The sequence below is a fragment of the Micromonospora arida genome, from assembly GCF_042873195.1.
GTDB classification, from domain to species: Bacteria; Actinomycetota; Actinomycetes; order Mycobacteriales; family Micromonosporaceae; genus Micromonospora; species Micromonospora arida.
In genome coordinates, this window is sequence record NZ_JBIALC010000009.1 from 1 (window position 1) to 57671 (window position 57671).

Genomic DNA, 57671 nt, shown 5'->3' on the forward strand with positions numbered 1-57671 from the left:
CATGAGGGGTAGCTCCTTCGGGGGTAGAACACCCGACCGCCAAAAGGGGGGGCGGCGGCAGGGTGTGAGCACCTCGTCCGGCGCTGCACAAACAAGGGGAAAGTCTTCGAGGTCGGCGTCTCGACGAGTGAGGGCTCGTGGCGCCGGGTCCCTGTGTAACGACCGGGGGGCCGGGGTCATTCCGGGGCTGGCCCATCCCGTCGGCACCCTCATCGAGGCGGTGCCTGCGGCCGTTCGTGGGGATCGTAACGACCGGGCGGAGGCCGCCATTCCCATCTACGACCAGGCCCCAGAAGGTCAGGGCGGCGGGTCGGTGGTGCTGCGATCGTCAGAATGTGTAACGACCCCGGGCCAGCCATGATTCCAGCCCACGGGTGCGCCCGACCACAACCCACATCGCCCATAGGCCGACAAACGTTTCAGGCGGCGCAGGGCTCTGGCCATGAAATCACCCCTCTCCCGAGTGATCCACTCGCGTACATGAAAGTCGGGGTGTCCCGAACGCCCGGACACCGCGATATCAAGGAAGTCGAGCTGATCAAAACCCCTGAAGCGTCGCGGATTGGACAGATCGCGTCAGATCAGTCAGAACGCCCATAGGGCTCCGCGCGGCCGCCGGTCCTGCCGCCGCTGCCCCGGGCGTGGGTGGCTCTGTCTCGGGCGTGGCCGGCCCTGGCCCGGGCGTTGCGGCTCTGCCGGCCTCTGCTGACGTTTGACCCGGAAACTGTCGGCTCGGCCCAGTCGCCACAGTCACCCTGATCGTCGCCGGGCTGCCGTGTCGCTGTGCTGCCGCCGCCACTGAACGGACTGACGGATGCCCTGCTCAGGGCCGGAAAATCGGTTGAGTTGACGGGGTTGGTGCCGGCAGGCTGAGGTCTCCGCCCCCCACGTCCCGGAGGACTTTCATGCGCCTGCTCCGTGATCTGTGGGGCACTTCGACCCGTCGTGTGACGATCGTGGCCGTCCTGATCGTGCTGGGCGCTGCGGGGCAGGCGGGTGCGTCGGCGCTGGCCGGCGCGGTGCTGGTGCATCGTTCGGCCGGCTTCTTCGCCGTACTGGCCGCGGCCCTGGTCGCCGTGGTCCTCAGCGACCTCGCGGTGAGCCTGCTGATGGCCGGCCTGACCGCGGACTGGTCCGCGGACGTGCGTCGCCGGCTCTGCCGTGTCGCTCTCGGGCAGGACCTGCCCACCTTGGAGACCACTCCGGTGGGCGAGTTGCTGGACCGGATCGACGGGGACGTCTACCAGGTGGCGTCGGCAATTCGTAACCAGGGCACCCGGCTCGCCCAGGGCCTTTGCGTCGGTCTGTTGTCGATGGTCGTTGCGGTGTTCGTGTGGTGGCCGGCCGGGGTCGCGATGCTGCTGCTCACTGTGGTGCTCGCGGTCGGCCTGCGCCGGCCCACGGCGCGGATCGGCCCGGCCCGGATGGCCGAGGAGGAGGCGTGGTCCGACCTGGCCGCCGTGATGGAGGAGGCGGTGCACGGCCAGGACGACGTACGCACCAGTCTGGCGCGGCCGTACGTGCTGCGGTTGTACGCCCGGCGGGCCTCCGCCGTGCTGTCCCGTGGCCTGGTGGTCTGGGTGCTGTCCGCCCGGGTGGCGACGGTGGCCACCGCGACGATCCGGGCGGGCATCGGCGCGGTGGTGCTCGGCGGTGCCTGGGCGTTGGCCACCGGCCGGATCGACGCCGCCCGGCTCACCGCCATCTGGCTGCTCGCCCTGGCCTTCGGGGCGACCGCGGAACACGTCAGCCGGATGGTGCCGGAGATCCAGGAAGCGCTGGGCGCGTGGGCGCGGGTGCAGTTGCTCTACAAGGCCCGGCAGGAGCCGGTCGGCGGGGCCAGCCCGAGCGAGGGTGACCTGCGCATTCGGGACCTGACATTCGGGTACGGGGAGAGTGACCGGGGGGCCGCGCTGCGCGGGCTCAGCCTCACCTTCGCGCGCGGTCGTTCGTACGCGCTGATCGGGCGGACCGGTTCGGGCAAGTCGACGCTGGCGAAGGTGCTCACCCGGGCGGTCGACGTGCCGCCGGGCACTGTCTTCCTCGGCGGCACCGACCTGTGCGACCTCGACGTCGAGCAACTGCGCCGCTGGGTGGCGTTGGTGCCGCAGCGCACCGAGATCCTGGCCGGCACGCTTGCCGAGAACGTGGCGCTCTTCGACCCGGAGTTGCTCGACGCGGCGGCTCGGGCGCTCGACGAGCTGGGCCTGGCCAGCTGGATCGCCGAGCTGCCGGACGGGTTGACGACCCGGCTGGGGGAGGGCGGGCATGTGCTCTCCGCCGGTCAGGAGCAGTTGGTGGCGTTCGCCCGGATCCTGGTCCGGGAGCCGCACGTGGTGATCCTCGACGAGGCCACCGCTCGGCTGGACCCGGTCACCGAGGCGCGGGTGCAGCGGGCCACCGAACGACTGCTGCGCGACCGGATCGGCATCGTCATCGCGCACCGACTCTCCTCCGTGCGCCGCTGTGACGAGGTGGTCGTCCTGGCCGACGGCGCGGTGGTCGAGGCCGGTCCACTGGAGACGTCGACGCGCTTCGCCGAACTCCTGGCGACCAGCCACGCCGCCGCGTACGCGACGGTGGTGCCGGCCGGTCGCACCGGCGTCGGCACGGACCTGCTGGTCGGGCCCGGCCCGGCCGACCCCTGGCCGAGCGAGCCGGCACCCGCGCGGGCCGAGCCGAATGGGCAGACCGCGCGGGCGACAGCGCCGGACGGCCCGCAGGGCGCGGTCGGGCCGGTCCGGGCCGACCCACCGCCGCTGCCGCCGGTGCCGCCGGCCCGGACGCTGCGGGAGATCTTCCGACTCTGCACCAACGATCCCCGGTACGGTGCGGCCGCGATCGTGCTGTTCCTCGGGCTCAGCCTGCTCGGGCTGGACGGCCCGGTGCTGCCCTGGCTCTGGGCGGACCTGGTCGACGGGACGGGCAACCCGTACCTGCCGGCGGTGGGGATCGTCGCCGGGTTGCTGGTCACCCTGCCGCTGCCGTTCTACACCCACGTCTGGTTCCCGCAGTGGTGGGTGCGGCAGATGCTGCGGATCGGCCTTCGCCTGGTGCACGGCCAGACCGGGCCGCGCCGGGTCAGCTCACACACCCCCGCCGAGGTGGTGGCGCAGGGCGGGGACACCGAACGGGTGGTCCAGCTCGCCGACAACGTGCTGGACCAGGCCGTCGCGCTGGTGCTCGTGGTCGCCATGACGGCGGTCACCGGCAGCGTCGTACCCGGGCTGTTCTTCCTCGGCACGATGGTCGTCTCCGGGCTGGCCGCGACGTTGTTCGGGCCGAAGCTGGAGCGTGCGGCCCGGGCGACGGTGGCGGCGCGGGCCTCCTTCGCCACGGCGCTGGTCTCCGCGCTCTCCGCGGCGCGGACGGTGAAGCTCGCCGGCGCGACCACGGCGGTGCTGCGCCACCTGGCGGGCCTGGACGTGCTGCGCAGCGACCGGCAGCGGCGGGAGATCTCGGTGCAGGTGTGGGCGCGCTCCACACCGTCGATGGCAAGTGGGCTGTTGCCGATCGGCGCATGGGCGCTCTACCTGAACGGCTCGCTCTCCGCCGGGGCGGTGCTGGTGGCCGTCTCCACCCTGGGCGCGGCCCGCTGGTTCGCCTGGACGACGGCGTCCTTGATCTCGCAACTGCCCTCGGCGCGGGTCTGGACCCGGCGCACGGCGGCGATGACCGGGGTGAGCGCGTACTCCGCGGGGGTGCCGGAGGTCGACCTGACCGCCGGGACGGCGCCCGCGCCGACCATGCCGCCCCGGCATCCGCTGCGCCGGCTGGAGCTGCGCGGCTTCGGGGTGGTGCACTCCGACGGCACGGTGGCCGTCCGGGACGTGGACCTGACCGTGCAGCGGGGGCAGTTGGTGCTGGTCGTCGGGCCGGTGGGGTCGGGCAAGTCCTCGTTGCTGCGCGGGCTGGCCGGGATCGTGCACCACACCGGCGAGCTGGCCTGGAACGGTGACCCCGTCACCGAGCCGGAGCTGTTCCTGCGTCCCAACCAGGTCGGCTACGTCGGTCAGTTGCCCCGGGTGCTCTCCGGCACGGTGGCCGACAACATCGCCCTCGGGCACCAGGTGGACGCGGCGGGGGCGGTCAGCACCGCCCAGCTCGACCATGACCTGGCCGCTGCCGGTGGTGGGCTGGGCCTGCTCATCGGGCACAAGGGCACCCGGCTCTCCGGCGGGCAGTTGCAGCGGTTGGCGCTGGCCCGGGCGCTGGCCCCGCGTACCGAACTGCTGGTCGCCGACGACGTGTCGTCGGCGCTGGACGTCACCACCGAGCTGGCGCTGTGGGAGGCGTTGCGCGGCCACGGGGTGACAGTTGTCGGCTCGACCGCGAAGCGCGCCGCGTTGGTCCGGGCCGACCACGTGGTGGTGCTGCTCGGCGGCACGGTGGCCGCTCAGGGCACCTGGCAGGACCTGGAGGGCGACTGGTCGCACCTGGCCGGCTGATCGACGGTCGGGCGGCCGCTCACGTGGTGGCCGCCCGACCGGTCGGGATCAGGAGGCGCGGGCGTACTGGGCGGGGCCGGAGTACGCGACGCCGAGCTTCGCGGCGGCCCGGCGCGGCCAGTACGGGTCGCGCAGCAACTCCCGACCCAGCAGCACCAGGTCGGCTTCGCCGCTGGCGACGATCTGCTCGGCGTGCTCGGGCTCCACGATGAGGCCCACCGCGCCGGTCGGAACGCCGGCCTCACGGCGGATCTGGGCGGCCAGCGGCACCTGGTAACCCGGGCCGAGTGGGATGCGCTGGTCCGTGCTCACCCCACCGGAGGACGCGTCGACCAGGTCGACGCCGACGCCGGCCAGTTCACCGGCGAGCACCACGCTGTCCTCGATCGTCCAGCCGCCCTCGACCCAGTCGGTGGCGGAGATCCGGGTCAGCACCGGCACGTCCTCGCCGACCGCGGCGCGCACCGCGCGGGCCACCTCCAGGGAGAGCCGCATCCGGGCGGCCCGGTCGCCGCCGTAGGAGTCGGTGCGGTGGTTGGTCAGCGGCGAGAGAAACTCGTTGAGCAGGTATCCGTGGGCGGCGTGGATCTCCACGGCTGCGAAGCCGGCGTCCAGCGCGCGTTGGGCGCCGGCCGCGAACGCCTCGACCACACCGGCGATGCCGGCCTCGTCGAGGCTGGTGGGCGTCCGGTAGTCGGCGGTGAACGGCTCCGAACCGGGGGCGACGGGCGTCCAGCCGCCCTCGGCGTCCGGCACGCCACCGCGCTCGGGTGCCCACGGCCGGTAGGTGGAGGCCTTGAAGCCTGCGTGCGCGAGCTGCACTGCCGGCACCGCGCCGTGGGCGGCGACGAACGCGGTCACCGGCCGCCAGGCGTCGACGTGCGCGCCGGACCAGAGGCCGGTGTCCTGCGGGCTGATCCGACCCTCGGGGAGTACAGCGGTCGCCTCGGTGAGCACCAGGCCGGCTCCGCCGACCGCGCGGCTGCCGAGGTGGATCAGGTGCCAGTCGGTGGGCAGGCCGTCGGGGCCGGCGGAGTACTGGCACATCGGTGCCATGGCGATCCGGTTGGGCACTGTGACCCCGCGCAGGGCCAGGGGAGTGAACAGGGAACTCATGGGGTCATCCTCTCCGACACGGCGACGGGCCCCCGGGGAGAGGGGCCCGTCGCCGTACTGGTGAATCGATCAGGCAGGAACAGGGCTGAGCTCGGGCCGGGTGTCGGCTACCGGCTCCGGGTCGGTCAGGTCACGCCGGCCGGCGGACTCGTACGCGGCGCGGTCGAGAGTGCCCTCGCGGGCGGCGACCACGGTCGGCACCAGCGCCTGCCCCGCGACGTTGGTGGCGGTGCGGATCATGTCCAGGATCGGGTCGATGGCCAGCAGCAGGCCGGCGCCGGCCAGCGGCAGGCCCAGCGTGCTGAGGGTCAGGGTGAGCATCACGATCGCGCCGGTCAGGCCGGCGGTGGCCGCCGAGCCGACCACCGAGACGAAGGCGATCAGCAGGTAGTCGCCGATGCCGAGGTCAACGCCGAACACCTGGGCCACGAAGATCGCGGCGAGGGCCGGGTAGATGGCGGCGCAACCGTCCATCTTCGTGGTGGCGCCGAAGGGCACCGCGAACGAGGCGTACTCGCGGGGCACGCCGAGTCGCTCGACGGAGCGCTGGGTCACCGGCATGGTGCCGACCGAGGAGCGGGACACGAAGCCCAGCTCGATCGCCGGCCAGGCGCCGGCGAAGAAGCGCAGCGGGTTGAGACGGCCGGCCAGGATCAGCACCAGCGGGTAGACCACGAACAGCACGATGGCGCAGCCGACGTAGACGGCGGTGGTGAACTTCGCGAGGGGGGCCAGCAGGTCCCAGCCGTACGAGGCGACGGCGTTGCCGATCAGGCCGAGGGTGCCGATCGGGGCGAGCCGGATGACCCACCAGAGCGCCTTCTGGACGATCTCCAGCAGGGAGCGGTTCAGCGCCACGAACGGCTCGGCGGGCTCGCCGACCAGCAGGGCCGCGGCACCCACGACGACGGCGAGGAAGACGATCTGGAGGACGTTGCCCTCGACGAACGCGCCGACCGGGTTGGTGGGCACGATGCCGGTGAGGAAGTCGGTCCACGAGCCGGTGTTCTTCGGCGGGGCCGCACCACCCAGGTCGAGGGTCACGCCCCTGCCCGGGTTGGTGAGCAGGCCGAGGCCGATGCCGATGCTCACCGCGATCAGGGCGGTGATGCCGAACCACATCAGGGTCTTGACGGCGAGCCGGGCGGCGTTGGCGACGCCACGCAGGCTGACCACGCTGACGACGATGGCGGTGAAGACCAGCGGCGGCACGGCCAGCTTGAGCAGTTGGACGAAGAGGCTACCGACGGTGTGCAGGGTGCTGGTCAGCCAGCTCAGGTCGTTGCTGCGGGCAAGGAAGCCCAGCGCGACGCCGAGTACGAGGCCGAGCAGGATCTGCACGGAGAAGGGAATTTTGCGCAGGCTGAAGGGCATGAGGATGTATCCAATTGTCCGGTCCGATCGGGGCAGGCCTGGGAACGCGGCTAGCCCGGACAGATGCCACTGGCCTGCAGTCGGAGATCGACATACAGGCGGACAGTGAGGCCCCAGACATTGGTCATCGCTGGCCGACGATACGCCGATTCCCGCTCATCGGAAGGACCGGACGCCGTGAGGCTCCTTACAGAGGGCCAGCGCGGTGGCGGTGCCCAGGCCCCACAGCACCGCGAGGGCCAGGATCAGCCGTTCCAGCACCCCCACCACCGGGCCTCGACCGAGCACGAGCATCGCCAGCCCCACCGTGGCACAGAGAGGCAGGGCCAGCGCGGCGGCGAAGCCGGCCAGCCGACGCACCGTCCGGCCGGCCGGCCCGGAGACGGCCAGCGTGATCATGGCGAAGACCACCGCCGCGGTCGCCGCGATGCTCGCGCCGCCGTGCACCAGGTCGGCCGTCGTCGCGCGCTCGAACGGCGGCAACGGGCAGCCGCCGGAGCAGGTCACCGCCCCCGACACGGCAGTGAACACCGCCCCGGTGGCGAGCAGCGCCGGGGCCGCCGCCCACACCCCCGGGGGCAGCGCCGCGCCGATCAGCAGTAACGCGCCGGCAAGGGCCAGGATCCCGATCCGGTACGTAGCGGCGTGGGCGCTGCCGGCGATGCCCGCCTCGCTGACGTACCCGGTGAACCCTGGACCGGGACCGGCGACCACGGCGAGCGTCACCGCCACCGCACCGGCCAGGGTGCAGCCGGCCGCCGCGGACCCGGCGACCCGACGGGCGACCTCGCCGCGGGCCCTCGGCACGGTCGGGGCGGCCGGCCGACCCGGCTCAGCCACGCCCGTGCGGCGTGCTCCAGCCGGACTCGTCCGGCCCGAGTGGCACGATGCCGCTGGGATTGATCTCCCGGTGCGTGCCGTAGTAGTGCCGCTTGATGTGGTCGAAGTCCACCGTCTCGCCGAAACCCGGCGTCTGGAACAGGTCCCGGGCGTACGCCCAGAGCACCGGCATCTCGGTCAGCTTGTTGCGGTTGCACTTGAAGTGCCCGTGGTACGCGGCGTCGAAGCGGACCAGCGTGGTGAACAGCCGCACGTCCGCCTCGGTGATCGCGTCGCCCATCAGGTAGCGCTGCCCGGACAGCCGCTCGGAGAGCGCGTCCAGCCGGGTGAAGAGCGTCCGGAAGGCCTCGTCGTACGCCTGCTGGGAGGTGGCGAACCCGCACCGGTAGACGCCGTTGTTCACGTCGGTGTGGATCTCGGCCATCAGCGCGTCCATCTCGGGGCGCAGCTCTACCGGGTACAGGTCCGGCGCCCCCGCACGGTGCAGCGACCGCCACTCGGTGGAGAAGTCGAGGGTGAGCTGCGGATAGTCGTTGGTGACCACCCGGCCGGTCAGGGTGTCGACGAGCGCCGGCACCGTCACCCGGCCGGTGTAGTCCGGGTCGGTGGCCAGGTACGCCTCGGACAGGAAGCTCACGCCGAGGACCGGGTCGAAGCCGTCCGGGTCGAGGGCGAACGCCCAGCCCCGCTCGTCCCTGATCGGGTCGACGGTGCCCAGCGACATCGCGTCGTCCAGCCCGAGCAGGCCACGCACGATCCTCGCCCGGTGCGCCCACGGGCAGGCCCGGCACCAGATCAGCCGGTAACGGCCGGCCTCCAGCGGCCAGCGGTCCTGCTCGTCCGGGCCGCCGCCGGGTGGCGAGGTGGAGTCGGCGGTGACCCGACCGGTGAACCGGTTCGGCTGGCGGACGAACGCTCCGCCGCCGCTGGTCTCTGCGCTGAACTGGGCCCGGGCCATGCCGTCAACCTATCCGCTGCCGACGCGGATATCCTGGCGGCCGGCAGCCCCCGTGACCCGGTGGGCGTGCCCCACCCCCGCCGTCTGCACCCCCTAAGGACTCGCGATGACCGTGGCATACCTGGTGGCCGGTGTCCGTACCCCGATCGGCCGGTACGCGGGCGCGCTGGCCGGCGTCCGCCCCGACGACCTGGCCGCGCACGTGATCCGGGAACTGGTCGCCCGGCACCCGTCGGTGGACTGGGCGCGAGTCGACGACGTCGTGCTCGGCTGCGCCAACCAGGCCGGCGAGGACAACCGCAACGTGGCCCGGATGGCGGCGCTGCTGGCCGGCCTGCCCGAGGAGGTGCCGGGCAGCACTGTCAACCGGCTCTGCGGCTCGGGCCTGGACGCGCTCGCCACCGCCGCCCGGTCCATCGTCGCCGGGGACGCGGAGCTGGTGATCGCCGGCGGGGTGGAGAGCATGAGCCGTGCGCCGTTCGTCATGCCGAAGGCGACGTCGGCGTACTCCCGCTCGGCCGAGGTGTACGACACCACTCTGGGCTGGCGGTTGGTGAACCCGTTGATGCGTGACGGGTGGGGGGTCGACTCGATGCCGGAGACGGCGGAGAACGTGGCCGCCGAGTACGGCGTGAGCCGGGCCGAGCAGGACGCCTTCGCGTACCGATCGCAGCAGCGTGCGGCCAAGGCGCAGGCCGACGGCCGGTTCGCCGAGGAGATCGTGGCGGTGTCCGTGCCGGCCGGCCGTCGGGAGACCCGGCTGGTCGAGGTCGACGAGCACCCCCGGGAGACCTCGCTTGCGAAGCTGGCCGCGCTGCCCACCCCGTTCCGCGACGGCGGCACGGTGACCGCGGGCAACTCCTCGGGCGTCAACGACGGCGCGGTCGCGTTGCTGGTGGCCAGCGAGGCGGCGGTCGCCCGGTACGGCCTGACCCCGCTGGCCCGGATCGTCGGCGCGGCGGCGGCCGGTGTGCCGCCCCGGATCATGGGCATCGGCCCGGTGCCGGCCACCCGCAAGCTGCTCGACCGCGTCGGCGTCGAGGTGGGCGCTGTGGACGTGGTGGAGTTGAACGAGGCGTTCGCCGCGCAGTCCGTGGCGGTGTTGCGGGAGTTGGGGCTGCCCGTGGACGCCGACCACGTCAACCCGAACGGTGGCGCCATCGCGCTGGGGCACCCGCTCGGCGCCAGTGGTGCGCGGCTGGCGTTGACCGCCGCCCTGGAGCTACGCCGTCGCGGCGGCCGCCGGGCTCTGGCCACCATGTGCATCGGCGTTGGTCAAGGCATCTCGCTGTTGCTGGAGTCAGCGGCCTAGAGTGGTCCACACCACACGACCCGCGGGTCGACCGGTGCCCACGCGTGCCCGCTGCGCGCCCCGACGCCGGTGCCGTCCCGCGCCGCGGCGATGAACTGGGGAGCACGCTGATGCCGGACGGACTGCCGACCGAGATCGATCTGACCAGGCCGAGCGCGGCCCGGGTGTACGACTACTTCCTGGGTGGAGCGCACAACTTCGAGATCGACAGGCAGTTGGCGGAGCAGATCGCCAGCATGACCCCGAATCTCGCCGCCACCATGCGCTCCGGCCGGGAGTTCCTGCGCCGGGCCGTCCGGGTGCTGCTCGACGCCGGCATCGACCAGTTCCTCGACATCGGCTCCGGAATTCCCACAGTGGGTAACGTGCACGAGGTGGCGCAGGGGGTGAACCCCAAGGCCCGCGTCGTGTACGTCGACATCGACCCGGTGGCGGTCGCGCACAGCCGGGAGTTGCTGGCCGGCAACGAGCTGACCGGAGTCATCCACGCCGACCTGCGTGAGCCGGAGCGGATCCTCACCGAGACCCGACAGCTCGGGCTGATCGACTTCAGTCGCCCGATGGGCATCCTGCTGGCCGGGGTGGTGCACTTCGTCCCGGACGCCGACCAGCCCGAGGCGATCCTGGCCACCCTGCGGGCCGCCGCCGCGCCGGGCAGCTTCCTGGTCGTCTCCCACTCCACCTTCGAGGACCAGCCGCAGGAGATGCTGGACGCCCAGCGCCTCTCCGCCCGCACCGCCACCGAGATCACCCTGCGCTCCCGCGCTCAGGTCACCAGCTTCTTCGGCGACTGGACCGTGCTGGAACCGGGCGTGGTGCACATGCCGCTCTGGCGCCCGGACTCACCGTCCGATGTGGACGAGCACCCGGAGCGTTTCGGCGCCTTCGGGGGCGTCGCCCGGTACGACCAGCCCGCCGGCTGATCTCGTGGCCGCCGTCCCGGACCCCGCCGGGGTTGATTCCGGCCGGGACCCCGCCGGGGTCGATTCCGGTCGGGCGGACGCCCAGGGGTACGCCGCCGACTGGGCCCGCGCCGTGCGCCGACTCGGTTTCGTGCCGCTCAGCGTGGCCGAGACCGAGCGGCTGCTGCTGGCGCACACGATCCGGCTGGCCCAGGCGGTACGGTCGGAGCCGTTCAGCGCCGAAGCGGCCGAGGAGGTCGGGCGGGCCCTGGTTGAGGCGCACCTCACCGAGCCGCAGGCCCTGGAGTGGACGCTGCACGCGCTCGGTGCGACCTTCGGGCGTCGGGTGCTGTCCGACGGTGACCGGCCGGCCGACCTCGCCGAGCGGATCGCGACGGTGCAGGGCGGGCTGGCCGCCGGGTTCGCCCGGGCGCTGCGCGACCGCACCTTCAGCCAGCAGGAGCGGATCGCCCGGTCCGCCTGGCAGGCGCGCGACGAGGTCGAGCAGGCGCTACGCGAGAGCGAGGCACGGTTCCGGGCGGTGTTCACCGGCGCCGCGATCGGGATCGGGATCGCTGGCGTGGACGGTCGGATCATCGACGTCAACCAGGCGTTCGCCGACATGCTCGGCTACTCGATCGAGGAGCTGCGCGAGACCAACGTGGCAGGGCTGGTCCACGCCGACGACGCGGCCGGGATGTGGGAGCTCTATCAGGAGATGATCGAGGGGAAGCACGACGCGGCCCGGGTGGAGAAGCGTTACTACCGCAAGGACGGCACGACGGTCTGGACGGACCTGGCCGTCTCGTTGATCCGACACGAGGGTCGACCCCGATTCACCGTCGCGATGATCGAGGACATCACCGAGCGGTACGAACTCCAGCAGCGGCTGCGCTTCCAGGCGCTGCATGACCCGCTGACCGGGCTGCCCAACCGGACGCTGTTCTTCGAGACGTTGGGACGGGTGCTCGACACCGCGGACGCCGGGCAGCGCGTCGGGGTCTGCTTCCTCGACCTGGACGGCTTCAAGGCGATCAACGACAGTCTCGGTCACGACCTCGGTGACCGGCTGCTCGTGATGATCGGCCGACGGCTGGCCGCGTGCGTGGCCGACCACGGCCACCTGGTCGCCCGGATGGGGGGCGACGAGTTCGTGATCCTCGTCGACGGGGGCGACGACACCGACGACCCGGTCTCCGTGGCGGAAGCGGCGCTGGCCGCCGTCGCGGCCCCGGTCCACGTCGGTGAGCACCAGTTGGCCGTCTCGGCCAGTGCGGGCATCGTCCAGTGCCCGGCCTCGGAGACCAGCGCGTCCGAGCTGATGAAGGCCGCGGACACCACGCTCTACTGGGCCAAGGCGGCGGGCCGGGGCCGGTGGGCGGTCTACGACCCCGAGCGCGGTGCCCGGGACATCGCCCGCTCGGCGCTGGTCGCCGGGCTGCCCGCCGCGCTGGAGCGGGGCGAGTTCGTGCTGCACTACCAACCGATCGTGTCGCTGCTGGAGGGCACCATGCTCGCGGTGGAGGCGTTGGTCCGTTGGGAGCATCCTGAGCTGGGCCTGATCGGGCCGGACCGGTTCATCGGCCTGGCCGAGGAGACCGGCCTGATCGTCCGGCTCGGCGAGTGGGTGCTGCGGCGGGCCTGCGAGGACGCCGAACGGTGGTGGCGGGAGTTCCCCGACGCCAGGCTGGTGGTCAGCGTCAACCTGGCCGCCCGGCAGGCCGACGAACCGGCCATCGTGGACACCGTCGCCGACGCGTTGCAGACCAGCGGGTTGCCCGCGGAGCTGCTTCAACTGGAGCTGACCGAGAGCGCCGTGATGGGCAGTGCCGGTGAACCCCTGCGCAGCCTGCACCGGCTCGCCGCGCTCGGCGTCCGGCTGGCCGTGGACGACTTCGGCACCGGGTACTCCAACCTGGCGTACCTGCGCCGGTTGCCGATCCACTGCCTGAAGCTCGCCGGTCCGTTCGTCGAGGGCATCCGCGCGGACGGGACCGACGTGGCGGCCGACCATCGCGACGAACGGATCGTCGACGCGTTGGTCCGGTTGGCGCACGCCCTGGAGTTGTGGGTCACGGCCGAGGCGGTGGAGACGGGCGTGCAGGCGGAACGGCTGCGGGCGCTGCGCTGCGACACCGGGCAGGGCCGATACTTCGGTGCGCCAGCCCCGGCCGACGTGATCACCGCCCGGCTGCGGCCCGGAGCGTTGGCGTGAGTGGGGGACCGCTCCGGTCCGAAGGGTGGCGACGGAGGATGGCGGCGTGGACCTGACGGACTCGCAGACGGCGGTGACCGTGGTGGCCGGGCTGGCCATCCTGGCCGGGTTGGCCGGCGTGGTGGTGCCCGGTCTGCCGGCGCTGCCGCTGTGCTGGGGCGGCGTGCTGCTCTGGGCGGTCTTCGGCGGCGCCGGCCTGGGTGGCTGGGCGGTGTTCGCCGCCGCCACAGTGGTCGCCGGGGGTGGCGTCGTGATCAAGTACGCGTGGCCGGGCCGGAACCTGAAGCGCACCGGTGTGCCGACGTCCACGCTGCTCGCTGGCGGGGTGCTCGGCATCATCGGGTTCTTCGTGGTGCCGGTCGTCGGTCTGGTGCTCGGCTTCGTCGCCGGGGTGTGGGCGGCCGAACGGCTCCGGCTGGGCAGTAACCAGCTCGCGTGGCCCTCCACCGTGCAGGCCCTGAAGGCCGCCGGCCTGTCGATGCTGGTGGAGTTCCTGGCCTGCCTCCTGGTAGCGGCCCTCTGGGTAGCCGGCCTCCTCCTGACCTGACCCAGGCATTTCCCGCGTTGATCAAGAGCTTTCGGTCAGGCACGGCCGGAAATCTGACGCAAACCTCTTGATCACGAGGGGGAGTGGGGCGCGGGGCACTTTTCGGGTACGGCGGAAGGGCCGTACGTGAGAGAGAGGCGTGCCCCGCGCCACCGGGTCGGGCGGTCCGAGCGCCCGGGGTGGGCCCTTGTCGGGCCTGGTCACTGGTCCAGGATGCCGGCCGGGGCGGCCGGTCGGCAACGCAATTAGCCCGACGGGAGTGAGAATCCCACCGACTACGTATTGACCGCCTTGATCCGCCGGGTCGACACTTTGCCCACTCGCACGCGGAACCACCTCAGGGAGGTGTGCAGTGGCCACGACGCCCGTGCCGACCGCCGAGCAACCTTTGGACGACGACGCCCGACGGCTCGCCGAACTCGGCTACAAACAGGAGTTGCGCCGTAAGTGGAGTGGCTTCTCCAACTTCGCGATCTCCTTCTCGATCATCTCGATCCTGGCCGGCTGTTTCACCACCTTCGGTCAGGCGTGGAACAACGGCGGGCCGGTCGCCATCTCCTGGGGCTGGCCGCTGATCTCGCTGTTCATCCTGATCATCGGCTTCTGCATGGCGGAGCTGGTGTCGGCGTACCCGACCGCGGGTGGGATCTACTGGTGGGCGGCCACCATGGGCCGCCCGGTGCACGGCTGGTTCACCGGCTGGCTGAACCTGATCGGTCTGGTGGCGGTCACCGCCTCGGTGGACTACGGCTGTGCGACGTTCCTCAACCTCACCCTGTCGGCGCTCTTCGACGGCTGGGCCGGGACGTTGCGTCAGGCGTTCGTCCTCTTCGTGATCATCCTGGTGCTGCACGGGCTGATCAACATCTTCGGGCACCGGATCATCGACGTACTCCAGAACGTCTCGGTCTGGTGGCACGTGGCCGGCGCGGCCGTCGTGGTCGCCATCCTGGTCTTCGTACCCGACAACCACCAGAGCTTCCAGTTCGTGTTCACCGAGCGGTTCAACAACTCCGGGTTCGGCGACGGGGACATCGGCGGGCTGACGTTCTGGTTCTACGTGCTGCCGCTGGGCTTCCTGCTGACCCAGTACACGATCACCGGCTTCGACGCCTGCGCGCACGTCTCCGAAGAGACCCGGGGTGCCTCCCAGGCTGCGGCCCGCGGACTCTGGCAGTCGATCTTCTACTCGGCGGTCGGCGGCTGGATCCTGCTGCTGGCGTTTCTCTTCGCGGCCACCGACGTCGAGGCGGTCAACGCCGCGGGCGGCTTCTCCGGCGCCATCTTCGAGTCCGCGCTGACCCCGGTCTTCTTCAAGATCGTCATCATCATCTCGACCATCGGCCAGTTCTTCTGCGGCATGAGCTGCGTGACCTCGATGAGCCGGATGGCGTACGCGTTCAGCCGGGACCGTGCCGTACCCGGATGGCGGCTCTGGTCGAGGGTCGACCGCAACGGCACCCCGGTCAACGCGATCATCGGCGCCACCCTGGCCGGCCTGGTGCTGACCCTGCCGGCGCTGTACGAGAGCTCCGCCGGTATCCCGATCGCCTTCTACGCAGTGGTCTCCGTCGCGGTGCTCGGGCTCTACCTGTCGTTCCTCATTCCGATCGCGCTCCGACTGCGGATAGGCGACCGGTTCGTCCCGGGACCGTGGACGCTGGGGCGCAAGTACAAGCCGCTCGGCTGGATCGCGGTGATCGAGATCGCGATCATCGCCGTCTACTTCGTGCTGCCGATCGTGCCCGCCGGAGTGCCCGGCAACGACGAGTTCACCTGGTCGGCGGTGAACTACGCGCCGCTCGCCGTCGGCGGGGTGCTACTGCTGGTCGCCGTCTGGTGGTACGCCTCGGCCCGCAAGTGGTTCACCGGCCCGGTTCGTACCGTCGAGGAACCCGCGGTGGCAGCCGACCCGGCGCGGGCCGACGGCCCGGTCTGATCGACACCCGGCGGGACGGGCGGTGCGGCCGTCCCGCCGGCCGTCGGACGGGTTTGCCGCACGTGCCGCCGGGGGCATTGACGGTGATCCGGTTTGCCAGTAGACCTTGGTGATGGAGGCCCGCGAATGAGGAAAGCTCCGCTCACGCTGGAACAACTGCGGGTCGCCGTCGCCGAGGGTGAGATCGACACCGTGGTGCTGGCCCTCGTCGACATGCAGGGCCGGTTGCAGGGCAAGCGGTTCCACGCGCCCTTCTTCCTCGACCAGGTGGTGGAGGGCGGCAGCGAGGGCTGCAACTACCTGCTCGCCGTGGACGTCGACATGAACACCGTCGACGGGTACGCGATGTCGAGCTGGGAACGCGGCTACGGCGACTTCGCGATGGTGCCGGACTTCGCCACGTTGCGCCGGGTGCCCTGGCAGCCCGGCTCCGCCCTGCTGCTGGCGGACCTGACCTGGCTCGACGGCTCGGGTGACGTGGTCGCCTCGCCCCGGCAGATCCTGCGCCGGCAGCTGGACCGGCTGGCCGAGCACGGGCTGACCGCGTACGCCGGCACCGAGTTGGAGTTCGTGCTGTTCCGCGACTCGTACGAGGACGCCTGGCAGCGTGGCTACCGCGACCTCACCCCGGCCAACCAGTACAACGTCGACTACTCGCTGCTCGGCACCGCCCGGGTTGAGCCGCTGCTGCGCCGCATCCGCGTCGAGATGGCCGGCGCCGGGCTCACCCCGGAGAGCGCCAAGGGCGAGTGCAACCTCGGGCAACACGAGATCGCCTTCCGGTACGACGAGGCGGTGGCCTGCGCTGACCACCACGTCATCTACAAGAACGGCGCCAAGGAGATCGCCGCCCAGGAGGGGATGGCGATCACCTTCATGGCCAAGCCGAACGAGCGGGAGGGCAACTCCTGCCACATCCACTTCTCACTGCGGGACCAGTCCGGCTCGTCGGCGATGCTCGGCGACGGACCGGTGCACCTGTCGCAGACCGGGCAGCGGGTGCTCGCCGGGCTGCTGGCCACCATGCGGGAGTTCAGCCTGCTCTTCGCCCCGAACATCAACTCCTACAAGCGCTACCAGCCGGGATCGTTCGCCCCGACCGCGCTGCGCTGGGGTGTCGACAACCGCACCTGCGCGCTGCGGGTGGTCGGGCACGGGCAGGGCATGCGCGTGGAGAACCGTGTGCCCGGCGCTGACGTCAACCCGTACCTGGCGATCGCCGGGCTGGTCGCCGGGGCGTTGCACGGCATCGACGGCGAGCTGGAGCTGGGTGCGGAGTGCACCGGCAACGCGTACGACGACCCGGAGGCCGAACGCGTCCCCGGCACGTTGCGCGACGCTCTCGCCCTGTGGGAGGAGTCGACGGTGGCCCGCGAGGCGTTCGGCCCCGAGGTGGTGGCCCACTACGCCAACCAGGCGAGGGTCGAGCTGGCCGCCTTCGACGCCGCTGTGACGGACTGGGAGCTCAAGCGTGGCTTCGAACGCCTCTGACCACGTGCGGATGGAGGTGGCGGTGTGACGGTTCTGGTGGATCCGGCGCGCGGGGTCGGGTTTCGGGAGGTTGCTGCGGCCTCTGTGGACGAGGTTGACGCGGCCATCGCGCGGGCGGCAGCCGCATTCGAGACCTGGCGTCAGGTGGGGGCGGGGGACCGGGCCCGGTTGCTGCGGCGGTTCGCCGCCGTGGTCGACGCGCATCTGGACGAGTTGGCAGTGCTGGAGGTGCGCAACTCCGGGCACACCGTCGGCAACGCCCGGTGGGAGGCGGGCAACGTCCGCGACGTCCTGGACTACTACGCCGGCGCGCCCGAGCGCTTGACCGGGCGGCAGATCCCGGTGCCCGGCGGGTTGGACGTCACCTTCCACGAGCCACTCGGTGTGGTCGGCGTGATCGTGCCCTGGAACTTCCCGATGCCGATCGCCGCCTGGGGGTTCGCCCCGGCGCTCGCCGCCGGCAACACCGTGGTGCTCAAGCCCGCCGAGTTGACCCCGCTCACCGCACTGCGCCTGGCCGAGTTGGCCCGCGAGGCCGGCCTGCCCGACGGCGTCTTCACCGTCATCCCGGGTGAAGGCTCGGTGGTGGGGGAGCGGTTCGTCACCCACCCGGCGGTCCGCAAGATCTGCTTCACCGGCTCCACCGAGGTCGGCACCCGGATCATGGCCGGCTGCGCCGCCCAGGTGAAGCGACTCACCCTGGAATTGGGCGGCAAGAGCGCGAACATCGTGTTCGCCGACGCCGACCTGGAACGCGCCGCCGCGACCGCGCCGGGCGCGGTCTTCGACAACGCCGGCCAGGACTGCTGCGCACGGTCGCGGATCCTGGTCCAGCGTTCGGTGTACGACCGGTTCCTGGAACTGCTCGAACCGGCGGTACGCGCGGTGCGGGTGGAGGACCCGTCCCGCGACACCGCCGAGATGGGCCCGCTGATCTCCGCCGCCCAACGGGACCGGGTAGCCGGTTACCTCGCCGGGGCGACTGTAGCTTTCACCGGCTCCTGCCCCGACGGCCCCGGGTTCTGGCACGCGCCCACCGTGCTGCTGGCCGACTCGCCGGCCGACCGGCACTGGCGGGAGGAGATATTCGGCCCGGTGGTCTCGGTGCTGCCGTTCGACGACGAGGCGGACGCGGTCCGGCTCGCCAACGACACCGAGTACGGCCTCTCCGGCTCGATCTGGACCCGGGACGTGGGTCGGGCACTGCGCCTGGCCCGCGCCGTCGACTCGGGCAACCTCAGCGTCAACTCGCACTCCTCGGTGCGCTACTGGACCCCGTTCGGCGGGATGAAGCGCTCCGGGCTCGGCCGCGAGCTGGGCCCGGACGCGCTGCACTCCTTCACGGACGTCAAGAACGTGTTCATCGCGACGGAGGAGTGACGCCAGTGCAGGGTCGGTTGCAGGACCGGGTGGCAGTGGTCACCGGAGCGGGCAGTGGCATCGGGCTGGCCACCGTGCGGCGGTTCGCCGCCGAGGGGGCCCGGGTCGTGTGCGTGGACATCGACGCGGCGGCCGGTACGAAGGCCGCCGAGGAGTGCGGCGGAGAGTTCGTGGCCACCGACGTGGCTGACGAGTCGGCGGTCCGCGACCTGTTCGACGGGGTGGCCGACCGGCACGGCCGGGTCGACATCGCGTTCAACAACGCCGGCATCTCACCGCCGGACGACGACTCCATCCTGGACACCGGCCTGGACGCGTGGGAGCGGGTGTTGCGGGTCAACACCACGAGCGTCTACCTGTGCTGCAAGTACGCCATTCCGCACATGCGTCGACAGGGCAAGGGCTCGATCATCAACACGGCCTCGTTCGTGGCGTTGATGGGTGCGGCCACGTCGCAGATCGCGTACACCGCGAGCAAGGGCGGGGTGCTGGCGATGACCCGGGAGTTGGGTGTGCAGTTCGCCCGCGAGGGCATCCGGGTCAACGCCCTCTGTCCGGGCCCGGTGGCCACCCCGTTGCTGCTGGAACTCTTCGCCGCCGACCCGGAGCGGGCCGCCCGTCGGCTGGTGCACGTGCCGATGGGACGCTTCGGGCAGCCGGAGGAGATCGCCGCCGCCGTGGCGTTCCTGGCCAGCGACGACGCCTCGTTCATGACCGCCGCGCAGTTCGTGGTCGACGGCGGCATCACGGGCGCCTACGTCACGCCGCTGTGAGCGCGACGAGTGAGCCGGGTTTGCGAGACCCGCAGTCGCGAACCCGGCCAGCCCGGAGCCGGCGGCCGCTGATCGGGGTCAGCGCGTACGTCGAACCCGCCGACTGGGCGGTCTGGCGGGGTGTGCGGGCGGTGCTGGTGCCCGAGGCGTACTCGCGGGCGGTGGCGGCCGCGGGTGGCCGGGCGGTGGTGCTGCCACCGGACGACGTGGACGCGGACGTGGTGGCCGTCCTCGACGGGTTGCTGTTGGCCGGTGGCGCGGACGTCGGCCCGGGGCGGTACGGCCAGTCGCCCGAACCTCGTACCGAGGATCGGCCGGACCGGGACGCCGGCGAGTTGACAGTGTTGGCCGCCGCGCTCGCCGCCGAGGTGCCGGTGCTGGGCGTGTGTCGGGGGATGCAGTTGCTCGCGGTCGCGTACGGCGGCACGCTGCACCAGCACCTGCCCGATGTGGTGGGTCACGAGGCGCACCGCCCGGCGCCGGGCGTGTACGGGGCGCACGCGGTGCGGTTCGCGCCGGGGAGCCTGGCCGCCTCGGTGCTGGCCGGGGTCGACCAGGTCAACTCGTACCACCATCAGGCGGTCGCCGATCCTGGCCGGCTCACGGTGACCGGTTGGGCGGGGGACGGCGTGGTCGAGGCGGTGGAGGACCCGGCCCTGCCGTTCGTGCTCGGAGTGCAGTGGCATCCGGAGAACGAGTCGGATCCCCGCCCGATCACTGCGTTGGTGCAGGCCGCCGGCCGGCGGGTGTGACTGAGATCGCCCCCGCCCGTCGATGGCACCGGTGGGAGGATCGGCACATGGGCAAGGTTTATCCGGAAATCGACGGCCGACTGCGTGACTTCATCGTGGCGCAGCCGCTCTTCTTCGTGGCGACCGCCCCGTCGGGGGTCGAGGGGCATGTCAACGTGTCTCCGAAGGGCATGCGGGGCACGTTCGTGATCCTCGGCCCGCACCGGGTGGCCTACCTCGACTATCACGGCAGTGGGGCGGAGACCATCGCCCACCTGCGGGACAACGGCCGGATCACGCTGATGTTCTGTGCCTTCGACGGTCCGCCGAAGATCGTCCGGTTGCACGGTCGGGGCAGCAGCGTCGCGGTCACCGAGGACGCCTTCGCCGATCGGCTCGCCGAGTTTCCCTCGCCGCCGGACGTGCACGCCGTCCGGGCGGTCATCACCGTCGAGGTGGAGCGGGTCAGTGACTCCTGCGGATACGCGGTGCCCTTGATGGACTTCCGGGCCGAACGTGATCTGTTACTCGTCTCACACTCTCGCCGCAGCGCCGATGATCTGGTCGCCTACCGGGTCACCAGGAACGCGGCAAGCATCGACGGTCTGCCGGTCTTCTGACTCGTCAGAGCGTTCCGGCCGCCGCTGTTCGACGCCGCCGTTCACCCGCGCTGTCCGGTGCCCGACTACCCAGGCTTCCGTAAACAGCGTCCGTCGCTCGTGATGCGTTACGTTCCTGGTCCGCTGGGGTACAAGTCGGAGCACGGCGGGTGAAGATCAACGGTCGAGGGGTACGGCCGGAGCGGGAGGCTGCATGAGCTCGGCCCAGGGGGGCGCGGACATCGGGCATCCCGCCCTGTCCGGTCACGAGACCCCGCCGATGCTGGCGGCCGCGTTCGCGGCCGGCGGCGAGATGGGCGAGCGGTTGGCCTCCTTCGACTGGTCCTCCGGGCCGCTGGGTGAGCCAGGTCAGTGGCCCCCGACGCTCTCCAACGCGGTCGGCATGATGCTCGCCTCCAGCGCGCCGATCGTCATGTTCTGGGGCGACGAGCAGTTGGCCTTCTACAACGACGCCTACCGGCCGACCATCGGCGGCAAACACCCGGACGTGATCGGCCAACCGGCCCGCGCGAACTGGGCGGAGACCTGGTCGGTGCTCGGCCCGCTGCTCGACAGCGTCCGGAGCACCGGCCGCTCCTACCGGGGCGAGGACCATCCCTTTCTGCTGGACCGTTACGGCTTCGTCGAGCAGACCTACTTCAACGTTTCGTACGACCCGATCCGGGGAGACGACGGCTCGGTCAGTGGCGTCTACTGCATCGTCAGCGAGACCACCGGGCGGGTGCTCGGCGAGCGTCGACTGCGAGCGCTGTCCGAGCTGGGTGCCGAGCTGACCGATATCGGCAGCGCCACGGAACTGGGTCGGACCGCCGCCGGGGTGCTCGGCCGGCACCGGGCGGACGTGCCGTTCGCCCTGATCTATCTGGCTGACGACAACGACCAGCTCACCCTGGCCGGCTGCACCGGCACCACCCCGCCCGCCGTCGATGTCACCGCGCAGTTGGTGGCCCGGCTGACCCCCGACGGCGCGCCCGCCACGATCGAGGTGGCCGCTCTGCTCGACGCGTCGCCTGTCGACGCCGCCGACCAGGCCCTCGTGCTGCCGCTCACGGCGACCAACCAGACGGTCGGCGCGCTGGTCGTCGGCGTGGCCCGTCAGCTGCCGCTCAGCGACGACTACCGCGACTTCCTCGGCCTGGTCGCCGCCCAGATCTCCCGGGCGGTCGGCACCCAGCGGGCGTACGAGCAGGAACGGGCCCGCGCCGCCGAGTTGGCCGCGCTGGACCGGGCGAAGACCAACTTCTTCGCCAACGTCAGCCACGAGTTCCGCACCCCGCTGACCCTGGTGCTCGGCCCGCTGGAGGACATGCTGGCCGACCCGGAGCTGCCCGCCACCGAAACCGACCGGCTCACCATGATGCACCGCAACGCGCTGCGCCTGCTCAAGCTGGTCAACACAGTGCTGGACTTCTCCCGACTGGAGTCCGGTCGGCTCGCCGCCCGCTACCAGCCCACCGACCTCGCCGGTTACACCGCCCGGCTGGCCAGCACCTTCCGCTCGGCCACCGACCGGGCCGGGTTGCGACTGGTGGTGGACTGTCCGCCGCTGCCGACGCCGGTCTTCGTCGACCGGGACATGTGGGAGAAGATCGTCCTCAACCTGGTGTCGAACGCGGTCAAGTTCACGTTCGACGGCGAGATCCGGGTGCGGATCCGGGCCGTCGAGGGCGCGGCCCGGCTGGAGGTGACCGACACCGGCGTCGGCATCGTGGCGGACGAACTGCCGCACGTCTTCGAACGGTTCCACCGGGTGCCCGGCGTGCGGGCACGCACCCACGAAGGCACCGGCATCGGCCTCGCGCTGGTCCGGGAACTGGTCGAGATGCACGGCGGTGAGGTCGGGTTGACCAGCACTGTCGACGTGGGCAGCACCTTCACGGTGACCGTTCCGTTCGGCTCGGCGCACCTGCCGGCGGACCGGGTGGCGGCGTTCGACCCGCTGCCCGTGGGTGAGCCCGAGCAGGCCCGGCTCTTCGTGGCGGAGACCGCGCTGTGGGCCGGTGTCGCGTCGGCACCCGAGCTCGACCGGCAGCCGGCGAAGGGCACCTCGGCTGGCCGGATCCTGGTCGTCGACGACAACGCCGACCTGCAGGAACACGTCAGTCGGCTGCTCTCCCCGACCTGGGACGTGGTCACCGCGAACGACGGGCTGGATGCCCTGCCGCTGGCCCGCGAGGGCGGGTTCGACCTGGTGCTCACCGACGTGATGATGCCCCGGCTGGACGGGTTCGGGCTGGTGAGCGCGCTGCGCGCGGACCCGCGTACCCGGCATGTCCCGATCGTGCTGCTCTCCGCCCGCGCCGGCTCCGCGGAGGCCGTCGCCGGTCTCGCCGTCGGCGCCGACGACTACCTCACCAAGCCGTTCTCCGCCCAGGAGCTGATCGCCCGGGTCCGGGCCAACGTCGAGCTGGGCCAGCTGCGCGGGCAGATCATCCGCCGGCTCCGGGCGCTGGCCGACGCGGCGGTGGCGGTGAACACCGCCCGATCCACCGCCGATGTGGTCCAGGTCGCCGCCCGGCACGCGTTGAGCCTCGCCCAGGCGGCTCGGGTGGTGGTCACCGCCGCCGAGGCGCGCTTCGAGGCGGACGGCGGCGGCACCGCCGCCGCCGACCCGTCCTTCGTGACCGAGCTGACCGGCACGACCGGCAAGCAGCTCGGTGAGCTGCAGGTCTGGCGGGCAGCCGGCGACGAGGCGCAGGCCGACGACGCCGCGTTGACCCAGCTGGCCCGGCTCGTCGGAGTGCGACTGGAGAACGCCCAGCTCTACGAAGCCGAACACCGCATCGCCACCACCCTGCAGCACAGCCTGCTGCCCCGGTCGCTGCCTCAACTGCCCGGCGCGGTGGTGGCCAGCCGTTACCTGCCCGGCAGCGCCGACGTCGAGGTCGGCGGCGACTGGTACGACGCGATCGCGCTGAACGACGAGCTGGTGCTGGTCATCGGCGACGTGGTCGGTAAGGGAGTCCGGGCCGCCGCGGCGATGGGGCAGCTGCGCAACGCGCTGCGGGCGTACGTGCTGGAGGGCTTCGATCCGGGTGAGTCGCTGACCCGGCTCAACCGGCTGGTCGGCTCCACCGAGGGCCGCTCCTTCGCGACGGTGGTCTGCCTGCTGTTCAACCCACGCACGGGTCGACTGCGGTACGCGAGCGCCGGTCACCCGTCCCCACTGTTGATCACCGGAGGTGACGTGGCGTTCCTGCACGACCGGGCGCTCGGTCCACCGGTCGGCGCCCTCCCCAACACCACGTACGAGTCGGTCGAGGGCGAGTTGCCGGCCGGCACTCGACTGCTGCTCTACACCGACGGGCTGATCGAGGACCGTCAGCTCGGCATCGATGCCTCACTGGCCCAGCTGCGCATCGACGCGGCCAGCCCGAGTGAGCACGTGGTGGACCTGATCGACGCGGTCGTGGAGCGGGTCACCGGACGGCCGCGCCGCGACGACGTGGCGGTTCTCGCCCTGGAGGCGACGGAGCTGAACCGCTTCGCGCTGCGGCTACCGGCGGACCCGACCCGGCTCAGCATGCTCCGAAAGCGGCTGGAGGACTTCCTGGTCGCGCACTCCGTCGGCGAGACCGACCTGTTCGACCTGACCGTTGCCGTCTCCGAGGCCGCCGCCAACGCCATCGAGCACCCGGTCCACCCCGCCGAGACCATGATCAGCGTGGAGGTGGCCATCGAGGATCGGACGGTGACGGCCACGGTGCGCGACAGCGGGCAGTGGCGGGAGTCGACCGGCTCCGGCTTCCGGGGCCGCGGCCTGGACCTGATCAGAGCGCTGGGCGAACTGTCGGTACGGCGTACCGCTGAAGGCACCGAGGTGACGCTGCGCCGGCAGTTGCAGGACTGACCGCGCGCCCGGCGGCGGCGGGGTGCCTAGGCCGGGTCGAGCCAGCTCTGCTCGCCGAGGCCGGAGATCTCCAGCACCCGACGGACCTGCCGGGACGGGCGAACGGTGAGCCGGCCCGGAAACTCCTGGGCGAGCCGGACCAGGGCGTGGATGGCGGCCGAGTCGAAGAAGGTGACCGCACTCAGGTCGAGAGTGATCTGCCCGGCGGGCTCGCGCAGCGCCGTCTGGAGCATCGTGTCCGCGGTCGCCATGTCGACCTCGCCGGCCACCACGACGTGGAGGTGGTCACCGTCGATCTCGGCGCTGGCGGAGAAGACGGGCGGTGCTCCCCCTTGATCCACGCTGACACCATGGCACAGCCACCCTGGCAGGGCAACAACCTCCGCCGGGCGGCCGTGGCGCGGGTCACCAGCGGCCCCGGCGATAGGCTTGCGGCATGACCGTCCGTCCGCCGCTGACACCAGGCACGCTCTCCCCGATGCGACCGGTGCCACCCCAGATCGCCCGACCCGAGTACGTGGGCAAGGCGCGTCCGCGCGAGTGGCGTGGCTCGCACGTGCAGACGCCGGAAACCATCGAGAAGATGCGGCTCGCCAGCCGGCTCGCCGCCCAGGCGACCCAACTCGCCGGCGAGCACTGCAAGCCCGGCGTGACCACCGACGAGATCGACAAGGTGGTGCACGAGTTCCTCTGCGACCACGGCGCGTACCCGTCGACGCTGGGCTACAAGGGCTTCCCGAAGTCCTGCTGCACCAGCCTCAACGAGGTCATCTGCCATGGCATCCCGGACACCACGGTCCTGACCGACGGCGACATCATCAACGTCGACGTGACCGCGTACATCGGTGGGGTGCACGGTGACACCGACGCCACCTTCTGCGTCGGCGAGGTCAGTGAAGAGGCCCGGCTGCTGGTCGAGCGGACCCATGAGGCGATGATGCGCGGCATCCGCGCCGTCGCCCCTGGGCGCCAGATCAACGTGGTGGGCCGCGTCATCGAGTCGTACGCCAAGCGGTTCGGCTACGGCGTGGTCCGCGACTTCACCGGCCACGGCATCGGCGAAGCCTTCCACAGCGGCCTCTACGTGCCGCACTACGACAGCCCGCGCCCCACGGACATCATGGAGCCCGGCATGACGTTCACCATCGAGCCGATGATCACCCTCGGCACCTACCAGTACGACATGTGGGACGACGGATGGACAGTGGTCACCAAGGACCGGAAGTGGACGGCGCAGTTCGAGCACACCATCGTGGTGACCGACGACGGCCACGAGATTCTGACCCTGCCGTGAGCGCGAGGAACGCAGCGCAGCGGAGTCCCGCAGTCGCGAACGAAGGGCAGGCGCCGTGACCGACACCCCAGCGGCGCTGCGCGAGGCGCACCACGCGGACGTCTCCGGCGGCTGGCTGCGCCCCGCCGTCTTCGGCGCGATGGACGGCCTGGTCACCAACATCGCCCTGATCGCCGGCGTCGGCGGCGGCGGGGTGTCGCCCCGCAGCATCGTGCTCACCGGCAGTGCCGGCCTCGTCGCCGGTGCGATCTCCATGGGCCTCGGCGAATACACCAGCGTGCGCTCCGCCAACGAGCAGGTCGCCGCCGAGGTGGCCAAGGAGCGACGGGAACTGGAACGGCACCCCGAGGCGGAGGCCCGGGAGCTGGCCGACGCGTGGGTGGCCCGGGGCCTGCCCCGGGACCTCGCCACCCAGGTCGCCGAGGCGGTGCGGCGCGACCCGGAGGAGGCGCTGCGGGTGCACGTCCGCGAGGAGCTGGGCGTAGACCCCGACGACCAGCCCAGCCCGTGGGCCGCGGCGATCTCGTCGTTCCTGTTCTTCTCGATCGGCGCGCTGGTCCCGCTGCTGCCGTACCTGCTCGGCGCCACCGAACTGTGGCTGGCGCTCGCCGTCGGCGGGCTCGGGCTGTTCGCCGCCGGTGCCGTGGTGGCCCGCTTCACCCACCGTCCCTGGTGGACCAGTGGGCTGCGCCAGTTGCTGCTGGGCGCCGCGGCGGCCGGCGCCACCTACCTGATCGGCTCGCTGATCGGCGTACCGGGCGGGCTGTGACGCGCCTCAGGTGCTGAGCAGCTCGTCGATCGTGCCGTCGACCGCACGACCACGGGCGGCCAACTCCTCGGCCTGCCGGGCCAGCACCACACCCACCTCGGTCATGTCCGCGCCGGCCAACCCGGTACGCCGCACCGCGTCCCCCGGGTCACGGAAGTAGGTGCGACTCAGCAGACCGTTCACCGTGGCCGCCGCCAGCCGGGCCTCACCGAGCATCAGCAGAGCCTGATCGGTCTCGTACCACTCGGCGAGCCGGGCCGCCCGGGAGTGCGCCGCGCTGCCCCGGTACCACGCCTGGCGGGCCGCGGTGCTGAACTCGGCCGGCCGGGCCCGAGCCAGCCGGCCGAGGTGCTCGTCGCGCAGCGTCCGCAACCAGCCCGTCGGATCGTGCAACGCCTGCGTGGTGACGTACCGGTCGGCGGTCAGCGGCCAGAGCGGGGAGAGCACCCGGGCCTGGGCCAGATAGTCCTCGGCGGCGGCCACCGTCAGATCGACGAGCACCCCGTCCACCCGCCGGGTCGCCGGCGGCGGGCCCGTCCCGGGCCGATAGGTGACCACCAGCATTCCCGCCTCGCGGTCCCCGCCGCCGTCGTCGTCCCCGTGCGCCAGAGGCCCGTGCACCGCGATCGCGAGCGCATCGGCCGGGAACCGCCGTCGGACCGCCTCGGCGACCCGCTCCGCGACCGTCCACCGTCGATCGTCGACGCCCCGGTCGACACCGGCCAGCTCACTCACCGGACCAGCTCTGTTCGCGGCTGCGGGGCTCGCAACCCCGGCTCACGCCTCGCGCTCACGGGACCACCTCGCTCTGGCTACCGAGCGTCAGCCTAGCCAGCCGACGGCGGAGCTTCGGGCGCGCCGCGCCCGGTCGGGGCCAGCCGGAAGATGTGGATCTCCCGGCCACCGGCCCGCTGCACATACGTGTGGTACGCGGGCCACGCGGTGACCAGCAGCTGCCACAACCGGTCCCGTTCGGCGCCGGAGGCCCGCTCGGCCCGCACCGCGACCCGCCGGCCCTTCACGTCCACCTCGGCGGCGGGATCGGCGAGCAGGTTCATCGCCCAGCCGGGGTGGTGGGTCTGCCCCCAGTTGGAGCCGATCACCACGTACGCGTCGCCGTCGGGCACGTAGAGCAGCGGATTGCTCCGGGGCTTGCCGGAGCGGCGGCCCGTCGTGGTGATCACCAGGGAGGGGAGCAGGCCGAGCGCGACCACCCGGCCCCGGGTGAGTCGACCGACCATCCGATCGGCCGGAACCAGCAAGCGCGCGGTGGCGCCGAACCAGCGACGATGACCGACTCGACGGACGACATTCCTGAGCACTGACACGCCGACCAGTCTGCCGGCTGCCCGGCCCCGGCGGCACCCCCGCGCGGTCCCCTTTCGGTCGCCCGGCGGATCGGTCAGTCCAGGCGCCGCTCGATCGGCAGTCGGGACCGGGTGAACAGGCCCGCCCCGAGCATCGCCACCACCGGCACCAGCACCAGGACCCCGAGCGCGGGCCACGGCATCAGAAAGGGGTACGGATCGGATGCCGGCCAGGCACTGGCGTACTGCCGATTCACCGATACCAGCACGATCGCGGCGGTGCCGAGGCCGGCCACGATGCCGAGCACCGAACCGATACCGGCGATGACCCCGGCCTGGCAGATCGCCAGCAGCCGGCGTACCGCTGGGGCCGCGCCGACGGCCGCGAGGGTGGTCAGCTCGGCGCGTCCCTCGGCGGCGGCGAGCGCGGTGGCGATTCCGGCCGCCCCGACGGTGATCAGTCCGGCCGCTGCCGCGAGCAGCAGGAGCAACGGTGAGACGTCGCGGGGGGCGCCGCCGTTCTCCACGCTCAGCGCGAGCGTCCCGAATGGCCGCAGGACGGCGGCGAACCGTGCCTGTTGCTCCTCGTCGGGCGGGGTCGTGGTGCCGATCACCCAGCCGGTCTGAGACCAGCTCAGGCCGAGTTGCCGGGCGGCGGCGGTCGACAGCAGCAGACGGGACGGGCCCGTCGCCCGGGGGAGCGCGTACCCCGGAAGATCGTGGACGGTGATCGGCCGGTCCGGCCCGGCCTCCACCTCGCTGATCCGGACGGTCACCAGGCCGTCGTGCAGGTAGCGCGGGTCGGTCACCACCACGCCGCCGGCGCGCAGCACCGCCGTGGCGGCGGTCGTCGCCGGGTCCACGCCGGTGAGCAGGGGGAGTGCGGTCCCGTCGTCGACTCCGGGCTCCACGTAGCCGCCGAAGTAGTCCGCCTCGCGGATCTCGCAGCGGGGATCGGCGCGGGCCTGCTGGCGCTGCGCCGCGGGAAGTTGAACCCCGGGCTGCCAGGGGCAGGCCCGGGTCGGCGGGAGCACCGGTGCGATGTCGCAGTAGCCGGTGCGCCCCGCCCCGCAGCGCGGTGTCTGCACCGGGGCGACCGCGCCTACCCCGAGTTGATTTCGGGCCGCGTCGGTGATCTGGGCCAGCGTGGGCTGCCCGGCCGGTCCGACCGGGTTGACCATCACGTGGCCGGTCGGCAGCGCCGGCCGGTAGGCGCGCTCGTCGCGGGCGTCGTCGCTGGCCAGGTATCCGCCGAGGGCGACGCTGCTGGCGACGGCGGCCATCACGGCGCAGATGGCCGGTGCCGCGGCGGCCCGGTTGCGGCTGGCATCGCGCAGCGCGATCCGTGGTGCCAGCGGCAACACCCGGCCGAGGCGGGCGAGCACCCCGAGCAGCGTGGGCGTGCAGCAGACCAGGCCCAACTCGCCGAGGATCAGCCCGGTGAGAACCACCGCCGGGGAAGTCCGGGTGGCCCCGAACGCCGCCAGCCCCGCCCCGCCGACCACCAGTGCCAGTCCGAGAGCCAACCACCGGCCCGGGGATTTCGCCGGGGTGCGTCGTCCGGCGAGCCCGGCGCTGACGTCCTGCCGGGCGGCGGTCCAGGCCGGTGCCAGCGCGGCGAGCACCCCGGCCAGCACCGCGACGCCACCGAGCAGGACCAGCGCGCTCGGCCAGCAGCGGTAGCCGCCGAAACGGGCGCTGAAGACGTACTGCTCCATCAGCGGGCGACCGGCGAACGCCGCGGCGACGCCGACCAGCAGGCCGGCGGCGGCCCCCAGCACACCCAACACCACACCGTCGGCCAGCACGACCCGGCGAAGCTGGGCGGCGTCCCCGCCCGCCACCGCGACCAGCGCCAGATCCCGTCGACGGCGACGGACTCCAACGGCGAAGGCCGGCCCGACCAGCAGGACGACCTCCAGCAGCCCGAGGCCGGCGATCAGGACGCCGGTGCTCAGGTCGTTCGGGTTGTCCCCCATGATCGACCCGAGCCGTGTCCGGTCCGCTCCGGTGGCCGAGCCGAGGTGCCGCGCGGTGACCACCACCCCACGGTCGTTGAGCCGGGACACCAGCGCCGCGTCGACGGTGCCCGGCACGTCCGCCAGCCAGACGCTGTCCGGCTCCGGGCCGGTCGATGGCGCGGCCCCCGGGTGCAGCGCCACCACCGGTCCGAGGTCGTCGGGAAACTCGACCACCCCCACCACGGTGTACGCCCTGCTTCCGTCGGCGGCGGCCACGGCGTGGCCCAGGCGCAGATCCAGGCGACGCAGCGCCACCGGACTGACCGCGACCTCACCGGCCTGCTGCGGTGCCCGGCCGGCCCGGAACCGCACCAGCCCGCGGGCCAACGGGTCGGTGAGGTCCAGCACCCGAGCGTTCACCACCTCGTCGCGGTGCGGGCCGCGCAGGGTCAGCGGGACGCGCGGACGCACCTCGGTGACCCGGCTGCCCGGCCCGAGCAGCGCCGTCAGCTGGACCGCGGTGACCTTTGCGGGGAGTTCGCCGTCGCGGGTGTACCAACCCTCACCCCACTCGTCCTGCCCCACCGGGCCGTTGGAGATCCACTGCAGCTGCGCGTCGGCCACCCCGAGCCGACGGTCGAGGCGTTCCTGTGGGGTCAGCTCGGCCATGTCGTAGCTCGCCGCCAGGAAAGCCAGCGCCGCGACCGGCATGGCGATCATCGCGAGCACCAGGGCGGTCCGCCGCCGGGCCCGGCGTGACTCCCGCCGGGCGATCCGCAGGGCCGCCCGCCAGGAGCCGGTCAGCTCGGCCAACCGCCGTCGGCCGACCGGGGCGGGCGGCGCGGCCGGCCGCTGCGTCGCGGTGTCGGCCCGACCGGGGGCCCGCGTCGGACGGCGAATGGTCACCGGTCGCTGCCGGACAGCAACTGCTCGACGCTGCCCAGCGGTGCCGTCGTGTCGACCAGCACTCCGTCGCGGAGGAACACCACCCGGTCGGCCCAGCCGGCGTGCCGCGCCTCGTGGGTCACCAGCACTCCGGCGGCCCCCGCGTCGATCCGGCGGCGCAGCAGGTGCAGCACCGCCTCACCGGTCTGGGAGTCCAACGCCCCGGTGGGCTCGTCGGCGAGGACCAGCCGGCGTTCGCCCACCAGCGCGCGGGCGATCGCCACCCGCTGCTGCTGCCCGCCGGAGAGCTGGTCCGGGAAACGGTCACCCAACGCGGGCAGGCCCACCTCGGTGAGCGCGGCCATGGCCAGTGCGCGGGCCCGACGTCCGCTGGTCCCGTCGAGTTCCAACGGGAGCGCCACGTTCTCCAGCGCGCTCAGACTGCCCAGCAGGTTGAGCTGCTGGAAGATGTAGCCGATCCGACGGCGGCGCAGTTGGGCCAGCCCGCGGCGGTCCAGGGCCCCCAGCGGTTGCCCCTCGACCCGGACCTCGCCGCCGGTCGGACGGTCCAACCCACCGGCGAGAGCCAGCAGGGTCGATTTGCCGGAGCCGGACGGCCCCATCACGGCGACCAATTCGCCGGGCCGGACGACCAGGCTGACGCCGCGCAGCGCGTGCACCGCCGCCGGCCCGGCGCCGTGGGTGCGGTGGACGGCGCGTAGCTCCAGCACCGCGTCGTCCGATCCGCTCACCGTCTTGCCTCCTCGCCGGTCCATCGAGCCGCGTCTCGCGCGTCGGCGTCATCGGGTCGGGGAGCGGGAGGCGCCGGGCCGCTGGGTTGGTGCCGGACCAGACTGGTCTCGCAGTGGTCCAGCCAGCGCACCTCGGCCTCGGCCTGGAACACCATCGAGTCCAGCACGAGGCGCCAGGGAAGGTCCTCCGGCCGGTTGGTGCCGTACTTCAACCGGGTCAACTCCTGAAGGGCCCGCATCGTCGCGCTGCGTTGGGCCTGCACCACCGACCGGACGTCGACCCCGGGGGTGGTCAGCGCCAGTGCCAGCTTGATCGCCAGCTCGTCGCGGGGGCGGTCGGTACGGCTGATCGGGGTGGCGAACCACAGCGCCAGGTCCGCCCGGCCGGCGTCGGTGATCTCGTACGGGCGCTGCCCGGCCTCGCTCTCCGGCAGCGGGCGCACCAGACCGTCCCGTTCCAGCCGGGACAGCGTGGTGTAGACCTGCCCGATGTTCAGTGGCCAGGTCGAGCCGGTCGACTCCTCGAACGCGGCGCGCAGCTGGTAGCCGTACATCTGGCCGCGTTCGAGCAGGGCGAGCAACCCGTGACGGATGGACATGGCAACGGAGTATGCATACCTGGTATGCGCACCGCAACCGGAGTGGACCGGGTTCAGGTGGGTCGACCGGGAAACGGGACAGTCAGTGGGGTCTGCCCGGCCGTCTTCCGCCACCGGGTGGCCCGCACGGCGTACTCGACAAGGGCGGCCAGCGCCTGGTCCCGGTCGGCGCCGGTGGTGGACGCCAGGGCGGCTCGCCAGTGCGCGGCTGTGCGCTCCTCCACCTCTGCGGCGAGCCGCAGGGCGCTGGCCCGGTCGGTGACCGGGAACGGCAGGGCGTACCCGGCGCGGTCCGGCGGGACGACGCCGCCGGCCGTGGTGAGCTGCACCACCAGCGCGTCGCGCCGGCGTCGATGCGCGGCCTCCGCCTGGCGTGCCGCGTCCCGCGCCGCTCCGCTGAGCCGGACACCGATCCGTCCGTAGGCGTAGATGGCCGCGTACTCGGCGGACAGGGCGGCGGCGAGTGCCTCTCCGGCGGACGGCTGCCTCACTTCAGTGCCTCCTGGTGAGTTGCCCGGGCGGCGACGATCGACCCGAGCAGTGCCGCCCGCTCCGCGGGCGCCGCGGCGCAGGCGGCGGTGGCGGACTGCTGGGCGGTCTTCTCCAGCGCCCGTAGGGCGGCGCGCGCGCCGTTCGGATCGGCGGCCGGGGCGGTGGTCGGTGCGGCGGAGGCCGCCGACGGCACTGTCACGCCGATCACCCGGGCCAGCTCGGTGGCGTGCGCGGTGTGCGTCTCGGCGATCGGGTTGAGCCGGTCGGCGAGCTCGGGATGGGCGGTCGCGCTCGCCCGGTACGCGGCGGCCAGCGCGAGTGACTCGTCCACCATCGGCCGCAGCGGATCGGGCGGTGGGGCTGGTTGATCGTCGCGGTCGAAAAGATCACAGCCGGTCAGCGGCGTCACGGCGCCGCCGAGCACCAGCAGCGCCCCGGCACTCAGGAGCTTTCGCCGGGAATGTCCGGATGCTTGGTCGCGCTGCGTCGTTCTGCCGATCCCCACCGGCCAAGTCAACACCATCCGTGCCGGTCCGGGGGTCACCGGCGTCGGTGCGCCGCCCGGTCCGCCGCCGGGCAGGCGCGTTACGCTCTGCGCAACCACCGGCGTGTCCACTCCGGTGGCGTGCCGGCATGGCGGGACGACCGGTCCCCGTCGACCAGGGAGAGGGTGCGGAGATGACGCAGCGTGGCCGTGCCACCAGGCCGACGGGTCGACCCCGCGGTGCTGCGGGCCCGCGCGGCGGTGACCTCGCCGCCCGGCGGGACCGACTGCGGGCCGTGATCGAGCCGGTGGTCAACGACGCCGGCTACGACCTGGAGGACCTGTCGGTTTCCCGGGCCGGCCGCCGGCACGTGGTGCGGGTGATGGTGGACACCGACGGCGGGATCGACCTGGACGCCGTCGCTGACGTCTCCCGCGCGGTCTCGGCCGCACTGGACGCCGCGGAGGAAACCGGTGGCGACATCGTCGCCGGCGAGTACCAGCTGGAAGTCAGCTCGCCCGGCGTCGACCGGCCACTTACCCTGCCCCGCCACTGGCGGCGCAACGTGGGTCGACTGGTCAAGGTCACCGCCCGGGGCGCGGCCGCGCTGCCGGGCCAGCGGGGCGAGCAGCCCGCCGGTGACCGTCAGCTGACCGGCCGGGTGGTCGCGGCCGACGACGAGGGCGTGCACCTGGAGACCGACGACGGCCGCGCCGCCTGGGCGTACGCCCAGCTGGGCCCGGGCCGCGTGCAGGTCGAGTTCACCCGGCTCGCCGAGCTGGGTGAGCCGGACGACGAAGTCGACGACGCGGACGATTCCGACGAGATCGACGATTCAGACGACATCGACGACGAAGATGATGTGGAGGACGAGGAGAGGTGAACATCGACCTCGCGGCGCTGCGCGCACTCGAGCGCGAGCGGGAGATCCCGTTCGACACGATTCTCGCGGCGATCGAGACCGCGTTGCTGACCGCCTACCGGCACACCGACGGGGCCGAACCGCACGCCCGGGTGGAGATCGACCGCAGATCGGGCGCCGCCCTGGTGTACGCGCAGGAGATGGATGCCGACGGCAGCCTGGTGCGGGAGTGGGACGACACCCCGCACGACTTCGGCCGGATCGCCGCCATGACCGCCAAGCAGGTGATCCTCCAGCGGTTGCGGGAGGCCACCGACGAGGTGCACTTCGGCGAGTACGTCGGCCGCGAGGGTGACCTGGTCACCGGCGTGGTGCAGGCGCACGAGACGCGTACCGAGAAGGGCATCGTCAGCGTCGACCTGGGCAAGCTGGAGGGCGTGCTGCCGCAGTCCGAGCAGGTGCCCGGCGAGCGGTACGCGCACGGCGAGCGGGTCCGCTGCGTCGTGGTGCACGTGGCCAAGGGCATGCGCGGGCCGCAGATCACCCTGTCCCGGTCGCACCCGGCTCTGGTCAAGAAGCTCTTCGCCCTGGAGGTGCCGGAGATCGCCGACGGCACCGTCGAGATCGGCGCGATCGCCCGTGAGGCGGGCCATCGCACGAAGATCGCCGTCCGCTCCACAGTGCCCGGGGTGAACGCCAAGGGCGCCTGCATCGGCCCGATGGGTCAGCGGGTGCGTGCCGTGATGAGCGAACTGCACGGTGAGAAGATCGACATCATCGACTGGTCGGACGACCCGGGCACCTTCGTCGGCAACGCGTTGTCGCCGGCCAAGGCGCTGCGGGTCGAGGTGGTCGACCTGGCCAACCGGGCCGCCCGGGTGACCGTTCCCGATTTCCAGCTCTCGCTGGCGATCGGTCGGGAGGGGCAGAATGCCCGACTCGCGGCCCGATTGACCGGTTGGCGGATCGACATTCGGTCCGATGCGGAGCAGGCGGCGCCGGCCGCGCGTGGGGTAACTGATCACGTGCGGGAGCCGGGCGGCGCGATCTCGGGGAGCTAGGGGTAGACTTCCTCCAGTGGTACGACGCGCGCAGCCGGAGCGCACCTGTGTGGGTTGCCGGCAACGTGCGCCGGCCAGCGAATTGCTGCGGATCGTCGCGGTCAGGGACGAGGCTGGTCACAGTCTCCGGCCTGATCCGCGCCGCAGGCTGCCGGGTCGGGGAGCGAACATGCACCCGGATCCGGCCTGCTTCGCGCTGGCGGTGCGGCGCCGCGCCTTCGGGCGTGCGCTGCGCAGCACCGAGGTCCTCGACCACGGTGCGCTGGCGGAGCACGTCGATGCGCCAACCACTACGTCCGGTCAGCCCGACCGGGCGAGGGTCGCTAGCAGGGTAGGACGACCGACATGAGCACACGATGAAGTCCCTGAAATGACCAGGCTTCAAGTGCACGAGTGAGGTCGCTGCGGGTGCTGCCCGCACGACCTCGGAGTGAGGAGTGCAGTGGCAGGCAAGGCCCGCGTACACGAGCTTGCAAAAGAGCTCGGGGTCGAGAGTAAGACCGTTCTCGCCAAGCTGAAGGAAATGGGCGAGTTCGTGAAGTCCGCGTCCAGCACCGTCGAGGCGCCCGTCGCCCGGCGGCTGCGTAACGCATTCGTCGCGTCCGCCGGAGCCCCGGCTCCGGCCGCCCCGTCGGCGCCCGCGTCGACGCCGGCTTCGAACCCGACCCCGACTCCAACCCCGACCCCGGGCGCGCCCCGGGTCTCGGCCAGGCCGATGCCGCCTCGGCGGCCGGCCGCGCCGGCACCCGGTCCGAAGCCCAAGGGGCCGGTTCCCGGTGCCCCGCAGACGGCGACCCCGGTCGCCAAGCCGGCGAGTGCCCACGACATCGAGGTGGCGGCCGCGGAGGCGCGTGCCGCCGCGCTGAAGGCTGAGCAGGAGGCCGCGGTCAAGGCCGCACAGGCCGCCCGCCAGCAGCAGCGGGACAACCCCGTTCGCCGGGAGCCTCCGGCAGACGGCGGTAACCGGCCCGGTCCTCGGCCGGGTCCCGCGGCGATGCCGCCCCGTCCCGGTTCGCCGGCAGCTCGTCCGAGCACGCCGGCTCCCGGTCCGGGTGCCCGGCCGGGCGGTCGTCCGCCGGCGCGCGGTGCCGGTAACAACCCGTTCGGCATCCAGGGTGGCCAGCAGCAGCGGCCCCCGGCCGCCGGTGCGGGTGGCTCTCGGCCCAACAGCCCGGCGGGTATGCCGCCGCGGCCGAGCCCGAACTCCATGCCGCCGCGGCCCAGCCCGGCGTCCATGCCGAGCCAGCGTCCGGCTGCCGGTCGCCCCGGTCCCGGTGGCGCCGGTCGTCCCGGTGGCGGCGCAGGTCGTCCCGGTGGCGGTGGCGGCGGTTTCCGTGGCGGTCCCGGCGGTGGCGCCGGTGGCGGTGGCGGCGGTTACCGCGGCGGCCCTGGTGGCGGCGCGGGTGCCGGCGGTGGCGGTGGCTACCGTGGCGGTCCCGGCGGCGGTGCGGGTGCTCCCGGTGGCGGTTTCCGTCCGGGTGGTCCGGCCGGTGGCGGCGGTCGTCCGGGTGCGGGCGGTCGTGGCCGTGGCGGCGGCGCCGCGGGTGCCTTCGGGCGTCCGGGTGGTCGGCCGACGCGCGGTCGCAAGTCCAAGAAGCAGCGCAGACAGGAGTTCGACAACCTGTCGGCTCCGACCATGAGCTCGGGTGCTCCCCGGGGTCAGGGTCAGATCGTCCGGCTCTCCCGTGGCGCCTCGCTGTCCGACTTCGCGGACAAGATCAACGCCAACCCGGGTTCGCTGGTCCAGGAGATGTTCAACCTGGGCGAGATGGTGACCGCGACCCAGTCGTGTTCTGACGACACCCTGCACCTGCTGGGTGAGCACCTGGGCTTCGACATCCAGATCGTCAGCCCGGAGGACGAGGACCGCGAGCTGCTCGCGCAGTTCAACATCGACCTCGACGCGGAGGTGGCCGAGGAGCGTCTGGTCAGCCGTGCGCCGGTGGTGACCGTCATGGGTCACGTCGACCACGGTAAGACCAAGCTGCTCGACGCCATCCGTAAGGCGAACGTCGTGGCCGGTGAGGCGGGTGGCATCACCCAGCACATCGGTGCCTACCAGGTCCACGTCCCGCACGAGGGCGAGGACCGGGCGGTCACCTTCATCGACACCCCGGGTCACGAGGCGTTCACCGCCATGCGTGCTCGTGGCGCCCAGGTCACGGACATCGTGATCCTGGTCGTCGCGGCCGACGACGGTGTGATGCCGCAGACCATCGAGGCGTTGAACCACGCCAAGGCGGCCGATGTGCCGATCGTGGTCGCGGTCAACAAGGTCGACAAGCCGGACGCCAACCCGGACAAGGTCCGCCAGCAGCTGACCGAGTACGGCCTGGTCGCCGAGGAGTACGGCGGCGAGACCATGTTCGTCAACGTGGCAGCCAAGCCGGGCATCGGCATCGAGGAGCTGCTCGAGGCCGTCCTGCTGACCGCCGACGCGTCGCTGGAGCTGACCGCTCCGATCGACGGGCCGGCGCAGGGTGTGGCCATCGAGGCGCACCTGGACAAGGGCCGCGGTGCGGTGGCGACGGTGCTGGTGCAGAAGGGCACCCTGCGGGCGGGCGACTCGATCGTCGCCGGTGGGGCGCACGGCCGGGTCCGGGCCATGCTCGACGAGAACGGCAACCAGCTCTCCGAGGCTGGGCCGGCGCGTCCGGTCATGGTGCTGGGTCTGACCGCGCCGCCCGGCGCGGGAGACACGTTCCTGGCCGCGGCGGACGACCGCACGGTGCGGCAGATCGCCGAGCAGCGGCAGGCACGGCGGCGGGCGGCGTCCTTCGCCAACTCCCGTGGTCGGGCCACCCTCGAGACGCTCATGGAGCAGCTCAAGGAGGGCGAGAAGACCTCGCTCAACCTCATCCTCAAGGGCGATGTCTCCGGTTCGGTGGAGGCCCTGGAGGACGCGCTGTTCAACCTCGACATCCCCGAGGAGGTCCAGCTCAAGGTCCTCGACCGGGGCGTCGGCGCGATCACCGAGAGCAACGTCATGCTCGCGAGTGCCTCGTCCGAGCCGGTCACGATCATCGGCTTCAACGTGCGGGCCTCGAACAAGGTCCGTGAGATGGCCGACCGCGAGGGCGTGGAGATCCGGTACTACACCGTCATCTACCAGGCCATCGAGGAGATCGAGGCAGCGCTCAAGGGCCTGCTCAAGCCGGAGTACGAGGAGGCCGAGCTGGGCAGCGCGGAGATCCGCGATGTCTTCCGCTCGTCCAAGATCGGCAACATCTCCGGTTGCATCGTCCGGTCGGGCATCATCCGACGCAACGCGAAGGCTCGCCTGCTTCGGGACGGGGCGGTCGTGGCGGACAACCTCACGATCACCTCGCTCAAGCGGTTCAAGGACGACGCCACCGAGGTCCGCGAGGGCTTCGAGTGCGGTCTGACCCTGGGTGGTTACAACAACGTCCAGGTCGGCGACGTCATCGAGACCTTCGAGATGCGGGAGAAGGTTCGCTCCTGATCCGGCAGTGACACGCTGATCAAGGGGTTTACGCCGACTCGGCGTAAACCCCTTGATCATGCGGGGCGGGTTGGCGGTATCGTCCGGGGCGATGTTCACCGGAACCGCGGTCTTCGACCTGCTGCTGCCGGGCGACTCACGGTCGCTCAAGGCCAAGAGATCATATGTACGGCCGATCGTGGCGGCGCTGCGCCGCTTCGAGGTGTCGGCCGCCGAGGTGGGTGCGCTCGACCTGCATGGTCGAGCGCAGCTGGCGGTGGCCGTGGTGGCCGCCGAGACGGCGCACGTCCGCGAGGTGCTCGACTCCTGTGAGCGCCTGGTGGCCAATCGCCCCGAGGTCGAGTTGCTGTCGGTTCGACGCCGGCTCTACGGCGTGGACGACGACTGACCATGGTGCCGGCTGTGCCGGGCGACCGGAGCGGCCCCGAAGGTAGTGTTCGAGATGTTGGCCGGTCGGCCGGCGGCCTGCGGGCCGCCGGTTCGGCCGGAAGCAGGACGCCGTGGAGGTGGCGAGATGTCTGATCCGGCCAAGGTACGCCGGCACGCGGAACGGGTGCGTGAGCTGGTCGCGTCGGTGGTGCGGAGCCAGATCAAGGACCCGCGGCTCGGGATGATCACCATCACTGATGCCCGGATTACCGCTGACCTGCGTGACGCGACGGTCTTCTACACGGTGCTCGGTGACTCGGTGGCCCAGGCGGACACCGCGGCGGCGCTGGAGAGCGCCAAGGGGCTGCTGCGCAGCACGGTCGGCAAGGCCCTCGGGCTGCGCCACTCGCCAACCCTCACGTTCGTCCTCGACGACGTGCAGGACCAGGTCAAGCACATCGACGACCTGCTCGCCGCCGCCCGCAACGCCGACGCCGAGGTGCAGCGGCTCGCCGCCCAGGCGAAGTACGCGGGCGAGGCCCAGCCGTACCGGGTGGACGACGAGGCCGACGAGACGGACGAGGCCGACGAGGCCACCGACGTCAAGGAGACCCCGCGGGGTGGGGAAACGCGGTGACCAGCACCGCCAGCGCCCCGTTCGCCGGGGCAGCAGGGCTCGGCCCCGCCGAGGCGGACTGGGCCGCGGCCGAGGCGTTGGTGCGGGCTCTCCCGCCGACCGCCCGGGTGCTCCTGATCTGCCACATCAATCCGGACGGCGACGCGTTGGGCAGCATGCTCGGCTTCGGTCTGGGCCTGCGGCAGTTCGGCGTACGCGACGTGCAGGCGACCTTTCCCGGGCCGCCGGAGCTGCCGGAACCGTTCCGAGGGCTGCCCGGGCTGGACCTGCTGGTCCCGGCGGACGCCGCCGACCCGGCGCCCGATCTGGTGATCTGCTTCGACGCGGCGAGCGAGTCACGTCTCGGCGAGTTGGCCGGGCGGTTGTCGTCGGCAGGTGCGGCGCTGGTGCTCGACCACCACGCCTCCAACCCCGGTTTCGGCAGTGTCAACCTGGTCGACCCGGGTGCGGCGGCCACGTCGGTCGTGGCCGAACAACTGTTGGCCCGGCTCGGGGTGGTGGTGGATCCGGCCATCGCCGAGTGCCTCTACGTGGCGCTGACCACGGACACCGGCTCGTTCCGGTTCGAGGCCACCACTCCGGAGGTGCATCAGATGGCCGCCCGATTGCTGGCGACCGGCATCTCGCCGGGTGACATCTCCCGGCGGGTCTTCGACACCCGGCCCTTCGGCGCGGTCCGCCTCTTCGGTGAGGTGCTCGGCCGGGCTCGACTGGAGCCGGCCGCCGCCGGAGGTCGGGGCCTGGTCTGGACCTTCGCCACCCTCGATGACCTGGCCCGGCACGACCAGCGGCCGTACGTGCTGGAGGCTCTGATCGACTCCGTGCGCTGCACCGCCGAGGCGGATGTGAGCTGTGTGGTGAAGCAGACCAGGCCCGCCGAGTGGGCGGTGTCGATGCGCAGCAAGGGCGCGGTGGATGTCAGCCGGGTCGCGGTAGCGCTGGGCGGTGGTGGGCACACGTTCGCGGCCGGGTTCACCGGTCGGGGCACTGTCGAGCAGGTGGTCGAGTCGATCCGCGGTCAGCTGGACGCGGCGCTGATCGGCTGACGCGCCCTTCGGTCGCCATCGTTCCGGCGGTCCGGAAGATCAGGGTCAGCTCCGGGGAGTGTTGGTCTTCCCGCGTTCCGTGATACCGGGAAGAATTGCGGGATGGAGCAGCCGCACGACCTCACCGTGGAGGCCCCCCGCGCCTGGGACCGGCCCGCCGTCTCCGTTCCCGTCCTCGTCTGCCTGTCGCTCGTCGGTGGCCGGTTCGCTTCCTTCTCCACCGAGGCGAATCTGTTCACCCTCGGAACGGGCGGGGTGCTGATCTGGCTCGGTCTGAGCAACCGGGTGCCCCGTCGGCCGGCGCCGCGCCGGCTGGGCCCGGGGGCGGCCTGGTGGGCGGTGCCGGTGGTGGTCTTCGGGGTCTTCGAGGGCGTGACCTTCGTGCTGGCTGCCGGCGACGACTTCCCCACCTTCTCCCGGTTGGCCGATCCTCTCCTGGAGGATCAACTGACCCGGTCGGCGGTCTGGTTCGCCTGGTTGTCCGCCTTCTGGGGGCTGGTGCGGCGATGATGCGCGCGCTCGCGATCGGCGGCTTCCTCGCCGCGCTGATCCTCTTCGCGGTGGTCGAGTGGATGGCCCGGCGGGAGGGGTCACGGATCCCCACCCTGGGCGAGGTCTGTGCCTACGTGATGCGCTACGAGGTCGGTCCGGTGCCGGTGGGCCGGATCGGTCTGTTCGGGTTCTGGTGGTGGCTGGGCTGGCACTTCCTGGCTCGCTGAGCTGGGCTGCCGACCGTCCAAATGGCGGGAACCGTAAGCAGTATGTGGACCTGAACGATAACTTGGGAGAAGGCCGGTGCCGCGTAGCGGTGCAGGTCATGGGCGGTGGTGCCACACCCCGTGCCGCCTCCCTCCAGGGTCGGATCGACCCGGGCTCACGCTGCCCAGTCGGCTGCTCCGGTAACCCCGGACCGCCGTGGGGCCTCAGCAGGACCGCCCGTGAGGGCCGCCGCGTGTCGGCGGCTCACGCCCTGGGAAGAGGAGCGCCACCATGCCGAACAAGCCCAAGCCCGAGACCACCACCGACGACGCCCGCGAGCAGGCCCGCCGCGCGCTGCAGACGTCGATGGACACGCGTCAGTGATCCGACCCCTCCGACGGTGATCCCTCAGACCGGTGCGGTCGGGAGGTTCGGCCAGCTCCTGGTTCGCCTTTGGAGCTGAATCGTCTGCGACATCACGACATCGTCTGCGACATCACGAGATCACCTGTGACATCACGACGTGATTCGTCTACGACATCAGCTCCAAAGCGTCCGACCCGACAAGCCGACGCCCCGACTGCCCGCCGGCAGGTGCTGCACGTGGGGGCTGGGACGAGCCTGAGGGGCCACCCGTCGACGGGCGCCACCGGCGAAGGTAAGTAGTCGGTGGGATTGCGATCCTTACCGCAGCCGTGCCAGGATCGGCGGCGATGAACCACGCCACCACCGCTCACCGACCCGCCTCGCCCCGGCGGATCGCCGCGCTCGCGCTGCCGGCCCTCGTGGTGCTCGCCGCCGAGCCGCTCTACGTGCTGGTCGACACCGCGGTGGTCGGTCACCTCGGCCGGGTGCCGCTCGCCGCGCTCGCGGTCGGCGGCACTGTCATGACGCTCACCGCCTGGGTGGGCACCGTGGTCGCCTACGGCACCACCGGCCGCGCGGCCCGCCGCTTCGGCGCGGGTGACCGGGCTGCCGCGGTCGCCGAGGGCGTCCAGTCGTCCTGGTTGGCGTTCGGTGTCGGTCTGCTGATCGCGGTCGGCATGCAGGTCGGCGGTGGCGCGCTCGCGCGTACCCTCGTCGGTGGTGGTGGCGAGGTCGCCGACGCCGCCGCCCAGTGGTTGCGGATCGCGGCCCTCGGCGCTCCCGGCCTGCTCCTCGCCGCCGCCGGCAACGGCTGGCTGCGCGGCGTGCAGGACACTCGCCGCCCCCTGTTCTTCGTGCTCGGCCCCAACCTGCTCTCCGCGCTGCTCTGCCCGCTGCTGGTCTACCCCGGCGGGCTGGGTCTGGTCGGTTCGGCCGTGGCGAACGTCGTCGCGCAGACGCTCTGCGGGGTGCTCTTCGCCGCCGCCCTGGTCGGCGAGCGGGTGTCGCTGCGACCCCAACCCCGCGTGATCCGCCAACAACTGGTGCTCAGCCGCGACCTGCTGATCCGTGGGCTGGCGTTCCAGGCGAGCTTCCTGTCCGCGACCGCCGTCGCCGCCCGCTTCGGCGCCGCCGCCGTCGGCGCCCACCAGATCGCCCTGCAACTCTGGTTCTTCACCGCGCTGGTGCTCGACGCCCTCGCCATCGCCGCGCAGTCCCTGGTCGGTGCCGCGCTCGGCGCCGGCGACGATTCGGGTGCACGGGCGCTCGCCCGGCGGGTCGGGCTGCTCGGCGGCGTCTGCGGCGTGGGCTTCGCGCTGCTCGCCGCCGCCGGCGCGGACGTGGTGCCGTCGTGGTTCAGCTCCGACCAAGGGGTACGCGAGCAGGCCATGGTGGCCTGGCCGTGGTTCGTCGTCATGCTGCCGCTGGCCGGGGTGGTGTTCGCCCTCGACGGGGTGCTGATCGGCGCCGGCGACGTGCGTTACCTGCGCAACCTCACCATCGTGGCGGCGCTCGGTGGCTTCCTGCCGGCCATCTGGCTGGCGTTCGCGTTCAACCTCGGGCTGGGCGGCATCTGGGCCGGGCTCACAGTGTTCGTGGTGATCCGGCTGGTCGCCCTACTGCTGCGACTGCGCAACGGCAGGTGGGCGGTGACCGGCGCGGTCCGCTGACCGGTCGCCGGAGCCCGCCGGTCAGCAGCGCGTGGTGGTCGGCGCGGGCGCGTCGAGGTCGAAGATGGTGCCCGGGTCGCCCGCGGGTATCCGGTCCTGGTGCACATCGGCCACCCAGAACTGCTCCTGCACCCAGCCCTCACGGAGTTGGGCGCAGTCCGCGTTCCAGGTCACGGCCTCCGCCGAGCTGACCCAGAGGCCCCGGGCGGAGGTCGGCACGTCGTCCGGGTGCGGCACCTGCCACACCACCTGGTCGCGTAGCGCCACCACTGTCGCGCCGGCGGGCGCCCGCAGATCCACGTCGAACGGGTACGCCCAGACGAACTCCGTGGAGACCTCCAGCAGTCGGACGCCGTTCTGCATGGTGGCCCGGTAACTGACCCGGCCGTCGGCGCGGACGCCGAACTCCCACTCCGACGGTGACGCCATCCTCGTGGCGTACCGCAGGAAGCTGCCGTTGGTGAAGTCTCCCCGGAGCCGTTCGCGAGCGTCCGGGGCGAGCAGCGCCAGGAACGGCTCCGGATCCCCGGAGAACATCGAGATGTCGACCCGGCTCTCGATCAGTGCCTTGCGCACCGACTCCAGCGCGGTCCGCACCTGGGCCGCGGTGAACGGCCCGGTGCTCTTGGCCGCAGGCATCCGCACGGCCTCCTCGGCTGGCGCGAAGGAGGCCGCCGGCGACCCGGCGAACAGATCCCGTGGTTCGCCGACCCTGCTCACCGGCGGGGTCGGGGTCGGTGTGGGGCTCGCCGAGGCGGACGTACGGACACCATCGGCGACCCGACCGACCAACACCACCCCGCCGACGACCATCAGCAGTGCCATCACCAGCCCGAGGCCGAGCAGCAGGGCCCCGTTGTGCCGGGCCGAGAAGAAGCGGACCCGGTCCCACCCGATGGGCTGGTGCTCGGTCTGCGATGACCGTAGCCAATCCGGTAGCTGCACCGGGTTGACCTGCGCCACCGCGGCGGGCGGCGGTGGCGGGTCGACCGGGTCCGTCGGTGTGGGCTCGCTCGACGACGTGCTGTCCATGGTTCCCCCGTCAGTTTTGGCCGCTGGTGGCCAGCGCGAGCAGATAGTAGGCGCCGGTCACCAGGGCGGCCCCGAGGGCGGCGGCCACATCTGGCAGGCTTGGCCGACGTGAGCACCGATGGTCTGATCGTGGTCGACAAGCCCGGCGGCATGACGTCGCACGACGTGGTGGCGCGCATCCGCCGACTGGCGAAGACCCGGCGGGTCGGGCACGGCGGCACCCTCGACCCGATGGCGACCGGCGTGCTGGTGATCGGCGTCGGACGGGCCACCCGGCTGCTGACCTACGTGATCGGCGCGGGCAAGAGCTACGCCGGCACCATCCGGCTCGGCCAGACCACAGTCACCGACGACGCCGAGGGCGACGTCACCGCCACCGTGCCGGCCGGGCAGGTCACCGACGACGCGATCCGGTCGGCGCTGGCCGGGCTGAGCGGCGAGGTCGACCAGGTGCCGAGCGCGGTCAGCGCCATCAAGATCGACGGGCAGCGGGCATACAAGCGGGTGCGCGACGGGGAGAGCGTCGAGCTGCCGGCGCGGCGGGTCACCATCTCCCGGTTGGAGGTGCTGGCGATCCGCCGCACCGAGCCGGACGTGGTCGACGTGGACGTGGATGTGACCTGCTCCTCCGGCACGTACATCCGGGCCATCGCCCGGGACGCCGGCCTGGCGCTCGGCGTCGGCGGGCACCTCACGGCGCTGCGGCGTACCGCGGTGGGTGGCTTCACCCTCGCCGAGGCGGCGACGCTCGACGAGTTGGAGCAGCGCGCCCCGGACGTGGTGAACCTGCCACTGGACGCGGCGGCCGACCGGTTCTTCGCGCGCCGGGAGGCCACGCCGGACGAGGCCCGGGTGCTCGCCCACGGTGGGCCACTGGACCCGGCCGGCCTCACCGGGCCGTACGCCGTCTTCGGGCCGGCCGGCGGCCTGATCGCTATCGTCAGCGAGCGGGACGGGCGGGCCCGCGCGGAGATCGTGCTCGCACCGGCCTGACAGCGCAGCGCAGGTCCGCCGGCCCGCAGCCGGCGGTGTCGACCCGCCGGCCGGCGGGACAGCAGAGAGGAACGGCATGCAGCGGTGGCGGGGCTACGACGCGGCGCCCGGCGGGTGGGGACGCTCGGTGGTCACCATCGGCGTCTTCGACGGCGTGCACAAGGGGCACCAGGCGACGATCGGGCACGCCGTGGCCCGGGCCCGCGAGTTGGGCGTGCAGTCGGTGGTGGTCACCTTCGACCCGCACCCGGCCGAGGTGGTCCGCCCCGGTTCGCACCCGGCGGTGCTCACCGAGCCGGCCCGTAAGGCCGAACTGATCGAGGCGCTCGGCGTGGACGTGCTCTGCGTGGTCCCGTTCACCCCGGAGTTCTCCCGGGTGCCGGCCGAGCAGTTCGTGCACGACGTCCTTGTCGAGCACCTGCACGCGGCGTTGGTGGTGGTCGGCAGCAACTTCCGCTTCGGGCACCGGGCCGCCGGCGACGTGGCGTTGTTGGAACGGCTGGGTCAGACGTTCGGCTTCGGCGTGGAGGGCGCCCCGCTGGTCGCCGAGGCCGGCACCGTCTTCTCCTCCACGTACATCCGGTCCTGTGTCGACGCGGGTGACGTGGGCGCGGCGGCCGCCGCGCTGGGCCGCCCACACCGGGTGGAGGGCGTCGTGGTCCGCGGCGACCAGCGGGGCCGGGAGCTGGGCTTCCCCACCGCCAACCTGCTCTGCCACCGGTACGCGGCAGTGCCCGCCGACGGCGTGTACGCGGCCCGGCTGATCCGCCGCGGTCAGCACGAGCCGCTGCTGGCGGCGGTGTCCGTGGGCACCAACCCGACCTTCTCCGGCCGGGAGCGGCGGGTGGAGGCGTACGCGCTGGACTTCTCCGGCGACCTGTACGGCGAGCGGCTCGCCCTGGACTTCGTGGCGCACCTGCGTGGTCAGATCCGGTACGACTCGATCGAGCCGTTGATCGCCCAGATGAATCAGGACGTCGAGCGCACCCGACGCGTACTGGGCTGATCGTGGAGAGGTGGCGGGCCGCCACCGAGGCCCTTCGCCGGGTGTTACCGGCGAGTGCTGGTAGTCTTGCCGGGACGTCGGGTGACCGGCGTGGGGCCTCGCGTGCCTGCTCGACGCCGCGGGTGCGAGGTACCGGTCCGTTCCCGGTCCATCGGGACGACGGACACCCACTTGATCAACCCATCGAAACAGGGAGAACATGGCGCTCGATCAGGAAGCCAAGGCCAGCATCCGCGCGGAGTACGCGACCGCCGAGGGCGACACCGGTTCGCCGGAGGTCCAGGTCGCGGTCCTCACCAAGCGGATCGCCGAGCTGACCGAGCACCTGAAGGTGCACAAGCACGACCACCACAGCCGCCGTGGGCTGCTGCTGCTGGTCGGCCGGCGCCGTCGGTTGCTCAACTACGTCCAGAAGAAGGACATTGCCCGCTACCGGTCGCTCATCGAGCGGCTCGGTCTGCGCCGGTGACGTGACGGGGGAGTGGCCGGACGGCCGCTCCCCCGTACCGCGTCCCACCTGAAGAAACACGGGCCGCGCGACCACCCGAGAGGGAGCCGGTCAGCGTACCGGTCTCCGGTAGTGGCCCCCGGGAACCCCGGCATCATGCCGGCCACCCGGGCGCTTCGATCGAAGACCGGCCGGCTGAGCAGCTCCCCGATGTCGTGGGCCCACGACGCGAAGGAGCACGACAGCACATGACCGAGACCAAACTCGGCACCGAATCCCGCACCGCCGTGATCGACAACGGGTCCTTCGGCACCCGCGAGATCACCTTCTCCACCGGTCGGCTGGCTCGCCAGGCCGCCGGTTCCGTCATCGCCCAGCTGGGCGAGACGGTCGTTCTCTCCGCCACGACCGCCGGTAAGCACCCGAAGGAGCAGTTCGACTTCTTCCCGCTGACCGTCGACGTCGAGGAGCGGATGTACGCCGCGGGCCGCATCCCCGGCTCGTTCTTCCGCCGTGAGGGTCGGCCCAGCGAGGACGCGATCCTCACCTGCCGGCTGATCGACCGGCCGCTGCGCCCGTCCTTCGTCAAGGGCCTGCGCAACGAGGTCCAGGTCGTCGAGACCATCCTCGCGCTCGACCCGCAGCACCCGTACGACGTCGTGGCGATCAACGCTGCCTCGATGTCGACCAAGCTCTCCGGCCTGCCGTTCTCCGGCCCGATCGGGGCGACCCGCGTCGCCCACATCGACGGCCAGTGGGTCGCCTTCCCGACCCTGGAGGAGCTGGCTCGCGCCACCTTCGACATGGTCGTGGCCGGCCGCACGCTCGAGGACGGCGACGTCGCGATCATGATGGTCGAGGCCGAGGCCACCCCGAACGCCGTCGCCCTCATCACGGCCGGTGCCACCGCCCCGACCGAGGAGGTCGTCGCCAGCGGCCTGGAGGCCGCGAAGCCGGCGATCCGTGAGCTGTGCCGCGCGCAGAGCGAGCTGGCCGAGGTCGCCGCGAAGCCGGTCACCGAGTTCCCGGTCTTCCTGGACTACCAGGACGACGTGTACGACGCCGTCTCCGAGCTGGCCCGCGGCGACGTGGCCGAGGCGATCACCATCGCCGGCAAGGCCGACCGCGAGGAGGCCCTGGACCGGGTCAAGGCCCGGGTCGCCGAGGAGCTGGGCGCACGGTTCGAGGGTCGCGAGAAGGAGCTCAGCGCTGCCTTCCGGTCGCTGACCAAGTCCGAGGTGCGCAACCGCGTGCTGCGCGAGCAGGTCCGCATGGACGGGCGTGGCCCGCGCGACATCCGGGCGCTGACCGCCGAGGTCGGCGTGCTGCCCCGGGTGCACGGTTCGGCGCTGTTCGAGCGGGGCGAGACCCAGATCCTGGGCGTCACCACGCTGAACATGCTCCGCATGGAGCAGATGGTGGACACGCTGTCCCCCGAGAACCGCAAGCGCTACATGCACAACTACAACTTCCCGCCGTACTCGACCGGTGAGACCGGCCGGGTCGGCTCGCCGAAGCGTCGCGAGATCGGCCACGGCGCCCTCGCCGAGCGCGCGCTGATCCCGGTGCTGCCGTCGCGCGAGGAGTTCCCGTACGCCATCCGGCAGGTGTCGGAGGCGCTCGGCTCCAACGGCTCCACCTCGATGGGTTCGGTCTGCGCCTCGACGCTGGGTCTGCTCTCCGCGGGTGTCCCGCTGAAGGCGCCGGTCGCCGGCATCGCGATGGGGCTCATCTCCGACGAGGTGGACGGCAAGACCCAGTACGTGACGCTGACCGACATCCTCGGTGCCGAGGACGCGTTCGGTGACATGGACTTCAAGGTCGCCGGCACGCCGGAGTTCGTCACCGCGCTCCAGCTCGACACCAAGCTCAACGGCATCCCGTCGGACGTGCTGGCCGCCGCGTTGCAGCAGGCGAACGAGGCCCGGCAGATCATCCTCGGAGTCATGAAGGCGGCGATCGAGGCTCCGGCCGAGATGTCCGACTACGCGCCGCGGGTCACCACCGTCAAGATCCCGGTGGACAAGATCGGCATGGTGATCGGCCCGAAGGGGCAGACCATCAACGCGATCCAGGACGAGACCGGCGCCGAGATCTCCATCGAGGACGACGGCACGATCTACGTCGGCGCCACCAACGGCCCGTCGGCCCAGGCGGCCGTCGACCGGATCAACGGCATCGCCAACCCGACGCTGCCGAAGCAGGGCGAGCGGTTCCTCGGCACGGTGGTCAAGACCGCCGCGTTCGGCGCGTTCATCTCGCTCCTGCCGGGCCGTGACGGCCTGCTGCACATCTCCAAGGTGGGCGACGGCAAGCGGGTCGAGCGTGTTGAGGACTTCCTCAACGTCGGTGACCGGGTCGAGGTCGAGATTGCGGACATCGACGCCCGCGGCAAGATCTACCTCGACAAGGTCCGCCCGGAGGGCACCGAGGCTCCGGCCGCCGGTGAGGCCGCCGCTGGCGACCGGCCGGCTGGTCGGGACCGTGGCGACCGGGCTCCGCGTGACCGCGGCGACCGTGAGCGTGGCGGCGACCGTGGCGGGCGTGGCCCGGAGCGCGGCGGCGAGGGCGGCAACGGCGGCGGCGAGGGTGGCGAGGGCGGCGAGCGTCCGCGCCGTCGGACCCGGCACAGCTGACCGTCGTACAACGCATCACCCACCCCTCGTCGAAGCGGGAGCAAGTCGTGAGTCGGGCCATCAGCGCGCCGTTTCGACCGGATCGACGGGGGGTGGCCCCCGGCTGGCGGGCCAGCCAAGCGAGTCGAGTTCGGGACACCGGGGCGGGCCGCTCCGGCGGCACCGCCCGCGCGGTGACCCGGACGCTCAGCGACGACCCGCTGGGCGGCACGGTACGTCGTACCGTGCTGCCCAGCGGCCTGCGCGTCCTCACCGAGGCGATTCCGGCGATGCGCAGCGTCTCGTTCGGCATCTGGGTGGCGGTCGGCTCGCGTGACGAGACCGGCCCGCAGGCCGGCGCCGCGCACTTCCTCGAGCACCTGCTCTTCAAGGGCACGCACAAGCGCACCGCACTGGAGATCTCCTCGCAGATCGAGGCGGTGGGTGGCGAGACCAACGCCTTCACCACGAAGGAATACACCTGCTACTACGCCCGCGTGCTGGACGAGGACCTGCCGCTGGCGATCGACGTGATGTGCGACCTGGTCGCCGACTCGCTGTTGGAGCCGGCCGACGTCGAGACCGAGCGTGGCGTGATCCTGGAGGAGATCGCCATGCACGACGACGAGCCGGGTGACGAGGTGCACGACCTCTTCGTCCAGGCCGTCTACGGCGATCACCCGCTCGGCCGGCTGATCTCCGGCACCGCGGAGACCGTCACCCCGATGACCCGGCGGCAGATCCAGAGCTTCTACCGGGGTCGCTACACCGCGCCGCAGATCGTCATCGCCGCCGCCGGCAACCTCGACCATGCCGCGGTGGTCAAGCTGGTCCGTCAGGCCGTGCGCGGCACCCCGCTGGACAGCGACCCGGCCAGCCCGGCGCCGCACCGCGCGGCGACCCCGGCGGTACGCACCAAGCCGGCGACCACCCTGGTGGAGCCGAAGGAGACCGAGCAGGCACACGTCATCCTCGGCTGCCCCGGCATCGACCGGCTCGACGATCGGCGGTTCGCCCTCGGGGTGCTCAACAACGTGCTCGGCGGCGGCATGTCCAGCCGACTGTTCCAGGAGATCCGCGAGCAGCGCGGCCTCGCGTACTCGGTCTACTCCTACGCCAGCCAGTACGCCGACACCGGCCTGTTTGCCGTCTACGCCGGCTGCGCGCCGGGCAAGGTGGACGAGGTGCTGGCCCTGACCCGCGCCGAGCTGGCCCGGGTGGCCGCCGACGGGTTGACCGAGGCCGAGGTGGCCCGGGGCAAGGGGATGAGCAAGGGCTCGTTCGTGCTCGGCCTGGAGGACACCGGTTCGCGGATGAGCCGGCTGGCCAAGGGTGAGCTGCTCTACGGCGACCTGATGCCGGTCGACGAGCTGCTCCGCCGGGTCGACGAGGTCACCGTGGAGGACGTGAACGACCTCGCCGCCGAACTGCTCAGCCGGCCGATGTCGCTGGCCGTGGTGGGCCCGTTCGGCGCCGGCGACTTCACGGTCTGAGGTCTGCGGCCCGGCTCGGCCGAGGCACCCCGGTCGGGCGTCCCGGCCGGTGGAGCACAGCGGATCCGGCCGGAAGGGCCCGTCCCGATTGGGATAGGTTGTGCCCCGTGACTGACGAGCAGGGAAAGACCCCGGCCCAGCAGCTGCGGGTCGGCGTGTTTGGTGCGCGCGGCCGGATGGGCATCGAGGTCTGCAAGGCGGTCGACGCCGCCGACGATCTCGCCCTGACCGCGGCGGTCGACCAGGGCGACAGCCGCTCCTCCGTCTCCACAGCCGAGGTGGTCGTCGACTTCACCACGCCGGACGTCGTCATGGACAACCTCCAGTGGTGCATCGAGCAGGGCATCAGCGCGGTGGTCGGCACGACCGGCTTCACCGAGCAGCGGCTGGAGCAGGTGCGTGGCTGGCTGGCCGACAAGCCCGAAGTTGGCGTGGTCATCGCTCCGAACTTCGGCATCGGCGCGGTGCTGATGATGCAGTTCGCCGCGCGGGCCGCTCGACACTTCGAGTCCGTCGAGATCATCGAGCAGCACCACCCGCGCAAGCTGGACGCCCCGAGTGGCACCGCCACCCACACCGCCCGGCAGATCGCCCAGGCCCGCGCCGAGGCCGGCCTCGGCCCGGTCCCGGACGCCACCAAGGACGAGGTGCCGGGTGCGCGCGGCGCCGACATCGAGGGGGTACGCGTCCACGCGGTGCGCGCCACCGGCCTGGTCGCTCACCAGGAGGTGCTGTTCGGCGGCACCGGCGAGACGCTGACCATTCGGCACGACTCGTACGACCGGGTGTCGTTCATGCCGGGTGTGCTGCTGGCCGTCCGCGCGGTGCGCAACCGCCCCGGCCTCACCGTCGGCCTGGACGCCCTGCTCGACTGACCGGGCCGCTCGTCCGCTCCTCCACATCGCGGCACCGTAGATCTTGGACGGTTTTCGTTCCCAGGGCGGGCTGACGAAGGTGTCCAAGATCCGCGGGCCCGGTAGCATCCGTCGGATGATCAATGCAGGGCACCTGGACCGGCGCGGGCGGCAAGTCACGCTCCGGCCTGTCGACGACGACAACTGGCGGGCGGTGGCCGACGTCGCCCCGCGAGACGACCAACGCCGTTTCGTGGCCGCGCTGGGCGCGCGCTATCTGCTGCTGAGCACCCGCTCCGAAGTGTGGAACTCCCTCGCCGTGTACGCCGACGAGACAGTCGTCGGCCACGTCATGTGGGGCGTGGACGACGACGGTTCGCACTGGATCGGCGGAATGCTGGTCGACGCCGCCGAGCAGGGCCAGGGCGTCGGCAGGGCCACCGTGCATACGCTGGCCCCCTGGCTGGCGGCCAAGGCCGGCAACCCCCCGGTCCGCCTGTCGTACCACCCCGACAACACCCCAGCCGCGGCCCTCTACACCTCCCTGGGCTTTCACCCCACGGGGGCGATCGACGACGAAGAGCTGATCGCCGAACTCACCCCCTGACCCCCGCGATCTAGCACTTCCTGTCGCGACATAGAAAACATCTCACCCATAACGGCAACCGAAACTGCAAGATCGCCGGGGCGTCCGGCCGGGCCGGCGGCGATCATGGAGTTGTGGTGTCTCACATAAAGGGCGTACACGGAGCTGTCGCCCACCACAACTCCATGATCGACCGGCGAGGGGCCGGGCGGGTGGGTTAGGTGGGGCGGGTTGGGGATTTTGGGCGGCGTTGGGTGGGGAGGGTTGGGGTTGGGGTTAGCGGGGTGGGGAGGTTGGTGACGGTGGCTTCGCCGGTGCGGTCGACCGTGACATGCACCGGGGTGTCGGCCACACGGAGGCCGTCGACCGTCACGGCACCGAACTCTGCTCCCGCCAGAGGGGCCAGTCGGACCGTGCCGCCCGGCACGTCCGGGTAGAGCCCGGTGGCGGCCTGGAGCAGCAGCACCGTGCCCGCCGCGGCCCACGCCTGCGGCCGGCACGAGGCCGGGTACGGCACCGGGCGGTTCACCTGTGCCCGGTCGTCGCCGCCGTACAGCTCCGGCATCCGGTAGTCGAACGCCTCGGCCGCGCTGAGCAGCCCGTCGGCCAGACCGAGCGCGGCCTCGCGGTGCCCGGCGCGGGCCAGCCCACCGAGCACGATCGCGGTGTCGTGGGTCCAGATCGAGCCACAGTGGTACGACAACGGGCTGAACCCGGCGTCGTCGCTGGACATGGTGCGTAGCCCGAAGCCGGCGGCCATCGTGTCGGTGGTGAGTAGGTGCGCGACCTGGGCCTCCTCGTCGCGGTCGAGCAGGCCGGTGCCGAGCAGGTGGCCGATGTTGCTGGTCAGCGAGTCGACCGGACGCTTGTCGCGGTCGAGGGCCAGCGCTGGTTGCGGTCCGTGGCGACCGTCGACCCAGAAGCTCTTGCGGAACCGGCCGACCAGCGCGGCGGCGTGCTCGCGCCAGCGGTCGGCGCCCGGTCGGCCGAAGGCGTCCAGCAGGGCGGCGCCGTTCACGGCGGCCTCGTGCGCGTACCCCTGCACCTCGGCCAGCACGATCGGCGCGGTGGCCAGGGACCCGTCGTGGAAGCGGACGGCGTCACCGGAGTCCTTCCAGCCCTGGTTGGACAGCCCGTGCCCGGTGGTGTCGACGTACTCGACCAGGCCGTCACCGTCCGGGTCGGCGTGCTCGCCGATCCAGCGCAGCGCCGCCTCCAGGTGCGGCAGCAGGGGCTCGACCTGCTCGGCGGGCATCCCCCAACGCCACGCGTCGTGCAGCAGGTTGACCCAGAGCATGGTGGCGTCGACGGTGCCGTAGTACGCCGGTGGAAGGCGCAGGCCGTTGTCGGGCAGAGCGAACGCGTGGCGGCGCAGCTCGTGCAGGATCTTGCCGGGGGCCTCGCCGGTCGTCGGGTCGATCCGCGTGCCCTGCCGCCGGGCGAGCACGCGCAGTGTGCCGGCGGCCAGGTCGGTGCCGAGCGGCAGCATCATCCGTGCGGCCCAGAGGCTGTCCCGGCCGAACAGGGTGAGGAACCAGGGCACTCCGGCGCCGAGGAACACGTCGCCGGGTGCGCCGGTCTCGGCCAGTCGGAGGCCGCGCAGGTCGTCCAGGCTGCGGTCGAGCAGCCGGATCAGCCGTCGGTCGTCGGCGGTCACCTCGGGTCGGGACCACTCGGGCTCGCCGGCCGGGCCGACGACGACGGCGCGAGGGTCGTCGACGGTCAACTGCCAGCGCAGCACCGTCTCTCCGGCGGGTGGCAGGTCGACCGCCCAGGCCAGTCGGGGTGCGGTGGCCCGCTCGCCGTCGGCGAGCACGTCGGCGCCCGGCGCGGTGACGGTGACGGTGATCCCGGAGCCCGCCCAGGTGAGCGTGCCGGGCTGACCGGTCGTGGCCGTCAGCGCGTCGGTGGCGCCACCGGACTTGACGACCTCGATGGGTGCCAGGTCGCAGCCGAGGTCGACGGAGACGGTGGCCCGTACGCCGATCGTGGCGGTGGAGACGATCCGCAGCTCCTCGGTGAGGCCGTTGCGGGTGGCCCGCCGGAGCCGGTCGACGCGGACGGTGGGGTCGGGGGTGGGGTCACCGAGCCAGCGGGCCAGGCCCACGAAGTGTGCGCCGTGCGGGCCGTCGTCGCCGCGGGCCAGCCCTTCGAGCTCCCGCTCGTCGACCCGCAGCTCGGCGCGGGAGAGCACCCGGGCATCGGCGTGGAAGACGCCCTGGACGCCGGACGGGCGGATCTGCCCGGTCGCGTCCCCCAGCGCGCTGGTCGGGGCGAAGACCACCCCGACCAGCTCGTGCAGGAGGGGTTGCAGCTGGCGTTCGATCACGGTGTGGCTCCAGATCCTCGGGGTGCGGGGCGGCCATCTTGACAACGCGCCCCTGGCGGTGCAAAGTGCGAAACATTCCAGAAACTTGAACGATCCAATCCTGCCTTATCCAAATTGGATCGTTCAAGATGGCGAGAGGGATTAAGTGGCCGAAAAGGTGACCATCGCGACGGTGGCCCGGCACGCCCGAGTCAGCCGGCAGACCGTGTCCAACGTCCTCAACAGCCCGCACATCGTGCGGCAGGAGACCCGTCAGCGGGTCCAGGACGTGATCAACGCGCTCGGCTACCGGGCGAACCAGGCTGCCCGCCAGATGCGCACCGGCCGGTCCCGCCTCATCGCCGCCCGCATCGAACCGACCCGCGACGGCATCAACGGCTCCGTGCTCGACCGCTTCCTGCACGGCCTCACCGAGACCGCCGACGCCGCCGGCTACCGGGTGCTGCTCTACACCGCCACCGACGACGAACGGGAGATCGCCACCTACGGCGACCTGCTCGGCACCTACGAGTTGGACGCGTTCGTGCTGGTGGGTACCAAGCACGGCGACCCGCGTACCGAATGGCTCGCCGACCGGGACGTGCCGTTCGTGACCTTCGGTCGTCCATGGGACGCGCTCGACGCGCACCCCTGGGTGGACGTGGACGGCGCGGCCGGCACCGCCCAGGCCACCCGGCGTCTGCTCGACGCCGGCCACCGGCGGATCGCCTTCATCGGCTGGCCGGTCGGCTCCGGCGTCGGCGACGACCGGCGGGCCGGCTGGCACGACGCGCTGCGTGCGGCCAGCGTCGACCCGACCGGGCTGCACCGGGAGACCGAGGACGGCATCGCCGAGGGCGAACGCCTGATGCGTGACCTGCTCGTCACAGTTGCACCGAGCGCCGTGGTCTGCGCCAGCGACTCACTCGCCCTCGGTGCCCTCCAGGCGATCCGCGGCGTCGACCCGCCCGTGTCGGTGATCGGCTTCGACGACACGCCGGTGGCCGCAGCGGTCGGGCTGACCAGCGTCAGCCAACCGCTCGGCGAGGCCGCCGCCCGCTGCGTGGACCTGCTCACCGGGGTCCTCGACGGCGACCACGAGACCCCCACCCCCGTGCTGCTCCAGCCCTCGTTGGCACTGCGGCACACCGCGTAGTCCCACCCCCCACCAGGAGAAACCATGGCACCCCGAACAATCACCCGGGCAGCGGTGGCCGGCCTCGCCGCCGTCGCCCTCCTTGGCTCCGCCGCCTGCGGCAGCGGCTTCGACGACTCCTCCGGCGACGCCGCCCAGTCCAGCGGCCCGGCCAGCCTGCAGATCCTGATCGGCTCGTCCGGCGAGGCCGAGACCAAGGCCGTGCAGGACGCCGCCGCGAAGTGGGCCAGCAGCTCCGGCAACACCGCGACGGTCACCCCGGCGCAGGACCTCACCCAGCAGCTCGGTCAGGCCCTCGCCGGCGGCACCCCGCCGGACGTCTTCTATGTGGACGCGGCCCAGTTCGCCAACTACGCCAGCGTCGGCGCGCTGGAGCCGTACGGCGACAAAATCAGCAACTCTGGCGACTTCTACGAGAGCCTGCGCAGCGCCTTCACGTACGACGGCAAGGTCTACTGCGCGCCCAAGGACTTCTCGACCCTGGCCCTGCAGATCAACACCGACCTGTGGACCAGAGCCGGGTTGACCGACGCCGACGTGCCGACGACCTGGGAGCAGCTCACCGCCGTCGCCCAGAAGATCAAGGCCAAGGGGCAGGTCCCGCTGGCCCTCGGTGACACCCGGGACCGGATCGGCGCCTTCATGGTGCAGAACGGCGGCTGGCTGGTGAGCAAGGACGGCAAGCAGCCCACGGCCGACACCCCGGAGAACCTCGCCGCCCTCCAATACGTCAAGACCATGCTCGGCACCGGCCTGGCCAAGTACCCGAAGCAGCTCGACGCCGGCTGGTCCGGTGAGGCGTTCGGCAAGGGCAAGGCCGTGATGACCATCGAGGGCAACTGGATCAAGGGTGCTCTGCAGAACGACTTCCCGAACGTGAAGTACAAGGTCGTGGCGCTGCCGGCCGGCCCCAAGGGGCAGGGCACCCTCTCCTTCACCCAGTGCTGGGGCATCGCAGCGAAGAGCAAGTACAAGGATCAGGCGATCAAGTTCGTCGAGGCGATGACCAGCGGCGAGCAGCAGATGACCTTCGCGAAGGCGTTCGGTGTCATGCCGTCCCGCCAGTCGGCCGGTGACCAGTACACCGCCGCCTTCCCGGCGGACAAGGTGTTCATCGACGGCGCTGCGTACGCCCAGGGCCCGGTGAACGCCCCGAAGATGGACAGCGTCCTCAAGGACCTCGACACCGGTCTACAGGGGCTGGCGAACGGCGACCCGAAGACCGTGCTGCAGAACTTCGACAAGAACGCCAAGGCGGCGCTCGGCGGCAGCTGAGGTGATGGCGGGGGCCCCGGCGACCACCGGGGCCCCCGTCGCACGTCGGCCGGAGAGAGGGAGGGAGGGAAGATGGCAACCGAGACACTGACCGCCGCGGCGACCGCGGGCCCGGCCGGCCCCCGCCGACGCAGGGGCGGCATCCGGAGCAACGAGAACCTTGCCGGCTGGCTCTTCGTCGCGCCGGTGATCGTCATTCTGGGGCTGTTCCTGCTGCTGCCCATCCTGATGGCGCTCTGGGTCAGCCTGACCGACTGGAACGGCCAGGGCAGCCCGTTCACCGGCGACGTCCCGTTCGTCGGCGCGCACAACTACACCCAGTTGTTCACGGAGGACGGGCTGGCCCGCCGCGACTTCATGACCAGCATCCGCAACAACATCTACTACGTGGCGATCGTGGTGCCGGCGCAGACCGTGCTCGCGCTCGGACTGGCGTTGGTCGTCAACAACCGGATGCTCAAGGGCAAGAGCTTCTTCCGCAGCGCCTTCTACTTCCCCTCGGTGACCAGCTCGGTCGCGATCAGCGTGGTGTTCCTGTTCCTCTTCGCCAACTCCGGCGCGGTGAACGCGCTGCTCGGTTTCCTCGGGATCGACGGTCCGGAGTGGTTCGCCGACTCCCGGGGCGTGCTTCACCTGCTGTTCGGCGCGGTCGGCGTCGACTCGCCACCGGCGGCACTGGCCGACAGCGGCCC

48 protein-coding genes (1 of these 48 running past the window's edge) are annotated in these 57671 nt (G+C 72.1%); 34 read left to right on the top strand and 14 right to left on the bottom strand.

Annotated elements, in window-relative coordinates; all coding sequences use genetic code 11:
• Positions 1-905: 905 nt before the first annotated feature.
• Positions 906-4448: an ATP-binding cassette domain-containing protein gene (locus ACFYP0_RS24010; protein ID WP_124856432.1), complete on the top strand. Its 3543-nt coding sequence runs from the start codon at positions 906-908 to the stop codon at positions 4446-4448.
• Positions 4449-4496: 48 nt separating this feature from the next.
• Here the strand turns inward: ACFYP0_RS24010 and ACFYP0_RS24015 are convergent, their stop codons facing one another.
• From ACFYP0_RS24015 to ACFYP0_RS24030, 4 genes are all read right to left on the bottom strand, one after another.
• Positions 4497-5564 (bottom strand): NADH:flavin oxidoreductase/NADH oxidase, encoded by a 1068-nt coding sequence (locus tag ACFYP0_RS24015; protein ID WP_124856434.1) that lies wholly within the window; start codon positions 5562-5564, stop codon positions 4497-4499.
• Between the two features lie 69 nt (positions 5565-5633).
• On the bottom strand, positions 5634-6926 hold the full coding sequence (locus tag ACFYP0_RS24020; protein WP_208741079.1) for a dicarboxylate/amino acid:cation symporter: 1293 nt from the start codon (positions 6924-6926) through the stop codon (positions 5634-5636).
• Positions 6927-7094: 168 nt separating this feature from the next.
• Positions 7095-7778: a DUF998 domain-containing protein gene (locus ACFYP0_RS24025; RefSeq protein WP_124856438.1), complete on the bottom strand. Its 684-nt coding sequence runs from the start codon at positions 7776-7778 to the stop codon at positions 7095-7097.
• Positions 7771-8736: a glutathione S-transferase family protein gene (locus ACFYP0_RS24030; protein ID WP_124856440.1), complete on the bottom strand. Its 966-nt coding sequence runs from the start codon at positions 8734-8736 to the stop codon at positions 7771-7773. Before ACFYP0_RS24030 ends, ACFYP0_RS24025 begins: the two co-directional genes overlap by 8 nt.
• Positions 8737-8842: 106 nt before the next feature.
• On the opposite strand from ACFYP0_RS24030, the gene pcaF reads away from it, so the two are divergent.
• From pcaF to ACFYP0_RS24085, 11 genes are all read left to right on the top strand, one after another.
• Positions 8843-10048: a 3-oxoadipyl-CoA thiolase gene (pcaF, locus tag ACFYP0_RS24035; RefSeq protein WP_124856442.1), complete on the top strand. Its 1206-nt coding sequence runs from the start codon at positions 8843-8845 to the stop codon at positions 10046-10048.
• 110 nt (positions 10049-10158) lie between these two features.
• On the top strand, positions 10159-10971 hold the full coding sequence (locus ACFYP0_RS24040) for an SAM-dependent methyltransferase (protein ID WP_355500549.1): 813 nt from the start codon (positions 10159-10161) through the stop codon (positions 10969-10971).
• A 4-nt stretch (positions 10972-10975) separates the two neighbouring features.
• On the top strand, positions 10976-13165 hold the full coding sequence (locus ACFYP0_RS24045) for a putative bifunctional diguanylate cyclase/phosphodiesterase (protein WP_386997644.1): 2190 nt from the start codon (positions 10976-10978) through the stop codon (positions 13163-13165).
• 46 nt (positions 13166-13211) lie between these two features.
• A complete protein-coding gene (locus tag ACFYP0_RS24050) occupies positions 13212-13712 on the top strand; it encodes a DUF456 domain-containing protein (protein WP_124856448.1) in 501 nt (166 codons plus the stop codon).
• Positions 13713-14064: 352 nt separating this feature from the next.
• Complete coding sequence (locus ACFYP0_RS24055; RefSeq protein WP_356976908.1) at positions 14065-15651, top strand: amino acid permease; 1587 nt, start codon at positions 14065-14067, stop codon at positions 15649-15651.
• Between the two features lie 126 nt (positions 15652-15777).
• Entirely contained in the window at positions 15778-17142 is a 1365-nt protein-coding gene (locus tag ACFYP0_RS24060) for a glutamine synthetase family protein (protein WP_386997647.1), read from the top strand.
• A gap of 33 nt (positions 17143-17175) precedes the next feature.
• Entirely contained in the window at positions 17176-18522 is a 1347-nt protein-coding gene (locus ACFYP0_RS24065) for an aldehyde dehydrogenase family protein (protein ID WP_386997767.1), read from the top strand.
• Between the two features lie 5 nt (positions 18523-18527).
• The gene (locus ACFYP0_RS24070) at positions 18528-19295 is read left to right on the top strand and encodes a 3-oxoacyl-ACP reductase (protein WP_030489498.1); all 768 of its coding nucleotides are present in this window, start codon (positions 18528-18530) and stop codon (positions 19293-19295) included.
• Between the two features lie 20 nt (positions 19296-19315).
• On the top strand, positions 19316-20047 hold the full coding sequence (locus ACFYP0_RS24075) for a gamma-glutamyl-gamma-aminobutyrate hydrolase family protein (RefSeq protein WP_124856456.1): 732 nt from the start codon (positions 19316-19318) through the stop codon (positions 20045-20047).
• Positions 20048-20094: 47 nt separating this feature from the next.
• Entirely contained in the window at positions 20095-20646 is a 552-nt protein-coding gene (locus tag ACFYP0_RS24080; protein WP_124856458.1) for a pyridoxamine 5'-phosphate oxidase family protein, read from the top strand.
• 193 nt (positions 20647-20839) lie between these two features.
• Positions 20840-24496: a SpoIIE family protein phosphatase gene (locus tag ACFYP0_RS24085; RefSeq protein ID WP_124856460.1), complete on the top strand. Its 3657-nt coding sequence runs from the start codon at positions 20840-20842 to the stop codon at positions 24494-24496.
• 26 nt (positions 24497-24522) lie between these two features.
• Here ACFYP0_RS24085 and ACFYP0_RS24090 read toward each other — a convergent pair whose 3' ends face one another.
• Complete coding sequence (locus ACFYP0_RS24090) at positions 24523-24837, bottom strand: STAS domain-containing protein (RefSeq protein WP_208741077.1); 315 nt, start codon at positions 24835-24837, stop codon at positions 24523-24525.
• A gap of 95 nt (positions 24838-24932) precedes the next feature.
• Here ACFYP0_RS24090 and map point away from each other — a divergent pair, with 95 nt between their 5' ends.
• Together map and ACFYP0_RS24100 are read left to right on the top strand one after the other, a co-directional pair.
• Entirely contained in the window at positions 24933-25790 is an 858-nt protein-coding gene (gene map / locus ACFYP0_RS24095) for a type I methionyl aminopeptidase (protein WP_112586528.1), read from the top strand.
• 55 nt (positions 25791-25845) lie between these two features.
• Positions 25846-26559 (top strand): VIT1/CCC1 transporter family protein, encoded by a 714-nt coding sequence (locus ACFYP0_RS24100; protein WP_091400358.1) that lies wholly within the window; start codon positions 25846-25848, stop codon positions 26557-26559.
• A gap of 6 nt (positions 26560-26565) precedes the next feature.
• On the opposite strand, the gene ACFYP0_RS24105 is transcribed toward ACFYP0_RS24100, so the two are convergent.
• The 7 genes from ACFYP0_RS24105 to ACFYP0_RS24135 form a co-directional block, all read right to left on the bottom strand.
• Positions 26566-27294, bottom strand: coding sequence for a nucleotidyltransferase domain-containing protein (locus tag ACFYP0_RS24105; RefSeq protein WP_112601981.1), 729 nt, complete (start codon positions 27292-27294; stop codon positions 26566-26568).
• Positions 27295-27386: 92 nt separating this feature from the next.
• Complete coding sequence (locus ACFYP0_RS24110) at positions 27387-27887, bottom strand: nitroreductase/quinone reductase family protein (protein WP_124856462.1); 501 nt, start codon at positions 27885-27887, stop codon at positions 27387-27389.
• A 74-nt stretch (positions 27888-27961) separates the two neighbouring features.
• The gene (locus ACFYP0_RS24115; RefSeq protein ID WP_244218929.1) at positions 27962-30733 is read right to left on the bottom strand and encodes an FtsX-like permease family protein; all 2772 of its coding nucleotides are present in this window, start codon (positions 30731-30733) and stop codon (positions 27962-27964) included.
• Positions 30730-31464, bottom strand: coding sequence for an ABC transporter ATP-binding protein (locus ACFYP0_RS24120; protein WP_225855205.1), 735 nt, complete (start codon positions 31462-31464; stop codon positions 30730-30732). The genes ACFYP0_RS24115 and ACFYP0_RS24120 overlap by 4 nt, the downstream gene beginning before the upstream one ends.
• Positions 31461-32063, bottom strand: a complete 603-nt coding sequence (locus tag ACFYP0_RS24125) for a PadR family transcriptional regulator (protein WP_124856466.1) — start codon at positions 32061-32063, stop codon at positions 31461-31463. Before ACFYP0_RS24125 ends, ACFYP0_RS24120 begins: the two co-directional genes overlap by 4 nt.
• A gap of 53 nt (positions 32064-32116) precedes the next feature.
• Positions 32117-32554, bottom strand: a complete 438-nt coding sequence (locus tag ACFYP0_RS24130; RefSeq protein WP_124856468.1) for a ferritin-like domain-containing protein — start codon at positions 32552-32554, stop codon at positions 32117-32119.
• Positions 32551-33078 carry a hypothetical protein gene (locus ACFYP0_RS24135; protein ID WP_244218930.1) on the bottom strand — a complete coding sequence of 176 codons (528 nt, stop codon included), beginning with the start codon at positions 33076-33078 and terminating at the stop codon, positions 32551-32553. The genes ACFYP0_RS24130 and ACFYP0_RS24135 overlap by 4 nt, the downstream gene beginning before the upstream one ends.
• Positions 33079-33233: 155 nt before the next feature.
• On the opposite strand from ACFYP0_RS24135, the gene rimP reads away from it, so the two are divergent.
• From rimP to ACFYP0_RS24185, 10 genes are all read left to right on the top strand, one after another.
• A complete protein-coding gene (rimP, locus tag ACFYP0_RS24140) occupies positions 33234-33923 on the top strand; it encodes a ribosome maturation factor RimP (RefSeq protein ID WP_124856472.1) in 690 nt (229 codons plus the stop codon).
• On the top strand, positions 33920-34963 hold the full coding sequence (nusA, locus tag ACFYP0_RS24145; RefSeq protein WP_124856474.1) for a transcription termination factor NusA: 1044 nt from the start codon (positions 33920-33922) through the stop codon (positions 34961-34963). Before rimP ends, nusA begins: the two co-directional genes overlap by 4 nt.
• 16 nt (positions 34964-34979) lie before the next feature.
• Complete coding sequence (locus ACFYP0_RS24150) at positions 34980-35312, top strand: YlxR family protein (protein WP_112624296.1); 333 nt, start codon at positions 34980-34982, stop codon at positions 35310-35312.
• Between the two features lie 93 nt (positions 35313-35405).
• A complete protein-coding gene (infB, locus tag ACFYP0_RS24155) occupies positions 35406-38426 on the top strand; it encodes a translation initiation factor IF-2 (RefSeq protein WP_124856476.1) in 3021 nt (1006 codons plus the stop codon).
• 91 nt (positions 38427-38517) lie between these two features.
• Complete coding sequence (locus ACFYP0_RS24160; protein ID WP_091400377.1) at positions 38518-38814, top strand: DUF503 domain-containing protein; 297 nt, start codon at positions 38518-38520, stop codon at positions 38812-38814.
• Positions 38815-38940: 126 nt separating this feature from the next.
• Entirely contained in the window at positions 38941-39432 is a 492-nt protein-coding gene (gene rbfA, locus ACFYP0_RS24165) for a 30S ribosome-binding factor RbfA (RefSeq protein ID WP_356976917.1), read from the top strand.
• Positions 39429-40478: a DHH family phosphoesterase gene (locus ACFYP0_RS24170; RefSeq protein ID WP_356976919.1), complete on the top strand. Its 1050-nt coding sequence runs from the start codon at positions 39429-39431 to the stop codon at positions 40476-40478. The genes rbfA and ACFYP0_RS24170 overlap by 4 nt, the downstream gene beginning before the upstream one ends.
• 102 nt (positions 40479-40580) lie before the next feature.
• On the top strand, positions 40581-40988 hold the full coding sequence (locus ACFYP0_RS24175) for a hypothetical protein (RefSeq protein ID WP_124856480.1): 408 nt from the start codon (positions 40581-40583) through the stop codon (positions 40986-40988).
• Positions 40988-41197 carry a DUF6186 family protein gene (locus tag ACFYP0_RS24180; protein ID WP_208741081.1) on the top strand — a complete coding sequence of 70 codons (210 nt, stop codon included), beginning with the start codon at positions 40988-40990 and terminating at the stop codon, positions 41195-41197. The genes ACFYP0_RS24175 and ACFYP0_RS24180 overlap by 1 nt, the downstream gene beginning before the upstream one ends.
• Positions 41198-41890: 693 nt before the next feature.
• Positions 41891-43213, top strand: coding sequence for an MATE family efflux transporter (locus ACFYP0_RS24185; protein WP_386997657.1), 1323 nt, complete (start codon positions 41891-41893; stop codon positions 43211-43213).
• Positions 43214-43234: 21 nt separating this feature from the next.
• Here ACFYP0_RS24185 and ACFYP0_RS24190 read toward each other — a convergent pair whose 3' ends face one another.
• On the bottom strand, positions 43235-44245 hold the full coding sequence (locus ACFYP0_RS24190) for a hypothetical protein (RefSeq protein ID WP_386997659.1): 1011 nt from the start codon (positions 44243-44245) through the stop codon (positions 43235-43237).
• 108 nt (positions 44246-44353) lie between these two features.
• Between ACFYP0_RS24190 and truB the strand changes: the two genes are divergently transcribed.
• From truB to ACFYP0_RS24225, 7 genes are all read left to right on the top strand, one after another.
• Complete coding sequence (gene truB / locus ACFYP0_RS24195; protein WP_210815812.1) at positions 44354-45238, top strand: tRNA pseudouridine(55) synthase TruB; 885 nt, start codon at positions 44354-44356, stop codon at positions 45236-45238.
• A 76-nt stretch (positions 45239-45314) separates the two neighbouring features.
• Positions 45315-46244 carry a bifunctional riboflavin kinase/FAD synthetase gene (locus tag ACFYP0_RS24200; RefSeq protein WP_355500501.1) on the top strand — a complete coding sequence of 310 codons (930 nt, stop codon included), beginning with the start codon at positions 45315-45317 and terminating at the stop codon, positions 46242-46244.
• 199 nt (positions 46245-46443) lie between these two features.
• Positions 46444-46713, top strand: a complete 270-nt coding sequence (gene rpsO / locus ACFYP0_RS24205; RefSeq protein ID WP_030337594.1) for a 30S ribosomal protein S15 — start codon at positions 46444-46446, stop codon at positions 46711-46713.
• Positions 46714-46940: 227 nt separating this feature from the next.
• Positions 46941-49328: a polyribonucleotide nucleotidyltransferase gene (locus tag ACFYP0_RS24210; protein ID WP_355500498.1), complete on the top strand. Its 2388-nt coding sequence runs from the start codon at positions 46941-46943 to the stop codon at positions 49326-49328.
• A gap of 47 nt (positions 49329-49375) precedes the next feature.
• On the top strand, positions 49376-50800 hold the full coding sequence (locus ACFYP0_RS24215) for a M16 family metallopeptidase (protein ID WP_356976927.1): 1425 nt from the start codon (positions 49376-49378) through the stop codon (positions 50798-50800).
• Between the two features lie 107 nt (positions 50801-50907).
• Positions 50908-51675 carry a 4-hydroxy-tetrahydrodipicolinate reductase gene (dapB, locus tag ACFYP0_RS24220; RefSeq protein WP_124856496.1) on the top strand — a complete coding sequence of 256 codons (768 nt, stop codon included), beginning with the start codon at positions 50908-50910 and terminating at the stop codon, positions 51673-51675.
• Positions 51676-51790: 115 nt separating this feature from the next.
• Positions 51791-52261, top strand: coding sequence for a GNAT family N-acetyltransferase (locus ACFYP0_RS24225; RefSeq protein WP_356976929.1), 471 nt, complete (start codon positions 51791-51793; stop codon positions 52259-52261).
• A gap of 196 nt (positions 52262-52457) precedes the next feature.
• Here the strand turns inward: ACFYP0_RS24225 and ACFYP0_RS24230 are convergent, their stop codons facing one another.
• Positions 52458-54569 (bottom strand): amylo-alpha-1,6-glucosidase, encoded by a 2112-nt coding sequence (locus ACFYP0_RS24230; protein WP_356976931.1) that lies wholly within the window; start codon positions 54567-54569, stop codon positions 52458-52460.
• A 145-nt stretch (positions 54570-54714) separates the two neighbouring features.
• On the opposite strand from ACFYP0_RS24230, the gene ACFYP0_RS24235 reads away from it, so the two are divergent.
• The 3 genes from ACFYP0_RS24235 to ACFYP0_RS24245 all read left to right on the top strand — a co-directional run.
• The gene (locus tag ACFYP0_RS24235; RefSeq protein WP_356976933.1) at positions 54715-55704 is read left to right on the top strand and encodes a LacI family DNA-binding transcriptional regulator; all 990 of its coding nucleotides are present in this window, start codon (positions 54715-54717) and stop codon (positions 55702-55704) included.
• A 24-nt stretch (positions 55705-55728) separates the two neighbouring features.
• Positions 55729-56979, top strand: a complete 1251-nt coding sequence (locus ACFYP0_RS24240) for a sugar ABC transporter substrate-binding protein (RefSeq protein ID WP_124854110.1) — start codon at positions 55729-55731, stop codon at positions 56977-56979.
• A 72-nt stretch (positions 56980-57051) separates the two neighbouring features.
• A protein-coding gene (locus ACFYP0_RS24245) for a carbohydrate ABC transporter permease (RefSeq protein WP_356976935.1) crosses the window boundary here: on the top strand, positions 57052-57671 show its 5' portion. The gene runs 502 nt beyond the window's last position; only the first 620 of its 1122 coding nucleotides appear in the window; the start codon lies at positions 57052-57054; its stop codon lies off the right edge, out of view.

Excerpts from the sequence above, each read along its gene's own strand:
- ACFYP0_RS24200 (WP_355500501.1), top strand. The coding sequence starts at position 45,315 with ATGCAGCGGTGGCGGGGCTACGACGCGGCGCCCGGCGGGTGGGGACGC.
- ACFYP0_RS24225 (WP_356976929.1), top strand. The coding sequence starts at position 51,791 with ATGATCAATGCAGGGCACCTGGACCGGCGCGGGCGGCAAGTCACGCTC.
- ACFYP0_RS24040 (WP_355500549.1), top strand. The coding sequence starts at position 10,159 with ATGCCGGACGGACTGCCGACCGAGATCGATCTGACCAGGCCGAGCGCG.
- ACFYP0_RS24085 (WP_124856460.1), top strand. The coding sequence starts at position 20,840 with ATGAGCTCGGCCCAGGGGGGCGCGGACATCGGGCATCCCGCCCTGTCC.
- rimP (WP_124856472.1), top strand. The coding sequence starts at position 33,234 with ATGACGCAGCGTGGCCGTGCCACCAGGCCGACGGGTCGACCCCGCGGT.
- ACFYP0_RS24125 (WP_124856466.1), bottom strand. The coding sequence starts at position 32,063 with ATGTCCATCCGTCACGGGTTGCTCGCCCTGCTCGAACGCGGCCAGATG.
- rpsO (WP_030337594.1), top strand. The coding sequence starts at position 46,444 with ATGGCGCTCGATCAGGAAGCCAAGGCCAGCATCCGCGCGGAGTACGCG.
- ACFYP0_RS24135 (WP_244218930.1), bottom strand. The coding sequence starts at position 33,078 with ATGGTGTTGACTTGGCCGGTGGGGATCGGCAGAACGACGCAGCGCGAC.
- ACFYP0_RS24210 (WP_355500498.1), top strand. The coding sequence starts at position 46,941 with ATGACCGAGACCAAACTCGGCACCGAATCCCGCACCGCCGTGATCGAC.
- ACFYP0_RS24240 (WP_124854110.1), top strand. The coding sequence starts at position 55,729 with ATGGCACCCCGAACAATCACCCGGGCAGCGGTGGCCGGCCTCGCCGCC.
- ACFYP0_RS24010 (WP_124856432.1), top strand. The coding sequence starts at position 906 with ATGCGCCTGCTCCGTGATCTGTGGGGCACTTCGACCCGTCGTGTGACG.
- pcaF (WP_124856442.1), top strand. The coding sequence starts at position 8,843 with ATGACCGTGGCATACCTGGTGGCCGGTGTCCGTACCCCGATCGGCCGG.
- ACFYP0_RS24190 (WP_386997659.1), bottom strand. The coding sequence starts at position 44,245 with ATGGACAGCACGTCGTCGAGCGAGCCCACACCGACGGACCCGGTCGAC.
- ACFYP0_RS24030 (WP_124856440.1), bottom strand. The coding sequence starts at position 8,736 with ATGGCCCGGGCCCAGTTCAGCGCAGAGACCAGCGGCGGCGGAGCGTTC.
- ACFYP0_RS24160 (WP_091400377.1), top strand. The coding sequence starts at position 38,518 with ATGTTCACCGGAACCGCGGTCTTCGACCTGCTGCTGCCGGGCGACTCA.
- ACFYP0_RS24080 (WP_124856458.1), top strand. The coding sequence starts at position 20,095 with ATGGGCAAGGTTTATCCGGAAATCGACGGCCGACTGCGTGACTTCATC.
- ACFYP0_RS24060 (WP_386997647.1), top strand. The coding sequence starts at position 15,778 with ATGAGGAAAGCTCCGCTCACGCTGGAACAACTGCGGGTCGCCGTCGCC.
- map (WP_112586528.1), top strand. The coding sequence starts at position 24,933 with ATGACCGTCCGTCCGCCGCTGACACCAGGCACGCTCTCCCCGATGCGA.
- ACFYP0_RS24185 (WP_386997657.1), top strand. The coding sequence starts at position 41,891 with ATGAACCACGCCACCACCGCTCACCGACCCGCCTCGCCCCGGCGGATC.
- rbfA (WP_356976917.1), top strand. The coding sequence starts at position 38,941 with ATGTCTGATCCGGCCAAGGTACGCCGGCACGCGGAACGGGTGCGTGAG.
- ACFYP0_RS24180 (WP_208741081.1), top strand. The coding sequence starts at position 40,988 with ATGCGCGCGCTCGCGATCGGCGGCTTCCTCGCCGCGCTGATCCTCTTC.
- ACFYP0_RS24015 (WP_124856434.1), bottom strand. The coding sequence starts at position 5,564 with ATGAGTTCCCTGTTCACTCCCCTGGCCCTGCGCGGGGTCACAGTGCCC.
- ACFYP0_RS24175 (WP_124856480.1), top strand. The coding sequence starts at position 40,581 with ATGGAGCAGCCGCACGACCTCACCGTGGAGGCCCCCCGCGCCTGGGAC.